The sequence below is a fragment of the Saccharopolyspora endophytica genome (assembly GCF_018070075.1).
GTDB classification, from domain to species: Bacteria; Actinomycetota; Actinomycetes; order Mycobacteriales; family Pseudonocardiaceae; genus Saccharopolyspora; species Saccharopolyspora endophytica.
The window spans coordinates 1-57,671 of the sequence record NZ_JAGPXE010000017.1 but is presented as its reverse complement, the minus strand read 5'-3'; the positions used below and the strand labels follow the sequence as shown (position 1 = coordinate 57,671).

At 69.4% G+C, this 57,671-nt stretch carries 43 protein-coding genes and 1 pseudogene (1 of these 44 running past the window's edge); 27 read left to right on the top strand and 17 right to left on the bottom strand.

The annotated features are described in order from the left end of the window. Both KBO27_RS29705 and KBO27_RS29700 read left to right on the top strand, forming a co-directional pair. A protein-coding gene (locus tag KBO27_RS29705) for a DUF6923 family protein (protein ID WP_210973163.1) crosses the window boundary here: on the top strand, nucleotides 1-1,073 show its 3' portion. Its footprint begins 67 nt before the window's first position; only the last 1,073 of its 1,140 coding nucleotides appear in the window; its start codon lies beyond the left edge, outside the window; the stop codon is at nucleotides 1,071-1,073. A gap of 65 nt (nucleotides 1,074-1,138) precedes the next feature. After that, on the top strand, nucleotides 1,139-1,816 hold the full coding sequence (locus tag KBO27_RS29700) for a DUF998 domain-containing protein (RefSeq protein WP_210973162.1): 678 nt from the start codon (nucleotides 1,139-1,141) through the stop codon (nucleotides 1,814-1,816). Nucleotides 1,817-1,857: 41 nt separating this feature from the next. On the opposite strand, the gene KBO27_RS29695 is transcribed toward KBO27_RS29700, so the two are convergent. Next, nucleotides 1,858-2,319: a PPOX class F420-dependent oxidoreductase gene (locus tag KBO27_RS29695; RefSeq protein ID WP_372448890.1), complete on the bottom strand. Its 462-nt coding sequence runs from the start codon at nucleotides 2,317-2,319 to the stop codon at nucleotides 1,858-1,860. 103 nt (nucleotides 2,320-2,422) lie between these two features. Continuing rightward, nucleotides 2,423-3,631, bottom strand: a complete 1,209-nt coding sequence (locus tag KBO27_RS29690) for an acetyl-CoA C-acetyltransferase (protein WP_210973161.1) — start codon at nucleotides 3,629-3,631, stop codon at nucleotides 2,423-2,425. 194 nt (nucleotides 3,632-3,825) lie between these two features. Here KBO27_RS29690 and KBO27_RS29685 point away from each other — a divergent pair, with 194 nt between their 5' ends. Beyond that, nucleotides 3,826-5,352 carry a 3-hydroxyacyl-CoA dehydrogenase gene (locus KBO27_RS29685; RefSeq protein WP_210973160.1) on the top strand — a complete coding sequence of 509 codons (1,527 nt, stop codon included), beginning with the start codon at nucleotides 3,826-3,828 and terminating at the stop codon, nucleotides 5,350-5,352. Nucleotides 5,353-5,437: 85 nt separating this feature from the next. On the opposite strand, the gene KBO27_RS29680 is transcribed toward KBO27_RS29685, so the two are convergent. Further along, nucleotides 5,438-5,914, bottom strand: coding sequence for a MarR family winged helix-turn-helix transcriptional regulator (locus KBO27_RS29680; RefSeq protein ID WP_246538431.1), 477 nt, complete (start codon nucleotides 5,912-5,914; stop codon nucleotides 5,438-5,440). A 156-nt stretch (nucleotides 5,915-6,070) separates the two neighbouring features. Between KBO27_RS29680 and wrbA the strand changes: the two genes are divergently transcribed. Continuing rightward, a complete protein-coding gene (gene wrbA / locus KBO27_RS29675; RefSeq protein WP_132676284.1) occupies nucleotides 6,071-6,682 on the top strand; it encodes an NAD(P)H:quinone oxidoreductase in 612 nt (203 codons plus the stop codon). A 75-nt stretch (nucleotides 6,683-6,757) separates the two neighbouring features. On the opposite strand, the gene KBO27_RS29670 is transcribed toward wrbA, so the two are convergent. Beyond that, a complete protein-coding gene (locus KBO27_RS29670) occupies nucleotides 6,758-7,393 on the bottom strand; it encodes a 4'-phosphopantetheinyl transferase family protein (RefSeq protein WP_210973159.1) in 636 nt (211 codons plus the stop codon). 272 nt (nucleotides 7,394-7,665) lie between these two features. Here KBO27_RS29670 and KBO27_RS29665 point away from each other — a divergent pair, with 272 nt between their 5' ends. After that, nucleotides 7,666-8,511 carry an ABC transporter permease gene (locus KBO27_RS29665; protein WP_210973158.1) on the top strand — a complete coding sequence of 282 codons (846 nt, stop codon included), beginning with the start codon at nucleotides 7,666-7,668 and terminating at the stop codon, nucleotides 8,509-8,511. Further along, nucleotides 8,484-9,203 carry an ABC transporter ATP-binding protein gene (locus KBO27_RS29660; protein WP_210973157.1) on the top strand — a complete coding sequence of 240 codons (720 nt, stop codon included), beginning with the start codon at nucleotides 8,484-8,486 and terminating at the stop codon, nucleotides 9,201-9,203. Before KBO27_RS29665 ends, KBO27_RS29660 begins: the two co-directional genes overlap by 28 nt. 23 nt (nucleotides 9,204-9,226) lie before the next feature. Here the strand turns inward: KBO27_RS29660 and KBO27_RS34735 are convergent, their stop codons facing one another. After that, nucleotides 9,227-10,768, bottom strand: coding sequence for an FUSC family protein (locus tag KBO27_RS34735; protein ID WP_210973156.1), 1,542 nt, complete (start codon nucleotides 10,766-10,768; stop codon nucleotides 9,227-9,229). A gap of 44 nt (nucleotides 10,769-10,812) precedes the next feature. On the opposite strand from KBO27_RS34735, the gene KBO27_RS29650 reads away from it, so the two are divergent. From KBO27_RS29650 to KBO27_RS29635, 4 genes are all read left to right on the top strand, one after another. After that, on the top strand, nucleotides 10,813-11,298 hold the full coding sequence (locus tag KBO27_RS29650; RefSeq protein ID WP_281420908.1) for a MarR family winged helix-turn-helix transcriptional regulator: 486 nt from the start codon (nucleotides 10,813-10,815) through the stop codon (nucleotides 11,296-11,298). A 155-nt stretch (nucleotides 11,299-11,453) separates the two neighbouring features. Then, nucleotides 11,454-12,728, top strand: coding sequence for a glycosyltransferase family 87 protein (locus tag KBO27_RS29645; RefSeq protein WP_307870695.1), 1,275 nt, complete (start codon nucleotides 11,454-11,456; stop codon nucleotides 12,726-12,728). Nucleotides 12,729-13,158: 430 nt separating this feature from the next. Beyond that, nucleotides 13,159-17,721, top strand: a complete 4,563-nt coding sequence (gene gltB, locus KBO27_RS29640) for a glutamate synthase large subunit (protein ID WP_210973153.1) — start codon at nucleotides 13,159-13,161, stop codon at nucleotides 17,719-17,721. Then, a complete protein-coding gene (locus tag KBO27_RS29635; protein ID WP_132676298.1) occupies nucleotides 17,714-19,165 on the top strand; it encodes a glutamate synthase subunit beta in 1,452 nt (483 codons plus the stop codon). The genes gltB and KBO27_RS29635 overlap by 8 nt, the downstream gene beginning before the upstream one ends. Before the next feature lie 59 nt (nucleotides 19,166-19,224). On the opposite strand, the gene KBO27_RS29630 is transcribed toward KBO27_RS29635, so the two are convergent. Next, nucleotides 19,225-20,175 carry a glycoside hydrolase family 43 protein gene (locus KBO27_RS29630; RefSeq protein WP_246538429.1) on the bottom strand — a complete coding sequence of 317 codons (951 nt, stop codon included), beginning with the start codon at nucleotides 20,173-20,175 and terminating at the stop codon, nucleotides 19,225-19,227. Nucleotides 20,176-20,621: 446 nt separating this feature from the next. Between KBO27_RS29630 and KBO27_RS29625 the strand changes: the two are divergent. Then, nucleotides 20,622-21,431 (top strand): annotated as a pseudogene (locus KBO27_RS29625) (glycine/sarcosine N-methyltransferase); the annotation flags it as partial. A 74-nt stretch (nucleotides 21,432-21,505) separates the two neighbouring features. Here the strand turns inward: KBO27_RS29625 and KBO27_RS29620 are convergent. Beyond that, nucleotides 21,506-22,288, bottom strand: coding sequence for an IclR family transcriptional regulator domain-containing protein (locus KBO27_RS29620; RefSeq protein ID WP_307870694.1), 783 nt, complete (start codon nucleotides 22,286-22,288; stop codon nucleotides 21,506-21,508). A 150-nt stretch (nucleotides 22,289-22,438) separates the two neighbouring features. Between KBO27_RS29620 and KBO27_RS29615 the strand changes: the two genes are divergently transcribed. From KBO27_RS29615 to KBO27_RS29605, 3 genes are read left to right on the top strand one after another with little or no spacing between them, the layout of a single operon-like run. Beyond that, entirely contained in the window at nucleotides 22,439-23,095 is a 657-nt protein-coding gene (locus tag KBO27_RS29615; RefSeq protein WP_210973150.1) for a PaaI family thioesterase, read from the top strand. 40 nt (nucleotides 23,096-23,135) lie between these two features. Next, complete coding sequence (locus KBO27_RS29610) at nucleotides 23,136-24,668, top strand: acyl-CoA synthetase (protein WP_210973149.1); 1,533 nt, start codon at nucleotides 23,136-23,138, stop codon at nucleotides 24,666-24,668. Between the two features lie 16 nt (nucleotides 24,669-24,684). Further along, nucleotides 24,685-25,641 carry an LLM class F420-dependent oxidoreductase gene (locus KBO27_RS29605; protein ID WP_210973148.1) on the top strand — a complete coding sequence of 319 codons (957 nt, stop codon included), beginning with the start codon at nucleotides 24,685-24,687 and terminating at the stop codon, nucleotides 25,639-25,641. A 16-nt stretch (nucleotides 25,642-25,657) separates the two neighbouring features. On the opposite strand, the gene KBO27_RS29600 is transcribed toward KBO27_RS29605, so the two are convergent. Beyond that, nucleotides 25,658-26,350 (bottom strand): histidine phosphatase family protein, encoded by a 693-nt coding sequence (locus KBO27_RS29600; RefSeq protein ID WP_210973147.1) that lies wholly within the window; start codon nucleotides 26,348-26,350, stop codon nucleotides 25,658-25,660. 86 nt (nucleotides 26,351-26,436) lie between these two features. Between KBO27_RS29600 and KBO27_RS29595 the strand changes: the two genes are divergently transcribed. Further along, nucleotides 26,437-27,324: an enoyl-CoA hydratase-related protein gene (locus KBO27_RS29595; RefSeq protein ID WP_210973146.1), complete on the top strand. Its 888-nt coding sequence runs from the start codon at nucleotides 26,437-26,439 to the stop codon at nucleotides 27,322-27,324. A 409-nt stretch (nucleotides 27,325-27,733) separates the two neighbouring features. Here the strand turns inward: KBO27_RS29595 and KBO27_RS29590 are convergent, their stop codons facing one another. Beyond that, a complete protein-coding gene (locus KBO27_RS29590) occupies nucleotides 27,734-28,348 on the bottom strand; it encodes a LysE/ArgO family amino acid transporter (RefSeq protein WP_210973145.1) in 615 nt (204 codons plus the stop codon). Between the two features lie 66 nt (nucleotides 28,349-28,414). Between KBO27_RS29590 and KBO27_RS29585 the strand changes: the two genes are divergently transcribed. Next, nucleotides 28,415-29,299: a LysR family transcriptional regulator ArgP gene (locus KBO27_RS29585; RefSeq protein ID WP_210973144.1), complete on the top strand. Its 885-nt coding sequence runs from the start codon at nucleotides 28,415-28,417 to the stop codon at nucleotides 29,297-29,299. A 206-nt stretch (nucleotides 29,300-29,505) separates the two neighbouring features. On the opposite strand, the gene KBO27_RS29580 is transcribed toward KBO27_RS29585, so the two are convergent. Beyond that, nucleotides 29,506-30,306: a crotonase/enoyl-CoA hydratase family protein gene (locus KBO27_RS29580; RefSeq protein WP_235876856.1), complete on the bottom strand. Its 801-nt coding sequence runs from the start codon at nucleotides 30,304-30,306 to the stop codon at nucleotides 29,506-29,508. A 192-nt stretch (nucleotides 30,307-30,498) separates the two neighbouring features. On the opposite strand from KBO27_RS29580, the gene KBO27_RS29575 reads away from it, so the two are divergent. Next, nucleotides 30,499-32,250, top strand: a complete 1,752-nt coding sequence (locus KBO27_RS29575) for an acyclic terpene utilization AtuA family protein (protein ID WP_210973143.1) — start codon at nucleotides 30,499-30,501, stop codon at nucleotides 32,248-32,250. A gap of 223 nt (nucleotides 32,251-32,473) precedes the next feature. Further along, complete coding sequence (locus KBO27_RS29570; RefSeq protein WP_210973142.1) at nucleotides 32,474-33,184, top strand: TetR/AcrR family transcriptional regulator; 711 nt, start codon at nucleotides 32,474-32,476, stop codon at nucleotides 33,182-33,184. Nucleotides 33,185-33,197: 13 nt separating this feature from the next. Here the strand turns inward: KBO27_RS29570 and KBO27_RS29565 are convergent, their stop codons facing one another. After that, nucleotides 33,198-33,851 (bottom strand): GntR family transcriptional regulator, encoded by a 654-nt coding sequence (locus tag KBO27_RS29565; protein ID WP_210973141.1) that lies wholly within the window; start codon nucleotides 33,849-33,851, stop codon nucleotides 33,198-33,200. Nucleotides 33,852-33,922: 71 nt separating this feature from the next. Here KBO27_RS29565 and KBO27_RS29560 point away from each other — a divergent pair, with 71 nt between their 5' ends. Continuing rightward, entirely contained in the window at nucleotides 33,923-35,212 is a 1,290-nt protein-coding gene (locus tag KBO27_RS29560; RefSeq protein WP_307870693.1) for a PAS domain S-box protein, read from the top strand. Here the strand turns inward: KBO27_RS29560 and KBO27_RS29555 are convergent. Together KBO27_RS29555 and lipP1 are read right to left on the bottom strand one after the other, a co-directional pair. Beyond that, on the bottom strand, nucleotides 35,209-36,567 hold the full coding sequence (locus KBO27_RS29555; RefSeq protein ID WP_210973139.1) for a dihydrolipoyl dehydrogenase family protein: 1,359 nt from the start codon (nucleotides 36,565-36,567) through the stop codon (nucleotides 35,209-35,211). The genes KBO27_RS29560 and KBO27_RS29555 overlap by 4 nt on opposite strands. A gap of 55 nt (nucleotides 36,568-36,622) precedes the next feature. Beyond that, nucleotides 36,623-37,555 carry a LipP1 family hormone-sensitive lipase gene (lipP1, locus tag KBO27_RS29550; protein WP_210973138.1) on the bottom strand — a complete coding sequence of 311 codons (933 nt, stop codon included), beginning with the start codon at nucleotides 37,553-37,555 and terminating at the stop codon, nucleotides 36,623-36,625. A gap of 354 nt (nucleotides 37,556-37,909) precedes the next feature. Here lipP1 and KBO27_RS29545 point away from each other — a divergent pair, with 354 nt between their 5' ends. Beyond that, nucleotides 37,910-39,790: a 2-oxoacid:acceptor oxidoreductase subunit alpha gene (locus tag KBO27_RS29545; RefSeq protein WP_210973137.1), complete on the top strand. Its 1,881-nt coding sequence runs from the start codon at nucleotides 37,910-37,912 to the stop codon at nucleotides 39,788-39,790. Further along, entirely contained in the window at nucleotides 39,787-40,848 is a 1,062-nt protein-coding gene (locus tag KBO27_RS29540; protein ID WP_210973136.1) for a 2-oxoacid:ferredoxin oxidoreductase subunit beta, read from the top strand. Before KBO27_RS29545 ends, KBO27_RS29540 begins: the two co-directional genes overlap by 4 nt. A 69-nt stretch (nucleotides 40,849-40,917) precedes the next feature. Here the strand turns inward: KBO27_RS29540 and KBO27_RS29535 are convergent, their stop codons facing one another. From KBO27_RS29535 to KBO27_RS29520, 4 genes are all read right to left on the bottom strand, one after another. Further along, entirely contained in the window at nucleotides 40,918-42,462 is a 1,545-nt protein-coding gene (locus KBO27_RS29535) for an acetolactate synthase large subunit (protein WP_210973135.1), read from the bottom strand. 72 nt (nucleotides 42,463-42,534) lie between these two features. After that, nucleotides 42,535-43,371: an alpha/beta fold hydrolase gene (locus tag KBO27_RS29530; RefSeq protein ID WP_210973134.1), complete on the bottom strand. Its 837-nt coding sequence runs from the start codon at nucleotides 43,369-43,371 to the stop codon at nucleotides 42,535-42,537. Nucleotides 43,372-43,442: 71 nt separating this feature from the next. After that, a complete protein-coding gene (locus KBO27_RS29525; protein WP_210973133.1) occupies nucleotides 43,443-44,459 on the bottom strand; it encodes an aldose 1-epimerase family protein in 1,017 nt (338 codons plus the stop codon). 8 nt (nucleotides 44,460-44,467) lie between these two features. Continuing rightward, complete coding sequence (locus KBO27_RS29520; protein WP_210973259.1) at nucleotides 44,468-46,210, bottom strand: glycoside hydrolase family 2 protein; 1,743 nt, start codon at nucleotides 46,208-46,210, stop codon at nucleotides 44,468-44,470. Nucleotides 46,211-46,429: 219 nt separating this feature from the next. Here KBO27_RS29520 and KBO27_RS29515 point away from each other — a divergent pair, with 219 nt between their 5' ends. The 6 genes from KBO27_RS29515 to KBO27_RS29490 form a co-directional block, all read left to right on the top strand. Continuing rightward, the gene (locus KBO27_RS29515; protein WP_210973258.1) at nucleotides 46,430-48,199 is read left to right on the top strand and encodes an AMP-binding protein; all 1,770 of its coding nucleotides are present in this window, start codon (nucleotides 46,430-46,432) and stop codon (nucleotides 48,197-48,199) included. 717 nt (nucleotides 48,200-48,916) lie between these two features. Beyond that, nucleotides 48,917-50,617 carry a glycine/sarcosine N-methyltransferase gene (locus KBO27_RS29510; RefSeq protein ID WP_210973132.1) on the top strand — a complete coding sequence of 567 codons (1,701 nt, stop codon included), beginning with the start codon at nucleotides 48,917-48,919 and terminating at the stop codon, nucleotides 50,615-50,617. 73 nt (nucleotides 50,618-50,690) lie between these two features. Beyond that, complete coding sequence (gene metK, locus KBO27_RS29505) at nucleotides 50,691-51,893, top strand: methionine adenosyltransferase (RefSeq protein ID WP_132676344.1); 1,203 nt, start codon at nucleotides 50,691-50,693, stop codon at nucleotides 51,891-51,893. Between the two features lie 299 nt (nucleotides 51,894-52,192). After that, on the top strand, nucleotides 52,193-53,167 hold the full coding sequence (locus KBO27_RS29500; RefSeq protein WP_210973131.1) for a PfkB family carbohydrate kinase: 975 nt from the start codon (nucleotides 52,193-52,195) through the stop codon (nucleotides 53,165-53,167). Between the two features lie 18 nt (nucleotides 53,168-53,185). Beyond that, the gene (gene metH, locus KBO27_RS29495) at nucleotides 53,186-56,746 is read left to right on the top strand and encodes a methionine synthase (protein WP_210973130.1); all 3,561 of its coding nucleotides are present in this window, start codon (nucleotides 53,186-53,188) and stop codon (nucleotides 56,744-56,746) included. A 47-nt stretch (nucleotides 56,747-56,793) separates the two neighbouring features. Next, nucleotides 56,794-57,671 (top strand): adenosylhomocysteinase (locus KBO27_RS29490; protein ID WP_210973129.1); only part of this gene is annotated, 878 nt, incomplete at its 3' end.

The following is a 57,671-nucleotide window of genomic DNA, read 5'->3' as shown; positions in this document are numbered from 1 at the left end:
CGGCCGCCGAGGCGGATCCGGCGTGCGAGGCGCTGCAGGTCCGCACCCGGGGCAGCACCTCGGTGCTGCACCGGGTGGTGCTGCCCGACTTCAGCGACACCCGGGTCGGTGCGCTGCCGTACCGGGTGAACGCTCTCGGGTACTCGGTCGCGCAGGGCTTCGCCTACGGCATCGCGTCGGGCTTCTCCGACGGCGGTCACGTGGTCGTGCTGCGGCCGAGCGATCCACCGCTGGACCTCGGACCGGTCGTCGCGGGGCGTGCCGACACCCGGTGGAACCCGCTGGGCCACCCGACGGCGGGGGCGATCGAGGGAGACCGCTGGTACGTCCTCGAAGACGACCACCTGCATGCGGTGGACCTCGATCCTGCGAGCCCGACGTTCCGGCACGTGCTGTCCTCGGTCCAGCTCGACGAGCACCACGGTCCGTTCGGGGTCGACGACTTCGACGTCGGCCCCGACGGGCTGCTCTACGGAGTCGCCCAGACCTACGCGGGAATCCCGGCGGTGGTCCGGATCGATCACCGCACCGGCGCGGTCGATCCGGTGGTGTGGCTGCCGGGTCTGCTGCCCGACAGCTACGGGTCCGTCGTGATCGGGCGGGACCGGGCGCTCTACGTCACCGCCAACCACAGCGGCGGGACGTACCGGATCGGCAGCGGCGGAACTCTGGTGAAACTGGGCGAAGTGCCGACCATGTCCAGTTCCGACGCCGCGGGATGCCTGCGACGTCCACCACCGACTCCGCCGCCAACGACGACACCGCCACCACCGACAACGACACGACCAACGCCGCCGGCACCCGCACCGCCCACGACGGCGCCCCCGACGACGTCGGCTCCCACGCGGCCCGCTCAGACGGTGACGCCCACGCCCACCCGTGGCCCCGTGCCGCCTGAACCGGTCGAGGAGCCGTCCGAACCGCCGGAAACCGCCTCGCCCGCGCCGGTGTCCGAGGACCCCGACGCCGACGAGTCCGGGCACACCACGCAGGAGAAGCGGCGCTGGGCGGTGGCCGCCCTGGTGCTGCTCATCGGCGGGAGCGCGGCCGTCCGCGCGCTGGGACGGGGCTGAGCGCGCGGCGATGCTGGTCACGACCGCGGGATCTGGAGGTGATGTCACCGGCTAGGCTGCCGCGCATGCTGCAGGCTCGGGATGAACGGACGCTGCTTCGCTGCGGGACCGCAGGCGCGGTGCTGTTCGTGGCCGTGTTCCTGGTGCTCGGTTCGGTGCGGTCGGACTACGACCCGCTCCGCCACTCGGTGAGTTCGCTGGCGATCGGTTCGCTCGGCTGGGCGCAGGCGGTGAACTTCTGCATCAGCGGTGTCCTGGTCACCAGCTTCGCGTTCGGGGCGCGGTCGGTGCTGCTGCGATTAGGCGGCGACTGGTGGATTCCCGGTCTGATCATCGTGATCGGCGTCGGTCTCATCGGTGCCGGTTTCTTCACCGCCGACCCGATCAACGGCTACCCGCCGGGTGAGGTGGGGGAGATCACCGCGACCGGTGTGCTCCACCAGTTCTTCTCGATCGGGGTGTTCCTGGGGGTTCCTGTCGCGAGCTGGTTGCAGGGCCGGCTGTTCTGGTCGACCAAACACCCCTGGTGGGCCGCCTACTGCTTTGTGACCGCGGTGGCCTGCGCGGTCGGATTCGTGCTGGCCGTGCTCGGTTTCGCCCGGGTTCCCGACTTCGAGCCCCACGCGGGGCTTTACCAGCGCATCGCGCTGTGCGTCGGTTTCGGGTGGTTGATGCTGCTGTCGGTGTTCCTGCGCAGCGCTCGCTTCTCCCGGGCGTTCAACGTCCGGGTCCGGACGGCCTGACGCCCCGGTCCGCGCGGGACCGGGGCGTCAGGCGAACGAGTTCAGTCCTGGGCGAGTCGCGCCGGAAAACCGCCGGTGGCGATCGGGCCCCAGCGGTCGATGGTGATCCGGATCAGCGACTTGTCCTGGCGAACCATCGCCTCCCGGTACTCGTCCCAGTCCGGGTGCTCGCCGGAGATGCACCGGAAGTACTCGACCAGCCCGTCCAGCGCGTCGGGCATGTCCAGCACCTCCGCGGTGCCGTCGACCTGCACCCACGGGCCGTTCCACTCGTCGGAGACCACGCACACCGAAGCCTGCGGGTTGCGGCGCAGGTTCCGCGTCTTGGCCCGCTCCGGGTAGGTCGAGATGACCAGCCGTCCCTCGGTGTCCACACCGCAGGTCAGCGGCGACATCTGGGGCCGACCGTCGGCTCGGGTGGTGACCAGGACGCCCTTGTGCCTCGGTCGCAGGAACTCCAGCAGCGCTTCGCGGTCGACCTTGTCAGCGGTGGCGATCGCCATGAACAGCTCCTCGAAACAGATCGCTGAGAACGCCGTCCAGCCTAGTCCTCGCCACCGACGACCGCCCGCCCTCCACTGTGGATCGTCTCCTGCTGAGCGGCGTCTAGACCCTCTCGAAGACGGCGGCCAGGCCCTGCCCGCCTCCGATGCACATGGTCTCGAGCCCGTAGCGGGCCTCGCGGCGCTGCATCTCGCGCGACAGCGTCGCGAGGATCCGGCCACCCGTGGCGCCCACCGGGTGCCCGAGGGAGATGCCGGAACCGTTGACGTTGAGCCGGTCGAAGTCGGCGGGCTTGAACTCCCACTCGCGGGTGCAGGCCAGCACCTGCGCCGCGAAGGCCTCGTTGAGCTCGATGAGGTCCACATCGGCCAGGCCGATCTCGGCGCGCTGCAGCGCCTTGGCCGTCGCCGGCACCGGACCGATGCCCATGGTCCGCGGCGGCACACCGGCCCGCGCCCACGACACCAGCTTCACGAGGGGGCGGAGCCCCAGCTCGGCGGCCTTCTCCGGGGTGGTGACGACGCAGATCGAAGCGGCGTCGTTCTGGCCGCTGGCGTTGCCCGCGGTCACGGTCGCATCCGGGTCGTTCTTGCCCAGCACCGGCTTGAGGCCGGCGAGCTGCTCCAGCGTGGTGTCCGGCCGGGGGTGCTCGTCGACGTCGATGACGACCTCGCCCTTGCGGGAGCGCACCGGCACAGGCACCAGCTCGTCGTCGAAGCGCCCGGCCTGCTGCGCCTCGGCGGCGCGCTGCTGCGAGCGGACCGCCAGCTCGTCCTGCTCCTCCCGCGCGATGCCGTACTCGCGCCGCAGGTTCTCGGCGGTCTCCAGCATCCCGCCCGGAACGGGGTAGTTCTTGCCGCCCGCCGTCGTGCGACCGCGGGCCAGCGAGTCGTGCAGCTCCAGTCCGCTGCCGCGAATGCCCCAGCGGGCCTCGGTGGTGTAGAACGGCGCGCTGCTCATGCTCTCGGCGCCACCGGCCAGCACCACGTCGCTGACCCCGGTCTGCACCTGCATCGCGGCGTCGACCACGGCCTGCAGGCCCGACCCGCAGCGGCGGTCGATCTGGGTGCCGCCGACCTCCACCGGAAGCCCCGCGTCCAGCGCGGCGACCCGGCCGATCGCCGGGGCGTCCGAGGTGGGGTAGCAGTGGCCGAGGATGACCTCGTCGATCTCCTCGCCGGGAAGCCCGGTGCGCTCCAGCAGGCCCTTGATCGCGGTGGCGGCCAGCTCCACCGCCGACACCGTCTTGAACACTCCGCCGAACCGGCCGATCGGGGTCCGCAGCGGCTCGCAGATCACCGCTTCGCGCATCACTTGCTCCTTCGCGTTGGAACGCCGCCGTTTCGGACGTCGTTCTTTCGTTGGTAGCACAGCTTCAGCGCGGATCGTAGGACGCGGCGATTATGTCCGAACGCGTCTCACCGGGGTGTGAATTCGGTATTGGACGGTCTCGGCGAGGCGTGCGAAGCTGACCGGAATCGGTGTCGTCAACGAAGGAGTCGACCATGCTGCCGGGCGAGTGGGCGGAGCGCGTGAAGACCGTGCGGGTGATCGGCACCGGCGTCATGGGGCGCGGCATCGCCCAGATCTGCGCGGCCGCCGGCATCACCGTCGAACTCGCCGATGCGCGACCCGAGGCCGTCGAGACCGCGGTGGCCGAGATCGGCCGGATGTACGACAAGCTCGCGAGCAAGGGGCGGATGAGCGCCGAGGAGGCCGCCGCCGCGACGAACCGGCTCGTTGCGATCTCCGACCCGCTGAGCGACACCGACTGCGACCTGGTCGTCGAAGCCGTCCGGGAGGACCTCGACACCAAGCGCGAGCTGTTCGCCGAGCTCGAACGGACCTGTCCGCAGCACACCGCGTTCGCCACCAACACCAGCTCGCTGCAGGTCACCTCGATCGCCACCGCTCTGCAGGACCCGAGCAGGCTCGCCGGCCTGCACTTCTTCAACCCCGTGCCGCTGATGCGCCTGGTCGAGGTCATCCCCGGCGCTCGCACGGCCGCCCACCTGCCGGACGCGCTCACCGAACTGGTCCGCCGGCTGGGGCACACGCCGGTGCGGGCCACCGACACGCCCGGATTCCTGGTCAACCACGCCGGACGCGGTCTGGTCACCGAAGCGCTGCAGATCCTCGCGGAGGACCTGGCGACCCCGGAGGACGTCGACCGCATCGCACGGGACGTGCTCGGGCTGAAGATGGGGCCGTTCGAGCTGATGGACCTCACCGGGCTGGACGTCACGCACCCGGCGATGGAGAGCATCTTCACCGGCTACTACGGCGACCCCAGGCTGCGCCCGTCGCCGATCACCCGCGCGCGGCTGGAGGCGGGACTGCTCGGCCGCAAGACGGGGGAGGGGTTCTACCGCTACGAGGACGGCGTCAAGCAGGAACGGCCCGAGGCCGTCGCACCGGAGGCCACGGGCGCGACGGTGTGGGCCGACGACACCGCGCTGCTGGAATCGCTGGCGGAGGCGGGCGTACCGGTCGAGCGCGGTGGCGAACCGTCCTCGGCGGAGATCGTGCTGGTCACGCCTTACGGGCACAGCGCGGCCTCGGCGGCGTTGTCGGCCCGGTTGCCCGCTGAGCGCGTCTGCGGCGTGGACCCGCTGAGCAACCCCACCCGCTGCACGCTGACCGTGCACCCGGCCACCGACCCGGACGTCGCCCGCGCGGCCTGGGCGGCGCTGGCCGCGACCGGACGCGCGGTGACCATCGTGCGCGACGGCCCGGGGATGATCGCCCAGCGCCTGCTCGCGGCGATCGTCAACACCAGCTGCTTCATCGCCGAGCAGCGACTGGCCACACCCGGCGACATCGACACCGCCGTGCGCCTCGCGCTGGGCTACCCGCTCGGACCGCTGGAGTGGGGTCAGCAGCTGGGAGCGCGCCGGGTGCTGACGATCCTGCGCGCGCTGCACTCCGCGACCGGCGACCCGCGTTATCGGCCCAGCCGCTGGCTGGTCGAACGCGCCGACCTCGGCCTGGCGCTGGACGAGACCGGCACCGCGGTCGCCGACGTCCTCTAGCAGCTGTTCAGAGGTCGCTCGGCGCAGCGGGTTCCGCGCGCCCGCTCCTGATGCGTGCCGACACCGCTCGGGATGTGAACCGGGCTCAGTCCTCGGGCGTGTTGGCCTCGCGCAGCGTGCGCATGGCCTGGGCCAAGGCTCGCGAGTCGTCCTGGCCCAGGGGAGTGAGGACGTGCTCGCGCAGGACCTGGGCCGCGGTCTCGCGGGCGCGGTTGGCCACGTCGAGGCCGTGGTCGGTGAGCTCGGCGTAGGTGACCCGGCGGTCGGTCTCGCTGGGCACCCGGCAGATCAGGTCGGCCTTGGCCAGCCGGTCGGCGACCTTCGTGAACCCGCCGCTGCTCAGAGCCGCCTCACGCGCGAGCTTGGTCATCGGCATCCTGTTGTCGGGGGAGCGCACGAGCCGGAGGAGGATGTCGAGGGAGGCCATCGGCAGGCCGTACCCGTCCATGATCGCGGTGGCCAGCTTGGCGGCCGTGACGTGGTAGCCCTCGATGACCAGGCCCCACCAGGTGACGATCTCGTCGTCGTCGACGGCGCTGTCCGGACCGATCGCCTCGTTCAACGCAACGCTCCTTCACTGCATGTTCGTGGAGCCCGATGCTACATGAAGACATTTTCCGGAAAGTCGCTTGCGAGGAAGACAATTCCTCGGTATTGTCTTGCCTGCAAGAGATCGACCGATTCGGGCGATCTGCCGCGTGAACAGGAGTTTTGGACCGTGAGCAACGCCGTCAAGGTCAGCGTCATCTACTACTCGTCCACCGGGATCGGCGCTGAGATCGCCAACACCCTGGTCGCCGAAGCCGAGGCGGCGGGCGCCGAGGTGCGGCTGCGCCGAGTGCCGGAACTGGCACCCGACTCGGCCATCGACAGCAACCCGGCCTGGCGCGCCAACGTCGAAGCCACCCGCTCGGTGCCGGAGGCCACCCCGGACGACGTCGTGTGGGCCGACGCGGTGATCTTCGGTTCGCCGACCCGCTTCGGCAACATCGCCGCCCAGCTCAAGCAGTACATCGACACCCTCGGCGGCGAGTGGGCGCAGGGCAGGCTCGCCGACAAGGTCTACAGCGGCTTCACCTCCAGCTCGACCGCTCACGGCGGGCAGGAGTCCACGCTGCTGGCGCTGTACAACACCATCCACCACTTCGGTGGCATCGTGGTCGCGCCGGGCTACACCGACGGCAGCAAGTTCGTCGACGGAAACCCCTACGGCACCAGCCACGTCGACGCTCAGGGCGAGAACAAGGTCGGTGACGTCACCCGCGCCGCCGCGTCCGTTCAGGCCCACCGCGTGGTCAAGGTCGCGCGCGCCCTGAAGAACGGTGCGTGATCGCACCGAATCCGCTCTGATGACGACGTCTTCCCGCTTCCCGCGCCGTTCGGGAGGCGGGAAGACGCGTTTCGGTCAGCCCTCCAGCGCGATGGCGGAGAGGACGAGCCCGTCGCGGACCAGCCAGCGACCGCTGAAACCCGTCAGCCCGCCGGCGGTCTTGCGCAACCGGGCCGTGAAGCTGCCCGCGCCGAACTCCAGCTCCGCGTCCTCGAAACCGAGCCACTCGCCGGTCACCGGGTACCAGGTCTTGTAGACCGATTCCTTGCAGCTGAACAGGATCCGGTCCCAGCAGATGTCGGGGTCGCGGGCGCTGAGCTCCGCGATGTGCTCGCGCTCCTCGGGTAGCGAGACGACGTCGAGCACGCCGTCGGGCAGCGGCTCGTGCTGCTCGGCATCGATCCCCACCGACCGCAGTTGTCGCCGCCGGGCCACGGCCGCGCCCCGATAACCGGCGCAGTGCGTGATGCTGCCGACCACCTCCGCGGGCCACTGCGGTGCTCCGCGCTCGCCGCGCAGCAGCGGCACCGGCGCAACGCCCAGCGCGCGCATCGCCCGGTGCGCGCACCAGCGGCCGCTGGTGAACTCGCGGCGGCGCTTGGCGATCGCCTTGACGATCTCGGCCGCCTCGGCGTCGAACAGCGTCGCCTCGGGTGGGTCGTCGAAGGTCTCGGCGGTGGCCACCACGTCGGGCAGGAGCTCCTCGATCACCCCGACAACCTAGCTCATCTGGCATCTGACCTGGGCGGACGGTGCGACGTCTCAGCACGTGGGGCCCCGTTTACAGCCGACGAAGTGCGGTCTAGCGTCATCGCCATGATCCCGTCGGTGCCACTGACGATCCGGGGCTACGTGGACTTCTCCCGCGTCTCCTCGGCGCTGTGTCGCGCCTGACGCTGCTCTCCTCCTCTTCTCCCGCACCACCGTGCTGAGCCCTCTCCGGTGGTCGCTTCCGCATGTCCGCCCACGCCCGTGGAGCCCTCATGACCACACACCTGACACCCGTGCGCACGGGTGAGCAGATACCCGTCACCCAGGTGCGCACCCGCACCGCCCGACGCGAATCCCGCATCCCCCGTTGGACTTTCAAGCTCATCAGCCCGGTCGCGCTGGTGGCGCTGTGGCAGGCGCTCAGCGCCACCGGAGTGCTCAGCGACGACACGCTCGCCTCCCCGGCGACGGTCCTGGCGACCGGCGCGGATCTGTTCGCCGAAGGGCGGCTGCAGGAGGCCATCGCCGTGTCGCTGCAGCGCGTCGGCGCGGGCCTGGTCATCGGCGTGGTGGCGGCGACGCTGCTGGCCACGCTGTCCGGGCTCTTCCGGCGCGGCGAGGACCTCATCGACGCGCCGATGCAGATGCTGCGCACCGTCCCGGTCATCGGGCTGATCCCGCTGCTGATCATCTGGTTCGGCATCGGCGAAGAGCCCAAGGTCGTGCTGATCGCGTTGGCGGTCACCTTCCCGCTGTACATGAACATCTACGGCGGCATCCGCAACGTCGACGCCGGACTGGTCGAGGCCGCCAAGACGCTCGGACTGGGGCAGCTCGCGCAGGTCCGCCACGTGATCCTGCCCGCAGCGATGCCCAACGCCCTGGTCGGTCTGCGCTACGCGCTCGGATCCGCCTGGCTGGCGCTGGTCTTCGGCGAGACCATCAACGCCTCCGCCGGGATCGGCTACGAGATGAACACCGCGCGCGAGTTCTTCCAGACCGACGTGATCGTGGTCTGCCTCGTGCTCTACGCCCTGCTCGGCCTCGTCGCCGACTTCATCGTTCGCGGACTGGAAAGGGTGGTGCTGGCATGGCGGCCGGCGTTCAGCGGGAAGTGACCACGAAACCGGCTGCGGTGCGGGGTCTTTCGCGCAGCTTCGGAGAGCGCACCGTCCTGCGCGAGCTGGACCTGGACATCGAGCCCGGCCAGTTCGTCGCGCTGCTGGGGCCCAGCGGCTGCGGCAAGTCGACGCTGCTGCGCATCCTCGCCGACCTCGACCAGGAGGTCACCGGGGCCGTCGAGGTCGCCGAACGCCGTGCCGTCGCGTTCCAGTCGCCTCGGCTGATGCCCTGGAAGCGCGTGTGGCACAACGTCGTCCTCGGCCTGCCCGGCCGACCGGACAAGCAGCGAGCCGTCGCGGCGCTGGAAGAAGTCGGCCTCGGCCACCGGGTGGACGTGTGGCCGAAGGCCCTCTCCGGCGGCGAGGCGCAGCGGACGTCCCTGGCACGGGCCTTGGTCCGCGAACCGGACCTGCTGCTGCTCGACGAACCCTTCTCGGCTCTGGACGCCTTGACCCGGCTCAAGGCGCAGCAACTCGTCGGGGAGCTGTGGCAGCGGCACGGCTGCGCGATCCTGCTGGTCACCCACGACGTCGAGGAGGCGCTGCTGCTCGCCGACCGCGTGCTGGTCATGCACGAGGGCCGCATCGGCTACGACCAGGTCCTGAACCTGCCGCGCCCGCGCGAGGTCGGCGACCCGGGGTTCGTCGCGATGCGCGCGGAGCTGCTCGCCCGCCTCGGAGTCGAGTGATCGACCGGACGAGGTGAGAGGGGTCAGCCGGACGGGGTTCGCCCGGCCGGCGCCGTAGTGGCGGCCAGCAGCCGGTACGCCTCGTGCTCGGTGTCGAGGACCTCCTGGTCACCGTGGTGCGGGTGCAGCGGCTCGCCCGCCGCGACCTGGTGCGCGTCGCGCAGCGCGAAGAGCGCGCGCAGCAGGTGCTCGCGCGCCTGCGGATCGGCGGGGGAGCGCTGCAGGTCCCGGGCGGCCCGGCGGCAGCCCTCCAGCGCCTCGCGCAACCGCGTTCGCGCCCGGCTGTTGGTCAGCACCAGGCAGACCCCGACGCCCAGCAGCGCGCCGAACACCGTCATGCCCACCCGCTCGGCGACGAGCTGCAGGCGGTCGGTCGGCTGGCTCAGCGCTGCCAGGCACAGCGCCAGCGGGGTGGCGAAGGTCAGGCCGAGCCCGTAGTTGGCCATGACCACCAGCTCCGCGGCGATCTGGCAGACCACGATCACCACCAGGATCGTCACCGGCGTGGGGTCGACCGCGAAGATGCCCAGCGCCAGCAGCGACCCGGCGAGGGTGCCCGCGGTGCGCTGCACCGCGCGCTGCCAGGTCGTCGCGGTGTTGTGCGACTGGAGGACCGAGCTGACCGAGACCACCGCCCAGTAGGCGTGGTCGAGCTGGAACGTCGACGCCAGCAGCCCGGTCACCAGCGAGGCCACCGCCATCCGCAGCGCGTTGGTGCGGAACTCGGCGAGTCCGGCGCGTTCGGCGACCACCGGCCGGGGCAGCGGCCGGTCCTGGTCCGGCTCCGGAACGCGACCGCGACGCATCCGCTTGGCGGCGGTGCGCAGGTCCGCGGCCGCGTCCGCAGGGTGGTGCAGCAGGTGCAGCGCGTGCGCGAGATGTCCGCGCAGCAGCGCAGTCGTCCTGCGCTCACCGGCGGGCAGCGCGGTGAGCGCGTGGTGCAGGGAAATGTGGGCTCGGCGCCGGGCGGCCGCGTTCGGCGCCTCCAGGTGGTCGGCGACCGCCAGCAGCGCCCGCGCTGTCGCCAACCGGTGCGGACCCGTCGGGTGCAGCGCACCGCCCACCATGCTGAGCGCGTAGGACAGCGCCGCCGAGGCCGCGGTGATCGCGACGACCTCGGCGAATCCGCTCCAGGTCTGAGGCGAGTACGCGGCGGCACCTGCGGCGAAGACGAACATCAGCCCTGCGGGCGGACCCAGCCGCACCACGTCGGCCAGCACCTTGGCCAGCGTCGCCACCAGGGTCAGGACCAGCACCTTGACCACGCCGCCGGCGTCGAACGCCGAGGTCACCGCTCCAGCGGCCACGCTGGCGGTCAGGCCCGCGGCCACGACCGGCAGCAACCAGGCCCGGCGGGAGTAGGGGTCGACGCGGCAGTACAGCGAGGTGAAGGCGCCGAGTGCGGCGAACGGTGCGAGGTCCAGCCGCCCTGCCGCCAGCAGCGCGATGATCGGCACGGCGTAGGAGACGCCGACTCGCAGCGCGGGTACCAGCACGCCGCCGAAGATCGAGGAGATGCGCAGGGCGTCTCGGGTGCGCAAGGTCTGGAGCAAAGAACCGTTCACTAGTAAAATATTACAAGGTGTTTTACTCGTGAAGGAGTGTGACGTTGGACGTCGTCGGGCGGATCCGCGATCAATGGCGCGAGCGGTACCCGGACCTGGACCTGTCCCCGATCGAGGTCATCGGGCGGGTGCGCAGGCTCGCGGCGCTGACCAACCAGCGGCACGACGAGGTCCTCGACGACCTGCGGCTGTCCCGGATGGAGCTCGAGGTGCTCAGCGCCCTGCGCCGGGCGGGCGGTGACCTGCGCCCCAGCCGGCTCACCAAGGAGATGCTGTCCTCCGGCGCCGCCACGACCAAGCGGCTCGCACGGCTCGAGGAGGAAGGCCTGATCACCCGCAGCACCTCCGCCCGCGACCGGCGTGAGGTCGACGTGCGGCTCACCGATCGCGGCCGGGAGATCATGGATCGAGTCTTCCCGGCTCAGCTGGAGCGCGAGCGAGCGCTGCTGGAACCGCTCAGCGAGGCCGAGCGGGCGCAGCTGGGTGAACTGCTGGCGAAGGTCCTCGAACCGGTGGATGTGGTCGGCTGAAGATCCGATCGTGACCGGCGAGGCGCATGCCGGAGCGCGCGCGAGGTGGGTTAAGGTTTTCCGGCTTCACCGGGGAATTCCCGCGGCTCGGCGAACTCGCTGTGATCGGACGATCACGCACCACGGCCGGTGCCGCTCGGACGAGAGGACACAGGGTGGCCACGGTACGGATCGGCACCGTTCCTGATCTGGACCTCGGCGGTCTGCCTGGCCGCCTGCGCGCCTTCGTGGTGGCGAACTCGCGCGCGATCACGCTGATATCCGTTCCGCTCGTGCTGGCCTCGCTCGGCCTGCTGCTGCTCACCCCTCGCGCCGGGATCGGCGAGGAGTCGGCCATCGACTACCAGGTCTACCGCTGGGCGGTGCACACCTGGCTGGCCGGCGGCGACATCATGAACACCGCGCCGACGGTGAGCATCGGCCGCGTCCTGCCGTGGGTGTACCCGCCGTTCGCGCTCGCCCCGCTGGCACCGCTGGCGTTGCTGCCCTTCAGCGCCGGTCTCATCGCGCTCTACCTGCTGGACCTGGCCGCCATCGGCGGCACGCTGTACCTGGTGACGCGGCACCTGTGGCCCGCCGTGGGCAAGCGCGGGGCGCTGGCCGTGGCCATGGTGCTGCTGCCCTGGACGCTGTTCCTGGAGCCGGTCTACTCGTCCTTCGGGCTCGGGCAGGTCAACATCCTGCTGATGGGCCTGGTCATGGCCGACTGCCTGGCCGAATCACCGCGCTGGCCGCGGGGGCTGCTCATCGGTCTGGCCGCGGCCATCAAGCTGACCCCGGCCGCGTTCCTGCTGTTCCTGGTCTTCCGCAAGGACTACCGCGCCGCCGCCGTCGCCGTGCTCACCGCGGCGCTGGCCACGCTGTCGGGTTTCGCGCTGAACTACTCCGCGGCCGTGGAGTACTGGTTCGGCAAGGGGCCCGCGCACGGCGTAAGCGGGTCGGCCTTCCACACCAACCAGTCCATCATGGGCGCGCTGGTGCGCATGGAACTTCCGGTCGTCGCCCAGAACGGGCTGTGGTTGGTGCTGGCGGTCGCCGCCACGATCGCGGTCGCGTTCGCCATCCGCCGGGTGGAACCGGTGCTCGCGGTGTCGGCCAACGCCCTTCTGGCGCTGTTGATCTCACCCACGTCGTGGTCGGATCATTGGGTGTGGTCCGCTCCCGGCCTTCTGGTGCTGCTCGCCTTCGCCGTCCGGCGGCGCAGCTTCGCCTGGTTGGGGGTGGCCGCGTGGACGCTGGTCACGCTGCTGGCGGCGGCGTTCAACTGGATGCCCGCCGGTCCGCCGTGGGACGTGGTGGCGCACCTTTTCGGGAACCCCTACACGGCGCTGGGGCTGGTTCTCGTCGTCCTGCTGGTGCGCTACGCACGCCGTGAGCAGGCCAGCGCCGCGCCTCAGCCCTCCCCGCTGCCGGAACCGGCTGGTGTCTGAAAGCGCATTCGCATTCGGGTGATTGCGCCCTCGACTGCGGACCGTGTACCAACAATTACGGAAATGTGCGGGTCTGAACCGAATCCGAATGGCGTGAGCTGCGATTCGGACTGCATTCGGTACTGCGCAAGAAGATCGTGAACAACACCACTGATGGTCCTCAGCTGTCGCCTTAGGACAGATGTGTGGTGCACAATTCTCGGGCTCCCGGCCTTTGCGACAACGACGTCTCACAGTCTGAGAGTCGTCACGTTTACTTAACGTCGAGTTACCTAGCGGTAGCTTTCGAGCCGCTGGGTCTGTACAGTGCCTCAAACTGACCGAGAGTGCAACGGCGCATCCTTATTCGTCAGTGCCCCCAAAGGTTCCGCGGTTCGCAGTGGCTGAGTCATGCCCTGCTGCACGCCGCGACCTGTCGACGGGAGGTCCGATGCCCCAATCCCACCATGCAAGAAGCGTGGCGCAGCGTAGCGCCCAAGCCAGTGGTCTGTATGACCCGGCCTATGAGCACGACGCCTGCGGTGTCGCGTTCGTCGCCGACCTTCGCGGTCGGCGGAGTCACGACCTGGTTGACAAAGCACTGACAGCGTTGCGCAACCTGGAGCACCGCGGCGCCAAGGGTGCCGATCCCGAGACCGGCGACGGTGTCGGGCTGCTGACGCAGATCCCGGACGCGTTCTTCCGCGGAGTCGTGCCGTTCGAGCTCCCCGAAGCCGGCACCTACGCGGCCGGTACCGCGTTCCTGCCCGCCGACGACGCCGCCGCTGAAGAAGCCGTGGCCGTCATCGAGCGGATCGTCGCCGAGGAAGGGCTGCGCCTGCTCGGCTGGCGCGAGGTCCCCATCGCAGCGGACTGCGCGGGCACCTCGGCGCGCGAAACAATGCCGAACTTCCGGCAGCTGTTCATCGGCGCCCAGGACGGGCAGCAGGCCGAGACGGCGCTGGCGTTCGAGCGTCGGGCGTTCTGCGTGCGCAAGCGCGCCGAGCACGAAGCCGACGTGTACTTCCCGAGCCTGTCGGCGCGCACCATCGTCTACAAGGGCATGCTCACCGAGGCACAGCTGGGCGCGTTCTACCCCGACCTGGGCGACGAGCGCTTCGCCAGCGCGATCGGCCTGGTGCACTCGCGGTTCTCCACGAACACGTTCCCCTCCTGGCCGCTGGCGCACCCGTACCGGTTCATCGCGCACAACGGTGAGATCAACACCGTCAAGGGCAACCGCAACTGGATGCGGACCCGCGAGAGCATGCTCGACACCGACCTCATCCCCGGTGAGCTCAAGCGGCTGTACCCGATCGCCTCGCCCGAGGCCAGCGACTCGGCGACCTTCGACGAGGTCCTCGAACTGCTGCACCTCGGTGGCCGGTCGCTGCCGCACTCGGTGCTGATGATGATCCCGGAGGCGTGGGAGAACCACGCCGAGATGGACCCCAAGCGCAAGGCGTTCTACGAGTTCCACAACTACCTGATGGAGCCCTGGGACGGTCCGGCGCTGGTCGCCTTCACCGACGGCACCCAGATCGGCGCCGTGCTGGACCGCAACGGTCTCCGTCCCGGTCGCTACTGGGTGACCGAGGACGGACTCGTCGTGCTGGCCAGCGAGGTCGGCGTGCTGGAGTTCGAAGCCGACAAGGTCGTGCGCAAGGGCCGGCTGCAGCCGGGCCGCATGTTCCTGGTCGACACCGACGCCGGCCGGATCATCGACGACGACGAGATCAAGGGCGAGCTCGCCGACGAGTACCCGTACCAGGAGTGGCTGGACTCGGGCGTCGTGAGGTTGGGCGACCTGCCCGAGCGCGAGCGCGAACTGCCCTCGCACGACTCGCTCGTGCACCGGCAGCAGGTCTTCGGCTACACCCAGGAAGAGCTGGGCGTCCTCCTGCAGCCCATGGCGACCACCGGTGCCGAACCGATCGGCTCGATGGGCAACGACACCGGCTTCGCCGCCCTGTCGGAGCGCCCGCGGCAGCTGTTCGACTACTTCACCCAGCTGTTCGCGCAGGTCACCAACCCGCCGCTGGACGCGATCCGCGAAGAGCTGGTGACCTCGCTGGGCACCCACGTCGGACCCGAGCACAACCTGCTCGACCACGCCCCGGAGGCGTGCCACCAGCTGGTGCTGCCGTTCCCGGTGCTCGACAACGCCCAGCTCGCCAAGATCGTGCACATCAACGACGACGGCGACCGGCCTGACCTCAAGCCCGCCGTCATCGACGCGACCTACCAGGTCTCCGGTGGGGGAGCGGCGCTGCGCGCGCGGCTGGACGAGATCTGCGACGAGGTCTCGGCCGCGGTGGCCGACGGGGCGCACGTGCTCGTGGTGTCCGACCGCCAGGCCGACGCCGAGCGCGCTCCGATCCCGTCGCTGCTGGCCACCGGTGCCGTGCACCACCACCTCGTGCGGGAGAAGGATCGCACCAAGGTGGGCTTGATCGTCGAGGCCGGCGACGTCCGCGAAGTGCACCATGTCGCTCTTCTCATCGGTTACGGAGCCGCTGCCGTTAACCCCTACGTGGCGATGGCCACTGTCGAGGATCTCGTCAGCACCGGCGTCATCAAGGGGACCGAGGCCGAGCAGGCCACCGCGAACCTGATCAAGGCGCTGGGCAAGGGCGTCCGCAAGACCATGTCCAAGATGGGCGTGTCGACTGTGGCCTCCTACACCGGTGCGCAGATCTTCGAGGCCATCGGCCTGGGCGACGAGGTCGTGCAGCGCTGCTTCACCGGCACCACCTCGCGCCTCGGCGGCGTCGGGTTCGACGTGCTGGCCGCGGAGGTCGCCGAACGGCACCGGCGCGCCTACCCGGTCGACGGCGTGCAGGCGCCGCACCGCTCGCTCGCCGTGGGCGGCGAGTACCAGTGGCGCCGCGAGGGCGAACCGCACCTGTTCAACCCCAAGACGGTGTTCAAGCTCCAGCACTCCACGCGCTCCGGGCGCTACGAGGTGTTCAAGGAGTACACCGAGGCCGTCGATGACCAGTCGCGCGACCTGATGACGCTGCGCGGGTTGTTCAAGTTCCGCGACGGCGTGCGCAAGCCCGTTCCGGTGGACGAGGTCGAGCCCGTCTCGTCCATCGTCAAGCGCTTCGCCACCGGCGCCATCTCCTACGGGTCGATCTCGCAGGAGATGCACGAGACGCTGGCGATCGCCATGAACCGGCTGGGCGGCAAGTCCAACACCGGTGAGGGCGGGGAGGACGCCGACCGGTTCACCCCGGACGCCAACGGTGACTCGCGGCGCTCGGCGATCAAGCAGGTCGCCTCCGGTCGCTTCGGCGTCACCAGCGAATACCTGGTCAACGCCGACGACATCCAGATCAAGATGGCCCAGGGCGCCAAGCCGGGCGAGGGCGGGCAGCTGCCCGGCGGCAAGGTCTACCCGTGGGTGGCCAAGACGCGGCACTCCACGCCCGGCGTCGGGCTGATCTCGCCGCCGCCGCACCACGACATCTACTCGATCGAGGACCTGGCGCAGCTGATCCACGACCTGAAGAACGCCAACCCCCAGGCGCGCATTCACGTCAAGCTGGTCAGCGAGGTCGGGGTCGGCACGGTCGCGGCGGGCGTGTCCAAGGCGCACGCCGACGTGGTGCTGATCTCCGGTCACGACGGTGGCACCGGTGCTTCGCCGCTGTCGTCGATCAAGCACGCCGGCGGTCCCTGGGAGCTGGGCCTGGCCGAGACGCAGCAGACGCTGCTGGCCAACGACCTGCGCGACCGGATCGTGGTGCAGACCGACGGTCAGCTCAAGACCGGCCGCGACGTCGTGATCGCCGCACTGCTCGGTGCCGAGGAGTACGGCTTCGCCACCGCGCCCCTGGTGGTCTCGGGCTGCATCATGATGCGGGTCTGCCACCTCGACACCTGCCCGGTGGGCGTGGCCACGCAGAACCCGAAGCTGCGCGAGAAGTTCTCCGGCAAGGCCGAGTACGTGGTGAACTTCTTCGAGTTCATCGCGCAGGAGGTGCGGGAGTACCTGGCGGAGCTGGGCTTCCGGTCCCTCGAGGAGGCCATCGGGCACGCCGATCTGCTCGACACCTCCGAGGCCGTGCGGCACTGGAAGACCCAGGGCCTGGACCTCGCGCCGATCACCCACGTCCCGGAGCTGCCCGCGGGCGCATCGCTGCACCAGACCACCGAGCAGGACCACGGTCTGGAGAAGGCGCTGGACAACACGCTGATCCAGCTGTCCGAGGGCGCGCTCAAGGAAGGCACTCCGGTCCGCCTGGACCTGCCGGTGCGCAACGTCAACCGGACCGTGGGCACGATGCTCGGTTCCGAGCTGACCCGGCGCTGGGGTGGCGAAGGCCTGCCGGACGACACCATCGACGTGACCCTCACCGGTTCCGCCGGGCAGTCCTTCGGTGCGTTCGTCCCGCGGGGCATCACCCTGCGGCTGCTGGGCGACGGCAACGACTACGTCGGCAAGGGCCTCTCCGGTGGCCGGATCGTGGTCCGGCCCGACGCGAAGGCGCCGTTCGTGGCCGAGCAGAACATCATCGCGGGCAACGTGCTGCTCTACGGCGCGACCAGCGGTGAGCTGTTCGTCCGCGGCATCGTCGGCGAGCGGTTCTGCGTCCGCAACTCCGGTGCGATCGCCGTCGTCGAAGGCGTCGGCGACCACGGTTGCGAGTACATGACCGGTGGTCGCGCGGTGATCCTCGGCACGACCGGCCGCAACTTCGCGGCAGGCATGTCCGGCGGCATCGCCTACGTGCTCGACGTCGATCCCCAGCGGATCAACCCCGAGATGGTCGACCTGGAAGCGCTGGACGACGAAGACCGCGAGTTCCTGCACGACCGGGTGCGCAGGCACTACGAGCAGACCGAGTCGGCGGTGGCCCGCGAGCTGCTGGCCGACTGGGACACCGCGGTCGAGCGGTTCGGCAAGGTCATGCCCCGCGACTTCAAGCGGGTGCTGGAGGCGCAGAGCGCCGCCGAACGCGAAGGGCGCGACGTCAACGAGGCGATCATGGAGGCGGCTCATGGCTGATCCCAAGGGATTCATGACGACGCCGCGGGAGACTCCGCAGCGTCGCCCGGTGGACGTGCGCATCAAGGACTGGCGCGAGGTCTACCTGGAATTCGAGCAGCCGCGGCTGACCAAGCAGGCCGGCCGCTGCATGGACTGCGGAATTCCGTTCTGCCACCAGGGTTGCCCGCTGGGCAACCTGATCCCCGAGTGGAACGACCTGGTGTGGCGGGACGACTGGGAGTCCGCGATCGAGCGGCTGCACGCGACCAACAACTTCCCGGAGTTCACCGGGACGTTGTGCCCCGCCCCGTGCGAGGCCGCGTGCGTCGTCGGCATCAACAGCGATCCGGTGAGCATCAAGCAGGTCGAGATCTCCATCATCGACAAGGCTTGGGAAGCCGGCTACGTCAAGCCGCAGCTGCCGTCGAAGCGGACCGGCAAGAAGGTCGCCGTCATCGGCTCGGGCCCGGCCGGGCTCGCCGCCGCGCAGCAGCTGACGCGCGTGGGCCACAGCGTCGTGGTCTACGAGCGGGCCGACCGCATCGGCGGACTCCTGCGCTACGGCATCCCCGAGTTCAAGATGGAGAAGAGCCGGCTCGACCGGCGGCTCGGCCAGATGCGCGCCGAGGGCACCGAGTTCCGCACCGGGGTGAACGTCGGCGTCGACGTCACCGTGGAGCAGCTGCGCGCCGACTACGACGCGGTGGTGCTCGCCGGTGGGGCCACGCAGGCCCGCGACCTGCCCGCCACGGGCCGGGAGCTGGACGGCGTGCACCAGGCGATGGAGTACCTGCCGCTGGCGAACAAGGTGCAGGAGGGCGACTTCGAGCGCTCGCCGATCCACGCCGAGGGCAAGCACGTCGTGGTCATCGGCGGTGGCGACACCGGTGCCGACTGCGTCGGCACCGCGCACCGCCAGGGCGCGGCCTCGGTGACGCAGCTGGAGATCATGCCGCAGCCGCCGGCGGAGCGCTCCGAGGCGCACCCGTGGCCGACCTACCCGATGCTCTACCGGGTCACCTCCGCCCACGAGGAGGGCGGCGAGCGGCTGTACTCGGTCAACACCCAGGAGTTCGTGGGTGATGACCAGGGCCGGCTGCAGTCGCTGCGGCTGGTCGAGGTCCAGCGCACCGACTCCGGTTTCGAGCCGGTGGCGGGCACCGAGCGGGAGATCCCGGCACAGCTGGTGCTGCTGGCGATGGGCTTCGTCGGTCCGGAGAAGCCCGGTCTGCTGGAGGACCTGGGCGTGGAACTCGACGCGCGCGGCAACGTCGCCCGCGACGAGAACTTCATGTCCAGCGTGGACGGCGTGTTCAGCGCGGGCGACATGGGTCGCGGCCAGTCGCTGATCGTGTGGGCCATCTCCGAAGGCCGTTCGGCGGCCGCCGGGGTGGACCGCTACCTCGTCGGCCGGGACGTGCTGCCGGCTCCGATCGAGCCGACCGAACGCCCGATGGTCTGAGTTTCGAGCGCGTGGAGGCGGTGCCCCGGTTTCGGCCGGGGCACCGCTTTTTCGCGTTCTCAGTCCGGTACCGGCACGCCGAAGTCCGGTGATCCGTCGTGCTTCCACTCGAACGTCTGCAACCGGGTGTGCCGGTTGGGATCGCCGACTTCAGCGTCGTACGGGCGCGCGTGGTAGACGAGCACGTCAGCGCCGTCCTCGGTGGCGGTGAAGCTGTTGTGCCCCGGCCCGTACTGGCCGGTGCCGGTGTTGGTGGCGAACACCGGTTCCGGGTTCTTCTCCCACGACGCCTGGTCGAGCAGGTCCGCGTCGGCCGACGCGGTGAGCAGCCCGAGGCAGTAGTTGCTGTCGGTGGCGCTGGCCGAGAACGTCAGGAACACCTTGCCGTGGCGCGCCAGCGCCGCCGGACCCTCGTTGACCCGGAACCCGCGGGTCTCCCAGTCGTGAGTCGGCATCGACAGGCGCACGGGTTGGTCGCCCAGCGTCCACGGATCGTCCATCGGGGCGAGGTAGAGGTTCGAGTTGGTCTCGACACCGGGTTCGCGCTGGGCCCAGGACAGGTAGCGGACACCTCGGTGTTCGAAGGTCGTGGCGTCGAGGGCGAAGGTGTCCCACGGGGTGCTGATCCGGCCCCGCTCCACCCAGGTTCCGGCCAGGGGATCGGGGTGGGAGTTCTCCAGCACGTACATCCGGATGGACTGGATGTCCTCCGAACTGCCCGCCGCGAAGTAGACGTACCAGCGTCCGTCGACGTGGTGCAGTTCCGGTGCCCAGATGTGCCTGCTCATCTCCCCGCTGTCGTGCCTGCGCCAGAGGATGTGCTCCTCGGCCGTGGCCAGCCCCTGCAACGTCGCCGATCGGCGCAGCACGACGCTGTCGTAGGTCGGGACCGTCGCGGTGAAGTAGTAGGCGCCGTCGCTGTGGCGGACGATGTGCGGGTCAGCACGTCTGAGCGCCAGCGGGTTGTCGAAGTGCGTGGGCGAGCTCCAGGCCGTGGTGTTGCCGGTCATGGTGAGCGCTCCGGTGGCCAGTGCCCCGGTGAGCAAGGTTCTGCGGGAGAGAGCTGATCGGTGTCGCACTTTGCTCACCGTCCTTCGAATGCGGCCGGGGCGGACCGATTTCGCACCTCGGCGTGGCATTCGAGATCACCAGGGTACCCCGTTCCGGTGAGGCTGGGAATTCGCTCAGCGATCGCCGGGTTCGGTGGGCGAACCGCGTCGAAGGCGTGGCCCCCACGAGTCGAGCGCCGAGGTGATCTCGTGTGAACCCACTGGTCGAAGCGCCCTTCGTCGTCGCGTGTCACCAACGCCACGCGGTGGTCCCGCCGTGCCGGGGCGGTGAAGGGGTCTTGCTGTTCGGATTCATCGGACTAGCGTCGGGCGCATCGGAATTCCGCTGCTGAATTCGGCGATCGCGCGCGCCGCACCACTGTCGAGCGATGTGAGGAAAAGAAGGCATGACCGAGAACGTCCTGACCGGAATTCGCGAGCAGGTTTTCGGTGACGATCCGCTCGAGGTCCGCGAAACCGACCACTACACCCAGGAATACGTGGGCGGCATGGTCGACAAGTGGGACGACCTGATCGACTGGGAGCGCCGCGCCGCGGGGGAGGGCCGGTTCTTCGTCGACCAGCTCAAGGCCCGCGGAGTGCGCAGCGTGCTGGACGTGGCGACCGGGACGGGATTCCACTCCGTGCAGCTGATCGAGGCCGGGTTCGAGACCGTCAGCGCCGACGGCAGCCCGCAGATGCTGGCCAAGGCGTTCCGCAACGGGATCGACAACGGCGGCCACCTGCTGCGCGTGGTCAACGCCGACTGGCGCTGGCTCAACCGCGACGTGCACGGTGAGTTCGACGCCGTCATCTGCCTGGGCAACTCGTTCACGCACCTGTTCAGCGAGCACGACCGCCGCAAGGCGCTCGCCGAGTTCTACGCGATGCTCAAGCACGACGGCGTGCTGATCATCGACCAGCGCAACTACGACGCGCTGCTGGACGGCAAGGCCGGCGGCAAGAGCAGCTACTACTACTGCGGGACCGAGGTCGAAGCGGTTCCCGACCACGTCGACGACGGGCTGGCCCGGTACCGCTACGAGTTCCCTGACGGCAGCGAGTACCACCTGAACATGTACCCGCTGCGCAGGGATTACCTGCGCGGGCTGCTGCGCGACGTCGGGTTCCAGCGCATCGACACCTTCGGCGACTTCCAGGAGAACCCGGTCGACGAGCCGGACTTCCACATCCACGTCGCGGAGAAGACCTATGTCGAGGACCCCGACGCCTGAGGGACCTGCTCCTAGACCCGCCACGGGGACGCCAGGTGCGGCCCGGGAACCGTTGTTCAGCGGTTTCCGGGCCGCACCCGCAGGTCGGCCTCGATGCGCGCCGCCGTGCGCGCCAGCAGCGGCACGATCTCGCGCTGAACGCCTTCCTCGGTGGAGGCGTGCTTGTACAGGGAGACGTTGACCGCGGCGAACACCCGGCCGTCAGCGTCGCGGACCGGGACGGCCACGCCGCGCAGCCCTTCCTCCAGCCCGTCGTCGGCGATCACGAATCCGCGCTTGCGCACCGCGGCGAGCTCCGCCAGCAGCTCTTGGCGGGTCGTGACCGTGTGCGGGGTGACCGGTGCCAGCTCGACCGAGCGGAGGCTGGCCTCCAGCCGCTCCGGAGGCACTGCGGCCAGCAGCACCTTGCCCATCGAGGTCGCGTGCGCGGGGAACCGGGTGCCGACCGGGATCGTCACCGACAGCAGCTTCGGGCTCGGCACCTGAGCGATGTAGCGGATCTCGGTGCCCTCCAGCACCGCCATCGCGGTCATCTCACGCACCTGCCTGGTCAGCTCCTGCAGGTGCGGTTCGGCGATCTGCGGCAACGACCGACTGGTGAGATAGGCGTGGCCGAACTCCAGCACCTGGGGCGTCAGCGCGTAACGGCGGTCGGTCTGCTGCACGTAGCCGAGCTCCACCAGGGTCAGCAGGATGCGGCGAGCACCGGCCCTGTCCAGGTCCGCGGCCTGGGCGACCTCCGTCAGCGACAGCTCGGCCCGCTCCGCGGTGAACGCCCGCAGCACGGACATGGTCCGCTCCACCGCGCGGACGAAGTGCTCTCCACGCTGTTGCGGCACGACACCTCCCGACTCGCCTCCTGCGAAGCCTATCCGGTGAGGTACCGGAAGGAACTCATACCGACCGGCCGGTCTGTCTGGACTGGAGGGCGGGCGACGGGTTTAACTGAAGGCCGAAATCTGATCGGGACCCCGGAGGGATCAGCGAACGTGACCGCCGAGAGCGAAGACGAACTGCGGGAACGCCGGCAGGCGGTGCGAGAGCTCGGTTCCGCGCTGCGCGACCTCACCGACGCCGCGGTGTCCACCGAGGCGGACGCCGAGACCCTGCGCGAGATCACCTCGCAGGTGAGAGCTCTCGTGCCCCCGCTGGACGCGGTGCGCCGCGAGCGCGGACAGCTGGCCGCCGTGGACGACGGTCGGCGCCCGCGCCGCCTCTACAGCCCGGCCGTGGGTCCGGGAAACCCGATCGCCCCTCCGATGCAGGTGGAGATCGTCGACGGTGCCGCTGTGGGCACCTGCACCCTCGGGCTGGCCTACGAGGGGCCGCCGAGCTACGTGCACGGCGGCATGAGCGCACTGCTGCTCGACCAGATCCTCGGGCACGCCCACGCCGCAGGTGGAGCGCCGCCCGGCATGACGGTGCAGCTGTCGGTGCGCTACCGGCGGCCGGTGCCGCTGACCACCCCGCTGCGGATCGTCGGTCGCGTCGAGCGGGTCGATGGTCGCTGGACCGAGTCGAAGGCCACGATCTGCACCGCGGACGCACCGGACGCGGTGCTGGTGGAGGCCGAGGGCAAGTTCGTGGTGCCCAGCGCCGAGCAGTCGAGCCGGCTGTTCGGGAAGGTCGAGGGACTCGTCAAGTGAGGTAATCGAAGGCGGTACGCGAGGTTCAAGGAGGAGCCGCATGTACCCAGGTGTCCACGCCGTCACCACGCCCGACAAACCGGCCCTGATCATGGCCGGCTCGGGCGAGGTGCTGACCTATCGAGAACTCGACGAGCGTTCGCTGCGGCTGGCCAACGCGCTGCGCGCCGCCGGGCTGTCCAAGGGCGACGTGGTCGCCGTGCTCTCCGACAACGACCTGCACGCCTACGAGGTGTACTGGGCCGGCGTGCGCTCGGGCCTGTACGTCTGCGCCGTCAACAGCCACCTGCAACCGGACGAGGCCGCCTACATCGTCAACGACTCCGGCGCTAGCGCGCTCGTGGTCTCGGCCGGCCTGGGGGCGCTGCCCGAGCAGGTCGCCGAACTGACCTCGCAGGTGCGCGTCCGGCTGGCCTACGGCGGGGCGGTGGCCGGGTACGAGGACTACGAGCAGGCTCTGGCCACCGCCTCGACCGAGGTGCCGGCGGTGCAACCGTGCGGTGCCGACCTGCTGTACTCCTCCGGAACCACCGGCCGTCCCAAGGGAATCCGGCCGGAACTGCCCGACCGCCAGGTGCACGAGGCGGGGAACATCCTGGTCGACCTGCTGCGCGGCTTCTACGGCTTCGACGAGGACACCGTCTACCTGTCCCCGGCACCCGTCTACCACGCGGCTCCGCTGCGCTACTGCGCGGCGGTGCACGCCATCGGCGGGACCGTGGTGATGATGGAGCGCTTCGAACCCGAGCGGGCGCTGGAGGCGATCGAGCGCTACGAGGTGACCCACAGCCAGTGGGTGCCGACCATGTTCGTGCGGATGCTCAAGCTCGACGAGCAGACCCGCCACCGCTACGACCTCTCCAGCCACCGCAACGCCGTGCACGCCGCCGCGCCCTGTCCGATCGAGGTCAAGCGGGCGATGATCGAGTGGTGGGGCCCGATCCTGCAGGAGTACTACTCCTCCACGGAGGGCATCGGCATGACGATGATCGACTCGGCGCAATGGCTGGAGAAGCCGGGCTCGGTGGGGCGCCCCCTGCTCGGCGTCGTCCGCGTCTGCGACGAAGCAGGCGACGAACTGCCGGCCGGTGAGGTCGGCACCGTGTTCTTCGAACGCGAGGAGATCGAGTTCGAGTACCTCGGCGATCCCGAGAAGACCCGCTCGGCCAAACATCCCGGTCACCTCAACTGGGCGACGACGGGCGACCTCGGATACCTCGACGAGGACGGTTACCTGTTCCTCACCGACCGCAAGGCATTCATGATCATCTCGGGCGGGGTGAACATCTACCCGCAGGAAGTCGAGGACGTGCTGGCGCTGCACCCGTCGATCCTCGACGTGGCCGTCTTCGGCGTCCCGGACCCCGAGATGGGCGAGGCGGTCAAGGCCGTCGTGCAACCCGCGCCGGGCGCGCGACCGGGACCGGAGCTGGAGCGGCAGATCATCGACCACGCGCGCGAGCGGGTGGCTCACTACAAGGTGCCGCGCAGCGTGGACTTCGTCGACGACATGCCGCGCACACCGACCGGAAAACTCGTGAAGGGCAAGCTCAAAGCCCGCTACGCGAACTGAACTGAAAGGGATATTCGTGGATCGACGTTGGGGCATCTCCGTTCCGCTGCCCGAGCTCTCGCTGCCGGAGCAGCGCGAACTCATCGCCGAACTGCCCGACCTCGGCTACACCGACGTGTGGTCGTCGGAGGCCAACGGCGCCGATGCGTTCACCCCGCTGGCGCTGACCGCCACGTGGGCTCCGCAACTGCGGCTGGGCACGGCGATCGTGCCCGTCTACACGCGCGGCCCGGCGACCCTGGCGATGAGCGCGGCCACGCTCGCCGCGGCGGCCCCGGGCCGGTTCGCGCTGGGCGTGGGCACCTCGTCCAACGTCATCGTGGAGCGCTGGAACGGCATCCCCTTCGACGAGCCGTACAAGCGGGTGCGCGACACCGTGCGGTTCCTGCGCCGCGCGCTGAGCGGTGAGAAGGTCACCGAGTCCTACGACACCTTCGAGGTCAAGGGCTTCACCGCCGGTCTGGTGGCCGATCCGGTGCCGCCCGTGCTGGTGGCCGCGCTGCGCCCGGGGATGCTGAAGCTGGCCGGGCGCGAGGCCGACGGCGCGATCATCAACTGGCTGTCGCCGGACGACGTGCGCACCGTCGTGCCCTACGTGCGGGAGGGCGGCCCCGACAAGGAGGTCGTGGCGCGCATCTTCGTCATGCCCGACACCGACCCGGACACGGCGCGGGCGTTGGCGCGGCGGCACATCGCCGCCTACATGAACGTGCCGGTCTACCGCGCTTTCCACGAGTGGTTGGGGCGCGACGAGCTCACCCCGATGTGGGAGGCGTGGGACGCCGGTGATCGCAAGGCCGCGCTCGCGGCGATCCCGGACAGCGTGGTCGACGACCTGGTGGTGCACGGCCCGGCCGCGTACTGCCGCGAACGCGTGCAGCAGTACGTCGACAATGGCGTGACGACACCGGCGATCGCGCTGGTCGCGCCGGGCGATCCGACCGAGGCCGTCCGGGCGCTGGGATTGAAGTAGCGCGTTGGACGCGGCGTCAGCTCAGGGCGGCGGGCTGTTCGTCCAGCCCGCCGTCCAGGTGCGCGGTGTCGTTGAACCGCCGCACGATCCAGCGTTCGGCGGTGACCACGATCTGCGAGATCGAACCGTTGCTCGCCCCGAGGAACGCCATCGGGAGGCTGCCGCTGGCGATGGACATGATCTCGCCGATCACACCGCCGTGGGTGAACACCGCGATGCGCTCGTCGGGGTGGGCGGCGGCGAGCCGGCCGATCGCTCCGGCGACGCGATCGCGCAGCGCCTCAGCGGGTTCGGCACCGGGGATGACGTCCCACCGGCCCTCGCTGTGCATCCGCTGGATGACCGGGTCGTTCTGGGCGACCTTCTGCCGGAACAGCCCGCCTTCGAACTCGCCGAGGTGGACTTCGCGCAGGTCCTTCTCCACCTGAGGGACCAGACCGAGCCGGGTGGCCAGGGGAGCGGCGGTCTCACTCGTGCGGCGGAGGTTGGTGACGTAGAGGGCGTCCAGCCGCTCGTCGGCGAGTCGCCGGCCCACCCGCTCGGCGTGCACTCGGCCGGCAGGGGCCAGTTCCGGATCGCCCTGCCCATCGACGAGGTCGAAGGGCCGGCCCGGGACCGCGGGCGCGGACTCGCCGTGCCGGACCAGCAGGATGTCGGTGGCACCGGCGGGCGGTGTGAACGCGGACTGCCGGTACTCGACGTCGGACATGGTGCCCCGCTTTCTGCGCTCGTGATTGCAGACCGGACTTTTCCACTGCGCAAGGTCGTTTTCAAACCCGCGAAACGGATGGTGCGATGACGTACACCGAGATCGGATACGAGGTTTCCGAGGGAATCGCCACGATCACCCTCAACCGCCCGCAGCAGCTCAACGCGTTCACCCACGTGATGCGCGGCGAGCTCATCGGGGCCTTCGACGCCGCGGAGGCCGATGACGCGGTCCGCGCGGTCATCGTGACGGGCGCGGGCAGAGCGTTCTGCGCGGGCGCGGATCTCAGCGCGGGGGAGGACACCTTCAACGGCGAGAACAACGACGTGCGGGCGAAGGCCCACCGCGAACTCGGCGAGGTCGACGGGGTCGCGCGCGATGGTGGCGGCACGGTGGCGCTGCGGGTGGCGGCGATGCGCAAGCCGGTGATCGGCGCGTTCAACGGTGCCGCGGTGGGCGTCGGAGTGACCATGACGCTGCCGATGGACATCCGCATCGCCGCCGAGAGCGCCAAGTTCGGGTTCGTGTTCACCCGCCGGGGAATCCTCCCGGAGGCGGCCTCGTCCTGGTTCCTGCCTAGGGTGGTCGGCATCTCGCAGGCGATGGAGTGGGCCGCGACCGGGCGCCTCTTCGACTCCGCGGAAGCGCTGTCGGGCCGCCTGGTGTCCCGCGTGGTCGCCGACGACGAGCTGATCCCCACCGCGCGCTCGATCTGCCGTGAGATCGCCGAGAACACCTCGGGGGTGTCGGTGGCGGTGGCCCGCCAGCTCATGTGGGGAATGCTCTCCGCGTCATCGCCGTGGGAGGCGCACCGGTTGGACTCCAAGGGGATCAACGTGCTCGGCGCCGGGGCGGACGCGGCCGAGGGGATCGGATCGTTCCTGGCCAAGCGGCCGCCGGAGTTCCCCCTCCGGGTGAGCCAGGACTACCCCGAGTTCATGCCGGAGTGGCCTGCTCGCCCGGAGGGGGTGTGAGCGCCCGCTTCTTCCCACTCTGCAGTTATCAAGCACCATGTCGCCGGGAGCACCGGCCAAGTGAGGATCGGTGAGGTCAAAGACGTTCGGGCGTCAGCGCGTGCCGGGCGGTGGCTCTCGGGCCACAGCTCGGCAGCGTTGCTCGACAGGCACATGAGTTCCATGTCGGAGCGAATGTCGCGATCCGGCATTGAAATCCTGCTCTTGGTGACCGAACAGCGTTGAAGTGAAGAGTTTTTCATCGGTGGTGGGCGACGAGCCTGGGGTGAATCCTGTCGAACGCATGTGTCAATAATGCATCTCGGCGTTCGAAAGTGCGAGCGAAAGCCGCCTACACGATCAGGTGGTCACGGGCGAAAACCGCTGCAGGACAACACCATCAAGTGACCACCTCGGATGAATCCACAGCTCACGCGCCTGCCAGCAGGCTGGTGCCCAGCGACACCATCATCACCGCGATCACACCGTCGAGCACGCGCCACGAACCCGGCCGGGAGAAGAACCCGGTCAGCAGTCGCGCCCCGAAGCCCAGGGCGACGAACCACACGCAGCTGGCCGCCAGCGCGCCCGCCCCGAACTCCCAGCGCATCGCGCCGTAGCCGGCCGCCACCGAACCGATGAGCAGGATCGTCTCCAGGTAGGTCTGCGGATTCAGCCACGTCATGGCCAGGCACGTCAGCGCCGCCCGCCTGCGCGATGGTGTCTCGCCCGTACCGGCTTCGAGGCCGGAGGCGGGGCGCAGCGCCCGCCGGGCGGCGAGGAATCCGTAGCAGAGCAGGAAGCAGCCACCGATCACGGTGCAGAGGGTGAGCAACGTGGGCGAGCTGGTCACCAGCGTTCCGAAGCCGCCCACTCCCAGGGCGATGAGGATGACGTCCGAGACGACGCAGATGGTCACCACCAGCAGCACGGCGTGCCGTCGCAGACCTTGGCGCAGCACGAAGGCGTTCTGGGCTCCGATCGAGACGATCAGGGACATGCAGGTCGCGAAACCAGCGGACATCGGGAGCAGGGCGTTTGCCATGCGGCCGACGCTAGGTGCCGATCGGTGAACAGTACAGCTAAAGATTCTGAACTACCATTAGGAGATGTGAACTTCGATCTGCCCTTGGAGCACATCCGGACGCTGCTCGCCGTGGTCGACAGCGGCACGCTGGACGCCGCTGCCGCCGCGCTGCACGTGACGCCGTCGGCGGTCAGCCAGCGGCTCAAAGCCCTGGAGCAGCGCACCGGGCGCGTCCTGGTGATCCGCAGCAAGCCGGTGCAGCTCACCGATTCAGGCCAGGTCGTGGTGCGCTTCGCCCGACAGCTGGCGCGGATGGAGGGCGACGTGGCCGCCGAGCTCGGCATGTCGGGCAGCGGCGCGCCGAACACGCTGCCGATCGCGGTCAACGCCGACTCGCTGAGCACCTGGTTCGTGCCGGCCCTGGCGCGGGTTCGCGAGGACCTGGGGATCTGCTTCGAGCTGCACCGCGCCGACGAGTCGCACACCACGACGCTGCTGCGGGAAGGCCGGGTGATGGCGGCGGTGACCTCGACCCCGGACCCCGTTCAGGGCTGCTCGGTGCGCCGGCTCGGGCACATGCGCTACCTGGCGTGCGTGGCTCCGGGGCGGAAGGGGGAGCGGTCGCTCGCGCAGGTCCTCGACGAGGTCCCGGTGCTGATCTTCGACAGCCACGACGACCTGCAGGACGCCTTCGCCCGCTCGATCACCGGAGGTCGGGGCGCCGGTGGTCCCCGGCACTTCGTCCCCTCCTCGGAGGGGTTCGTCGAGGCCATCGTGGTGGGCCTCGGCTGGGGGATGGTTCCGCGGGTGCAGGCCGACCCGCTGCTGAGGTCCGGTGCGCTGGTCGACATCGCACCGGACCGCGGCGTGGACGTTCCGCTGTACTGGCAGCAGTGGAAGCTCGACTCGCCCGCGCTGGCCGCCGTGGCGGACGCGGTGCAGGCCAGCGCCGCGACCGACCTGGACTAGGAGCTGTTCAGCACCTAGGTCCTGTTGAGGAATGCGGCGGAGCCGCTGTTTCAGGTGCGGGAGTCAGCTCGCGCCGCCGCGGGTTCTGAGGTGGTTCTCCTGTGAGGACGTGTCGACGTGGTGTATTGGCCGGCGCGCCCGGAGCAGGAGGAACTCCTCAGGTTCCGCTACCCGCACCGCCACGCAAAGTGATTCCTAAACAGCCCTTAGGCCGGGTCGGCGAAGTTCGGAGTGCGCTTCTCCAGGTTCGCCGAGATCGCCTCCAGCTGGTTCGGCGTCCCGATCAGCGAGTGGATCGCGACCTGCTCGGCCTCGAAGCCCTCGTCGAGCGGGATGCGCCCGGCCAGGTCGAGCAGCCGCTTGGACTCGCGGATGGCCTGCGGGCTCTTGCCCGCGATCTCGCGCGCCAGCGCCAAGGCCGCCGCGTGCGGGTCCTCCTCCACGCGGGTGGCCAGCCGCAGCGCGACGGCCTCCTCGCCGCTGACCACGCGGCCGGTGAACGTCAGCTCCTTGGCGACGTCGCGGCCCACCAGCTCCGGCAGCACCTGGGTGCCGGTCATGTCGGGGTTGATGCCCCACTTGATCTCCAGCACCGACAGCCGCGCGTCCGGGGCGACCAGCCGGATGTCGGCGCCCAGCGCGATCTGCAACCCGCCGCCGTAGGAGACGCCGTGCACCGCGGCGATCACCGGCTGCGGCATCAGCGTCCAGATGTGCACGGCCTGCTGCGCGAGGGCCTTGGCCGGGCCGTCGGTCTCCAGGCGCGGCGGGCGAGCGCCCTCGGCCATCTCACCGAAGACGCTGAAGTCCAGCCCTGCGCAGAACCCGCGCCCCTCGCCGGAGAGCACGACCGCGCGCACGCTGGAATCCGCGCGCAGCCGTTCGCCTGTGGCGACGAGTTCCTCGAACATCGCTTGGTCGATGGCGTTGAGCTTGTCGGGGCGGTTCAACCGCACGTCGGCCACTCCATCGGTGACGGTGCAGCTGATCCGCTCTGCTGTCGACACGGGCTCTTCCTCCAGGCAGGGTTGTGAAAACCGCGCGCTGCAGGGCGAAACCGTGCACGGCGGAACTTAGCGAACGTTAAGGGCCGCGCGTGCGCGCAGTCAAGATCGGGCCTCGGCCGCGTTCTTGTGCTCGTCGCCTCACTGTGCCTAGCGTCACCGACGAGTTCGCCGACCCCGGATGAGGTGGGATCTATGGCTGGGCCGATTCGGATCGCAGGCTTCTCGGGATACTTGGGAGACAGGCGCAGCGCGCTCGACGAGGCGATGGCGGGAGACCCGGTCGACGTCCTCATCGGTGACTACCTCGCCGAGTTCACCCTCGCGATGCTCGCCGCCCGGCACCGCAACGACCCGTCGCGCGGGTACGTCGAGTACTTCCTGACGCAGCTGGAACCGCACGTTCCCGCCATCGCCGAGCGCGGCACGCGGGTGGTCGTCAACGCGGGAGGGTTCAACCCGGCGGGGCTGGCCGAGGCGGTCCGGCGGCTGGTCGCCGAAGCCGGAGCGGACCTGCGGGTCGCTCACGTGGAGGGCGACAACGTGCTGCCGAGGCTGGACGAGCTGCAGGCCGAGGGGCACGGCCTGGCCAGCGTGGACACCGGCGAACCTCTGTCGAGCTGGCGAGGGCGACCGGTGGCGGCCAACGCCTACCTCGGCGGCTGGGGCATCGCCACGGCGTTGCGCGCCGGAGCCGACGTCGTGGTGTGCGGGCGGGTCACCGACGCCTCCCTGACCGTCGGCCCCGCCGCCTGGTGGCACGAGTGGGAGCCCACCGACTTCGACCGGCTCGCCGCGGCCGTCGTCGCCGGGCACATCATCGAGTGCGGGCCGCACACGACCGGCGGCAACTTCTCCGGCTTCACCGAGATCCCCGGCCTGGTCGCACCCGGCTTCCCGATCGCCGAGATCGACTCCGACGGGACGACCGTCATCACCAAGCACTCCGGGCACGGCGGAGCGGTCACAGTGGACACCGTGACCGCGCAGCTGGTCTACGAGATCCAGGGCCCGCGCTACCTCAACCCGGACGTCACCGCGCACCTGGACACCGTGCGGCTCAGCGAGATCGGGCCGGACCGGGTTCAGCTGTCGGGCGCCACCGGCTCGCCGCCACCGCCGACGACCAAGGTGGCGCTGTTCGCGCCGATCGGTCACCAGATCGTCACCACCCTCTACGCCACCGGTCTCGACATCGAGGAGAAGGTGGCGCTGATCCGCGCGCAGGCCGAGGCGCTGCTGGACGACGCCGAGGCCGAGCTCGACGTCTCGGCGATCGGTGTCGCAGCCGAGGATCCGCAGCGGCAGTGGCACGCCACCGTGCAGGTGAGGATCATGGCCACCGCGGCGGAACGCGAACCGCTGCAACGACTGGTCGCCGGCGTGGGTCAGCTGTACCTGTCGAGCATCCCGGGCTTCTTCACCGACACCGCTGCACGGCAGGCGGCGACGCCGAGCACGCGCATCGACTACTGGCCCGCGCTGCTGGACGTCGGTGCGGTCGGGCACGTCGTGGTCCTCGACGACGGTTCCCGCATCGAGATCGAACCGTGCGCGGCCGTCGAAAAGCCCTCCCAGCCAGAGCATCCCGCGCCGCCGCCGTGGGAACCGCGTTCGACTCGGCGTGCGCCGCTGGGACGCGTCGCGCACGCCAGGGCAGGCGACAAGGGCGGCAACAGCAACGTGGGCCTGTGGGTGTCGAACCCGGACGCCTGGCCGTGGCTGCGAAGCCTGCTCACCTCCGACGAGCTGCGCCGGCTGATGCCGGAGGCCGCGGGGCTGGAGATCGTGCGGCACGAGTTCCCGAACCTGCGCGCCGTCCACTTCGTGCTGCGCGGACTGCTGGGCACCGGCGGTTCCAGCAACCTCCGGGTCGACCCGATCGGCAAGGCGGTGGGGGAGTTCCTGCGCGCTCGGCTGGTGGACGTGCCGGAGGAACTCCTCTAGATCTCGCCGTCGGGGCCGTGCGGTAATATGCGTATGCCGCACGCAGTAGGGGATTGCGACGCGATGGGGTCGGGGCGGTTCGGCGGCATCGGCTGGGGGTGATGCCGCCGAACCGGACTCGCGAATCTCCGAACACGCCGTGCAGAACACGGGTTGCTCACCCGTTCGGCGTAACCTCTACGCGCGACGAGGACGCCGACGTCGAGCACGAGGATGGACAGCGATGACCGATCGACACGTCCAACCCAGTGGCGCTCAACTGCTCTGGGGCGACAGGAGCCGCCCACCGCGCGGACCGAAACCGACGATGAGCCTGCCGCGCATCGTCGAGGCGGCCGTCCGGCTCGCCGATTCCGAAGGCCTGGAAGCGCTGTCGATGCAACGGCTCGCCGGAGAGCTCGGCGTCGGCACCATGTCGCTCTACCGCTACGTGCCGAGCAAGGACGAGCTGACCAGCCTGATGCTCGACACGGCCATCGGCGCTCCCCCCGACATCGGCAAGCGGACCGGCTGGCGCAGCGCGATGGCGACCTGGGCCCGCGCCAACGTCAGCGTCTTCGAACGCCACCCGTGGGCGTTGGCGCTGGTGACCCGGCCCCGGGTGATGGGACCGAACGAGGTCGGTTTCCTGGAAGCGGGGCTGGCGGCGCTGCGCGGTACCGGGCTCGGACCGGCCGACATGCTCAACATCGTGCTGCTGGTCAACGGTTTCGTGCGGGGCAGCGCCCCCTTCGTGGCGGACCGGGGTTCCGACGAACCGCAGATGATCAGCGCGGCGATGCTGGCCGAGTTCGGTCAGCAGGAGGCCTTCCCGACGGTCTGCGAGGTCATGGACGCGGTGGCGCAACGCCGCCCGCGCAAGGCCGACGTCCCGTTCGAGTACGGACTGCGCCGCGTCCTCGACGGCATCGCCGCCCGCATCGAATCGCTCTAGTACCGCGACGACGTCAGCGCGCCGAGGGGATCGCGGCGCCGAAGGTGGCGGGCAGGGGGAGCGCCGGCCTGTTGCGGTGCGCGTCCATGATCGAGATCGCGGTGGCCGTCTCGCCCTTGCGCAGCGCGTCGATCAGCATGCGCTGCTCGCGCACCAGGCGTCGCCGAGCGCCCTGGTCGTAGAAGTGGACCGAGCGGTACGGCTCGGTCATGGTCCATATTCGCTCGATCTCGTCGACGATGAGGTCGAGACGGGAGCTCCGGAAGATCACGAAGTGGAAGTCGTGGTCGAGCTCGGTCATCCGCAGCACGTCAGTGGCCTCCGCGGCGGCCTCGATGTTCCGGTTGAGCTCGCGCAGGTCGACCAGCTGCGCATCGCTGAACTGCGGAACCCGGCGCAGCACCGTGGACTCCAGCGCTGCGCGCATCAGGTAGGACTGCTGCAGCTCGTCGGAGGACAGCCGGGTCACCGCGTAGCCCACGTTCGGCTGGTGGCGCACGACGCCTTCGGCCTCCAGCGACTTGAGGGCCTCCCGGATCGGAACCCGGCTCATCCCCAGCCGTTCGGCCAGCGCTTCCTGCCGCAGGGGCTGTCCCGGGAGCAGTTCCTGACTGCGCAGCATCCGCCGGATCTGATCGACGGCACGCCCCACCGAGGTTCCCGCCATTGCACACGCTCCGCGCTCGACTGGATCGGTGCCGGGATAGTAACGCACCGTGTTCGGAGTCTTACGCGGAGATGTGGTCTTCGTCAGTCGATGCGTGCCCGGTGCGCGGCGGCTATCGTGCGTTTCGTATGTCCCACTCCTCACCACCGGGCGGAGACGCCGCGCCGAACCCCTGGCAGCCGCTCTTCGAACAGGCTGCGGCAGCCATGGCGATCATCGACTTGCAGGGCAAGTACCTGCACGTCAACGATGCGTTCTGCACGATGCTGGGTTACCGCCCCGAGGAGCTGGTCGGTCGCGACTACCGCAGCGTGACGCATCCCGATGACGTCGACGACGAGGGGCCGATCGAGTCGGACGTGCCGCTGGAGAAGCGCTACATCCGCTCCGACGGGACCGTGATCTGGGTGCTGGTCTCGCGCTCGTTCATCCGGGACGCCTTCGGCGCCCCCGTCTACTTCCTCTCGCAGAGCCAGGAGATCACCAGCCGCCGCGAGGCCGAGCTGCTGTGGCAGCGCAGCTTCGCCAACGCCCCGATCGGCATGGCGCTGCTGGACCTCAAGGGGCACTGGACCGAGGTCAACGACACGCTGTGCGACATGCTCGGCTACACCCGAGATGAGCTGCTCGGCAAGCACTTCAGCGAGGTCACCTTCGAGGACGACGACGACCGCGGCCGTGCTGCGCTGGAGGACCTCGTCAACGGCGCGGTGGAGAGCGTCAACATCGAGAAGCGCTACCGGCGCAAGGACGGCCACGCGATCTGGATGCTGATCCGCGCCACCGCCGTTCCCGGGGCCAGCGGGAAGCCGGCCTTCGTGGTCAGCCAGTACGACGACATCGGCGAGCGCCGCCTCGCCGACGCACGCCTGGCGCAGCTGGCGCTGCACGACCCGCTCACCGGGCTGGCCAACCGCACGATGCTGGCCGATCTGATGGACCTGGGGCTCAGGAGGATCGCCCGGGGAGACGGGATGCTCGCCGTCATCGTGGCCGATCTCGACGAGCTCAAACCGCTCAACGACCAGTACGGCCACCTGGTGGGGGACAAGGTGATCATCGCCGCCGCCCACGAGCTGCAGGAGGCGGTTCCCGGAGGCGACGCGGTCGCGCGCCTGGGCGGCGACGAGTTCGTCGTGGTGGGTCTGGTCGAGAGCGCAGCCGAAGCAGCCGCGCTGCGCGACCGCATCGAGCAGCGCCTCAACAGGGAGGTGACGGTGAGCGGAACGACCCTGCGGCTGCGCACCAGCGTCGGACTCGCCATCACCACCGACCCGCACGCCACCCGGGACGAGTTGGTGCACGCCGCGGACCAGGACATGTACGAGCGCAAGCGCCGCCGGGGCGCGGCCCGCGACTAGGGAGCGGCGAGCTCGTCGAGAGCGGGTTCGATCGCCCGGTGGAACGTGGGGTAGGCGAAGATCATCTCGCTGAGCCGGGAGATCGGGACCTCGGCGTGCACCGCGACGGCCAGCGCGCCGATGATCTCACCGCCGGACGGGCCGACGGCCGTGGCGCCGACCAGCACACCGCGATCGCCGTCGGCGACCAGCTTCACCAGTCCCTCGTTGCCGACCTTGTGGATGAAGCCCCTGGTCGATTCGGGCAGCCGGGAGATCGCGGTGCGCACCCGGTCGAGCTCGGCGACGGCTCGGGTCTCGGTCAGCCCGACGGTGGCGACCTCCGGATCGGTGAACGTCACCGACGGCATCGCGCGGTAGTCGGCGGGAGTGACCTGCTCGCCGAGGATGTCGGCCGCCGCGATCCGCGACTGGTAGACCGAGGTGTGGGTGAACGCGCCGTGCCCGGTCACGTCGCCGACCGCCCAGACGCCGTCGGTGGCGCGCATCCGGCCGTCGACGGAGATCGTGCGGGCGGTGTCGTCGAGGCCCACGGCCGCCACGCCGAGCGCGGCCAGGTCCGTGCGCCTGCCGGTGGCGACCAGCAGGTGATCGGCCTCGAACTGCTCGCCCTCGGTGGAGATCTGGAAGCGCCCGTCGTGGGACACCCGCTGCACGGCGCTCCCGACCCGGACGCGCACCCCCTCGGCCAGCAGGCGGTCGGTGATGACCTCGGCGGCCTCCGGCTCGGACAGCGGGAGCAGTTGCGGCTGCGCCTCGATGACCGTGACCTCGCTGCCGAACCGGGCGAAGACCTGCGCGAACTCCAGCCCCACCGGGCCGCCGCCCAGCACGACGAGCGACTCCGGGACCTTCTCGATCGACACGACCTCGCGGTTGGTCCAGAACGGAGTGCCCGCCAAGCCCTCGATCGGGGGGACGGACGGTTCGGTTCCGGGGTTGAGCACGATGGCGCGCCGGGCCCGCAGCACCTGCTCGCCGACCGTCACCTCGCCGGGAGCGGTGATCCGCCCGACCCCGCGCACCAGCCGGCCGCCGGTGCCCTCGAACCGGCGGACCGCGATCTCGTCGTTCCAGCCGGTCGTGGCCTCGTCGCGGATGCGAGCGGCCACCGGGGACCAGTCCGGCCGGACGGTCGACGACCCGGCCAGCTCATCCACGCGGCGCGCTTCGGCCAGCGCGTCAGCCGCGCGCACCATGATCTTGGTCGGGATGCACGCGTAGTACGGGCACTCGCCGCCCACCAGGCGCGACTCGACACCGACCACCGACAACCCGGCGCGTCCGAGCCGGGCGGCCACGTCCTCGCCACCCGGCCCCATGCCGATCACCACAACATCGACCTCGTCGGCCACCTGGCCCACCCCGCTCTCGTCTCGCCCCCAGCGCACCACTGCAGGCGCGGGAACGCTAGCCGAGCGCCGTGCGCAGCACCGCGTAGACCTCGCGCATCGCCTCGGCCGCGACCGGTATCGCCTCGGCGTCGGGGGCGAAGCCGTGGAAGAGTCCGGGGCAGTGCTGGGTCGAGGTCGGCACACCGGCTTCCTTGAGGCGCTCGGCGAAGCGCCTGCCCTCGCTGCACAGCGGGTCCATGCCCGCGGTGAGCACGTGCGCGGGCGGCAGGCCGGTGAGGTCGTCGGCGCGCAGCGGCGAGGCGTGCGGGTGGTCGCGGACCTCCAGGTCGGGGGCGTACTCGTCCCAGAACCACATCATGTGCTGCTTGGTCAGCAGGCAGTCCGGCCCGCTGTCCACGTAGGACGGCGTGGTGAAGTCGTGGTCGGTGACCGGGTAGATCAGCAGCTGGAAGGCCAGGTCCGGGGTGCCGCGCTCCTGGGACTGCAGGCAGGTCACCGCCGCGAGGTTGCCGCCTGCGCTGTCGCCAGCCACGGCCAGCCGGGAGGCGTCGGCGCCGAGCTCCTCGGCGTGGGCGGCGGCCCACACCGTCGCGGAGTAGGCGTCTTCGACGGCGGCGGGGTAGCGGTGCTCGGGCGCGAGCCGGTAGTCCACCGAGATCACGATCGCGCCGACCTCGTTGGCCAGCGAGCGCGCCAGGCCGTCGTGGGACTCCAGGTCGCCGAAGACCCAGCCGCCGCCGTGGAAGTACACCAGCAGCGGCAGCCCGGTCCTGGTGCTCGGCCAGTAGATCCGCACCGGGATCTCCACGCCGTAGGAGCCCGGGATCAGCCGGTCCTCGACGCGCTCGACCTCCGGTCGCGGCCGGTCATCGCCTCTGGCCGCCGAGAGCCTGCGGGCCGTCGCGGCGTCGGTCACCTCGCCGCCGAGGTCGGGGAACAGCTGCTTCGCCTGTGCGACGAAGGGTTCGGCTTCCGGGTGCAGCGGCATGGTGTCCTCCACGGGCAGGCTCGACCGGACTTGTAGTCCGGCTTGAGATGTAATCCGACCCGGCCCCGGGTGGGCATCGGCCAGTTGAGCGATCGTTTTCCCGCATCATGGGAAGCGGTCATGGTGTGGCAGATCACAAATTTGTCGATGAACAGCCCGTAGCGTCCGTTCACCTCCCGGTTGCACCATCGATACAGGTACTCCTGCCTGCGCGGGGATCTGGAACTGGATCGTTCCGCGCAGAGGATCGCGCACGGTGGTCGTCAAGATCGACTCCGTGATCGCGGCCACTCCCGGACCTGTATCGTTCGCCACAGGACGAACGTTGCCTGCAATTGAAGGGGAACGGATCAATTGGGTGCGACGAACGGACACCGGACGAACGGGACCCGCAAGCTCAACCGGGTCGTGATTCGCTTCGCCGGTGACTCCGGTGACGGCATGCAGCTGACCGGCGACCGGTTCACCTCGGAGGCCGCGGCCTTCGGGAACGACCTGGCCACGCTGCCGAACTTCCCGGCCGAGATCCGGGCCCCCGCAGGCACGCTCCCGGGCGTGTCGAGCTTCCAGCTCCACTTCGCCGACTACGACATCCTCACGCCCGGCGACCGGCCCGACGTGCTGGTGGCGATGAACCCGGCGGCGCTGAAGTCCAACCTCGGCGATCTTCCGCATGGTGGGATCCTGATCGTCAACACCGACGAGTTCACCAAGCGCAACCTCACCAAGGTCGGCTACGAGGGCGACCCGCTGGAGGGCGAGGTCCTCGACGAGCTGTACGCCGTGCACCGCGTGGCGATGGGGACGTTGACCCAGGGCGCGCTGGCGGACACCGGCCTGGGCAAGAAGGACGCCGAGCGCTGCAAGAACATGTTCGCGCTGGGTCTGCTGTCGTGGATGTACCACCGGCCGACCGAGGGCACCGAGCGGTTCCTGCGCGAGAAGTTCGCCAAGAAGCCCGACATCGCCGAGGCCAACGTGCTGGCCTTCCGCGCGGGCTGGAACTACGGCGAGACGACCGAGTCGTTCGCGGTGACCTACGAGGTCGCTCCGGCCAAGCTGCCGGAGGGCACCTACCGGCAGATCACCGGCAACACCGCCCTGGCCTACGGGATCGTGGCGGCGGGTCAGCGCAGCGAGCTGCCGGTGTTCCTGGGCACCTACCCGATCACCCCGGCCTCGGACGTGCTGCACGAGCTGGCCAAGCACAAGAACTTCGGCGTCACCACCTTCCAGGCCGAGGACGAGATCGCCGGTGTCGGCGCCGCTCTGGGCGCCTCCTTCGGCGGTTCGCTGGGTGTGACGACCACGTCGGGTCCGGGTCTGGCGCTGAAGTCGGAGACCATCGGTCTGGCGGTCGCGCTGGAACTGCCGCTGCTGGTGTGCGACATCCAGCGAGGCGGCCCGTCGACGGGTCTGCCGACCAAGACCGAGCAGGCCGACCTGCTGCAGGCGCTCTACGGGCGCAACGGCGAGTCCCCGGTGCCGGTGCTGGCTCCGTGCTCGCCCGCGGACTGCTTCGAGATCGCGCTGGACGCGGTGCGCATCGCGCTGGAGTACCGGACGCCGGTGCTGCTGCTGTCCGACGGAGCGATCGCCAACGGCTCCGAGCCGTGGCTGATCCCGGACGTGACGTCGCTGCCGGACCTGAGCGTGGAGTTCGCCACCGAGCCCAACGCCACCGACGGTTCCGGTGAGTTCTGGCCCTACGTCCGCGACGAGGAGACCCTCGCCCGCGACTGGGCGGTTCCGGGCACGCCGGGGCTGGAGCACCGGGTCGGCGGTCTGGAGAAGGCCGACGGCAAGGGCAACATCTCCTACGACCCGGACAACCACGACCACATGGTCCGGCTGCGGCAGCGCAAGATCGACGGCGTGAAGGTCCCCGACCTCACCGTCGACGACCCGAGCGGCGAAGCCCGGGTGCTGGTGCTGGGCTGGGGATCGTCGTTCGGCCCGATCGGCGCGGCGTGCCGCCGGGTGCGGGCGCAGGGCTTGCAGGTCGCGCAGGCGCACCTGCGGTACCTCAACCCGATGCCGGCCAACCTCGGCGAGGTGCTGCGCGGCTACGACAGGGTGATCGTGCCGGAGATGAACCTCGGCCAGCTGGCGATGCTGCTGCGCGCCCGCTACCTCGTCGACGTGCAGTCCTACACCAAGGTCGCCGGTCTGCCCTTCCAGGCCGAAGAACTGCAGAACGTGCTCACCGATGTCTTGCAGGGGGTGTCCGCGTGACCGCCACCGAGCTGGGAATGCCGTCGCTCGGCGGGCTGGCCGGGGTGCCGGCCGCCGATGCGCCGCAGAAGGCCAAGGACTTCAAGTCCGACCAGGAGGTCCGCTGGTGCCCGGGGTGCGGCGACTACGTCGTGCTCAACGCGGTGCAGAGCTTCCTGCCGTCGTTGGGGCTCAAGCGCGAGAACATCGTGTTCGTCTCGGGCATCGGCTGCTCCAGCCGGTTCCCGTACTACATGAACACCTACGGGATGCACTCCATCCACGGACGTGCCCCGGCCATCGCGACGGGTCTGGCGACCTCGCGGCCGGACCTGTCGGTGTGGGTGGTCACCGGTGACGGCGACGCGCTGTCCATCGGCGGCAACCACCTGATCCACGCGTTGCGCCGCAACGTGAACCTGAAGATCCTGCTGTTCAACAACCGGATCTACGGGCTCACCAAGGGCCAGTACTCGCCGACCAGCGAGGTCGGCAAGGTCACCAAGTCGACCCCGGCCGGTTCGCTGGACTACCCGTTCAACCCGGTGTCGCTGGCCCTGGGCGCGGAGGCGTCGTTCGTGGCGCGGGTGATCGACTCCGATCGCGCGAGCGTCACCGAGACGCTCAAGGCCGCCGCCGAGCACCGGGGCAGCGCGCTGGTGGAGATCTACCAGAACTGCCCGATCTTCAACGACGGCGCCTTCGACGTCCTCAAGGACAACGAGGAGAAGGAGCGTCGGATCGTCTCGCTGGCCCACGGCGAGCCGATCGTGTTCGGACCGGAGGACGAGCGCTACGGCGTCGTGCAGGGCCCCGACGGGCTCCGCGTCGCCAAGCTGTCCGAAGTGGACGCCGCCGACGTCGTGGTGCACGACGCCGAGCGCGAGGACCCCTCGCTGGCCTTCGCCCTGTCCCGCCTCGGCGGCCAGGACCTCAGCCCGGCGATCACCGGCGTCTTCCGCAACACCGTCCGCCCCACCTACGACGACCTCGCCCGCGAGCAGGTCGCTCAGGCGGCGGATTCCAAGCCCGCGGACCTGCAGAAGCTGCTCAACGGCAACGACACCTGGACCATCTGAGGCGAACCCGGTGACGTCGAAGAGCCCCACCGAGCGGTGGGGCTCTTCGCATGTCGAGTCCTCAGCGGGTCACAGGACCGCTTCGATGAGGTGCGGGCCCGATTCGGTGACGGCACGGCTCAGGGCGGTGCGGAGTTCCTCGCCGGTGGTGGCGCGGGTGGCGTCCACGCCGAATCCCCGGGCCAGCTGCAGCCAGTCGAGGGCCGGATCGGCGAGGCTGGTCATCGACGCCGCGGCGGCGCCGGGATCGTCGATGCCCGCGCGCCGGAGCTCCTCGTCGAGGATGCGGTAGCGCGAGTTGGAGCAGATCACCGTGGTGACGTCGAGCTTCTCGCGCGCTTGGGTCCACAGCGCCTGGACGGTGTAGGCGGCGCTGCCGTCGGCCTGCAGGTTGATCACCGCGCGGTCCGGGCAGGCGATCGCGGCACCGGTGGCCACCGGCATCCCCATGCCGATCGCACCGCCGGTCTGCGAGAGCTCGCAGTGCGCGGGCGCGGCGTCGGCGATCGCGGGATAGGCCGCCGAGGACGAGACGCCCTCGTTGACGATGATCGCGTTCTCCGGCTGGGTCAGCACGATCGCCGCCGCGATCGCGTCGGCGTCCAGCGCGCCCGTCGGAGCCGTCACCTCGGGACGCTTCGCCTTCGGGAGCTTCTCGGCCGCGCTGTCGGTCGCCTCGGCGAGCGCGGCCAGGGCGTGGAGGGCGTCGGCGTCGGCATCGGCCAGCTCGTGGACCTTCACGCCGTCGGGCAGCGGATGGCTGGGCTGGCCCTTGTAGCCGAAGAACGACACCGGCGTGCGGGCCCCGACGAGGATCAGATCGGAGAATCCCTCGAAGGTGGCGCTCATGGCCTCCGGGAAATAGGGCAACATCCGCACCGGAGGAATCCCCGGAGCGCGCTCCACGCGGGCGCTTCCGCGCTCGGCGAGCACCTCGCCACCGGCCTTCGCCGCGATGCGCACGGCGGTGCGGATGGCCTCGGGGTTCTCCAGCGCCTGTCCGCCCAGCAGCAGCACCGGGCGGCGCCCGGACGAGAGCACCTTGGCGATCTCGGCGACCCGCTGTTCGTCCACCTGCGGGCGGTCGGGCGCGGCGGGCACCTCGACCGGCATGGAGCCCTGGCCCCACATGTGGTCGGCCGCGGCGATGAGCGTCGCGGGCAGCCGGTCGCGCAGCGCCGCCAGGTACGCCGCGGCGAACTCGCTCGCCGCGGTCGACGCCGAGGTCGTCCGCCCCACCCAGCCCGACACCGGACGCGCCAACGACTCGATGTCGCTGTTGAGCGGGGCGTCGGCCGACTGGTGCCAGGACGCGTGCTCGCCGATCAGGTTGATGATCGGGGTGCGAGCGCGACGCGCGTTGTGCAGATTCGCGATGCCGTTGGCGAATCCCGGCCCGAGGTGCAGCAGCGTCAGCGCGGGCCTGCCGGTCATCCGGCCGTAACCGTCGGCCGCACCGGTCACCACGCCCTCGGACAGCCCCAGCACCGCGCGCACCCCGGATTCCTGGTCGAAGGCCTCGACCAGCGGGATCTCGGTGGTGCCGGGATTGGCGAAGCAGATGTCGACACCGGCGGCGGCTGCGGTGGCCAGCAGACCTTCGGAACCCTTCACGAGCACTCCTACGGCGCGTCGGAAACCCGGACCGATCTCATGCTCACCGCCCGGACGACGACCGGCAAGACGTCACTCGGGGTGCGCGAGCAGGTGCTGCAGCAGCAGCCGGGTCAGCGACTCGGGCGCCTCCTCGGGGATCCAGTGCGAGACCTCCTGCAGCATCTCGAACCGGTACGGGCCGGTGACGTGCTGCTCGGTGGCCAGCGCGGCGGTCGACCCGACGGCGACGTCCTCGGTGCTCCACACGAACAGGGTCGGCACGGTGATCGGGCCGATCTCCTCGTTGAACCGCGACGCCCGGTACCAGTTGAGCGCCCCGGTGAGCGCGCCCGGCTCGGTGAGCCGCTGCACGTAGTCGTCGACGTGGTGCTCGGGAACGCCGGGGTAGTAGATGCGGCGCAGCTTCGCGGCGTTGTCGGCCAGCAGCGTCTTCTCCGCCGTGGAGGAGCGCAGCGCCTGCATGTAGGCCGAGCGCTGCTGCTGGTCCTCGTCCTCGCGGACCGCCTGGGTGAAGGCGTCCAGGTGCGGGATCGACACCGCCGTGAGCGTGCGGATCCGGTCGGGGTGCTCGGCTGCGACCGACCAGGCCACCGCCGCGCCCCAGTCGTGCCCGACCAGGTCGAAGCGGTCCCAACCGAAGTGATCGGCGATGGCCAGCACGTCACCGACGAGCTCGTTCATGCGGTAGTCGGCGACCTGCCCCGGGCGCACGCCGGGGGAGTAGCCGCGCTGATCGGGTGCGACGGCGAAGCACTCGGCGCCGCCGAGGACGCCCAGCTGCTCGCTCCACTCGACCGCCGCTTCGGGGAATCCGTGCAGCAGCAGCACCGGACGCCCTTCCTCGGGGCCGGCGGTCAACGCGTCGAACTTGCCTGCCGGCGTGGGGATCTGGATGTATTCGGCCACGGGCACCACCCTAACGGTCATCGAGGGGTGGAGGTTCGCGCTGAAACCTCCACCCCCCGAACGTCACGCGGTCACCCGGCGAGGCGGTAGCCCCAGCTGCCGGTGTGGGTCTGCCCCGGCTGCAGGACGATCAATCCGTCACCGGTGACGAAAGCGTTGGGCGCCAACGTCATCGGTTCCACGGTCAACCCCGCCCGGCCCGGTCGGTCGGTGCTGGGATCGTCGTCGGTGTAGACCTGCAGGTACCGGTGGGTCTCGTCCACCCACAGCTCGACGTCGACGTCCGGTCGCCCGAAGCGCACGACCGCTTCACCGCCCGAGTGGTGCAGGCCGGTGAAGGCGGTGTCCATCGTGGTGTCGCCGATGGGCCGCGCGGTGCGGAAGTCGTAGTCGGTGCCCTCCACCTGCGCGGTGCCGGTCGGGATGAGCCGGTCGTTGACCACGTAGTAGGTGTCGGCCGGGATCTCCAGCGCGATGTCGTCGATCCGGCTGCCCGGAGCCGCCGCCAGGTAGGTGTGGTTGGCGGTGCCGAACGGCGCCGGGCCGCGCCCGACGTTGGTCGCCGACAGCGTGCTGGAGAAACCGCGGTCGTCCACCCGGTACTCGATGCGGAACGCCAGCTGGAACGGGTAGCCGTAGTCCGGCGGCAGGACGTGCTCGAGCACGACCGAATCGGCGCGGTGGTGCACCGGCGACCACTCCACGAAGCTCATCAGCCCGTGCAGCGCGGCGTCCCGCTCCGGTTCGGTGATCGCGACCTGCAGCTCCTGGCCCTCGAAGGTGTAGGCGCCGTGGTCGATCCGGTTGGCCCACGGCAGGATCGTCTTGCCCTGGTACCCCTCGCCGACGTCGTCGGGGTCGTGGGTCAGCAGCATCTCCTGGCCGTCGGCCTTCCAGGACAGCATCGAGGCGGCCACGCCGCCGACGACCACCCGATGCTTCCCGGCGCCGATCTCGTAGAGGTGCCCGCTGGCGGTCGGGGGACCGCCGGGCGCGGCCTGCGCGACCCCGGGCAGGGCCGCCATCGCACCGGCCGCCCCTGCGGCCCCCAGCAGCGCACCACGTCTGTTGATCTCCGTTGATCTCATCGGACTCCTCACCGGCTTCCCGCCTCGATGGCGGCGGTGTTGTGCGCGCGCACGGAGGCCACGTCCGGCTTCATGATCTGCCGGTCGTAGGTGAGGAAACCGTTGACCTCGTTCTCCACGTCGGTGGTCTGCGTGTAGATCGCCGCCGACAGGCCGTTGGCCCCGATGATGCGCGCCAGCTCGTCGCTGACCTCGCCGTAGCGCTGGGTCAGCTGCTCCCTGCTCTCGGTCATCTCGTACGCGCTGGGCTCGCCCGGCCACAGGTGGCCCTCCTCGGCCAGGCCCAGCCCGCCGTACTCGCCGTCCACGATCGCCCGGCCGTCCTTCACCGTCGGCGCACCGGGACCCACGTAGGTGTGGTCGTCGTAGATGTCGCCCGCGCCGCTGTCGGGCAGCGAGTAGCAGCAGTTCACCCCGCTGGAGGGGTTGATCAACCGGGTCGGGTCGGTGCGCCGGGTCAGATCGGTGATCTCGGCGGTGTCGAACTCACCCCAGCCCTCGTTGAACGGCACCCACGCCACGATCGAGGTCGAACTCCGCAGCTGGTCGATGATGTCGACCCACTCGGCGCGGTAGTGGGCCTTCATCTCCTCCGACGGAGGCGGGCTGTCCTCCGGCGGGATGGCCAGGTCGATCGGCAGCGACGGCATGTCCTGCCAGACCATCAAGCCGAGCCTGTCGGCCCAGTAGTACCAGCGCGCCGGTTCGACCTTGACGTGCTTGCGGACCATGTTGAAGCCCAGTTCCTTGGTCTTGTCCAGGTCGAAGCGCAGCGCCTCGTCGGTCGGCGCGGTGTAGATGCCGTCCGGCCAGTAGCCCTGGTCCAGCGGACCGTGCTGGAACACGATCTTGCCGTTGAGCGCCATCCGCGGCCGGCCCTGCTCGTCGTTGACCAGGCCGGTCGTGCGCAGACCGGTGTAGCTGCCGACCTCGTCGAGCACGGCTCCGTCAGCGCCCAGCAGCCGCACCGTCAGGTCGTAGAGGTACGGGTCGTCGGGCGTCCACAGGTGCGGTTGCGGGACGTCCACGCGCACCGGCTCGCCGGCCGGGCCGCTGGTCCTGGTGACCTCGTTGCCCTCGGCGTCGCGCACCGCGACCTCGACCTGCTCGCCGTTGTCGGCGGCGGCGTTGCCGGTGATGCCGAAACCGGTCAGGTCCGGGGTGATGTCCAGCCCGGTGATGTGCGCCGGGGCGACGGGTTCGAGCCAGACGGTCTGCCAGATGCCGGAGGCGCCGGTGTAGAGGATGCCCCCGGGGTCGTTGCGCTGCTTGCCCACCGGGTAGGGCTGGGTCTCGTTGCCGTCGGAGACGGCGACGGTGAGCCGCTGCGGCGCACCGGGTTCGACGGCGTCGGTGATGTCGGCGGAGAAGGCGGTGTAGCCGCCTTCGTGCACGGCGACCTGCTTGCCGTTGACCGAGACCTCCGCGCGCTGGTCGACGGCGCCGAAGTGCAGGATCAGCCGCTGGCCGGACCAGTCGGCGGGCACGTCGAAGATGCGCTCGTAGAGCATCTGGTCGTCGTGGCGCTGCACGCCCGAAAGACCGGACTCCGGCGGGTAGGGGACGAGGATCTGCTCGGTGGCGTTGTCGCCGCCGGTGTAGTCCCAGAGGCCGTTGAGGTTCAGCCAGCGCTCGCGGGTCAGCTGCGGGCGCGGGTACTCGGGCAGGGCGTTGTCGGGGCCGACCTGGTCGGTCCACGGCGTGGTCAGCGGTGGTGCCTGGGGTTGCCAGGCCGGTTCGGGTGCGGCCATCGAAGCGGGTACTCCGGAGAAGGTGAGCAGGACGGCGGTGGCAATCGTTGTGACAGGTCGGAACACGGTGTCCTCCTTGACGCCGGAAATTCCGAAAGAAAATCACCAGTAATCAACAACAATGACCACAACCGCACGAGGAGTCAACGCCGACGAGCCAGGACCCGCACATCGGAGCAATCGCCTCGGCTCGTCGGAGTGGCCGAGCCCGTCGTGGACATGGTCCACTTCTTTCCCCGGCAGCGCAGCCGAGGCGAAAGGGGGACCGGGGTGTTCGGCGAAGCGACGGCGAGTGCGCCTGGTGAGACGTTCCGGACCGCACGCGACTACCTGCTGCGGCATCGCGAGGACTACGACGTGGCGAGGCAGGGGTTCAGCTGGCCTCGCTTCGAGGAGTTCAACTGGGCGCTGGAGTGGTTCGACACCATCGCCGAGCGCCGCCCGGACGCGCTGGCGCTGTGGATCGTCGAGGCCGCGGGCGGCGAGCGCAAGATCACCTTCGCGGAGATGACCCGCCGCTCCAACCAGGTCGCCAACTGGTTGCGCGGGCTCGGCGTCGCCCGCGGCGACCGGCTGATCCTGATGCTGGGCAACCAGGTCGAGCTGTGGGAGACGATCCTGGCCGCGATGAAGCTGGGCGCGGTGATCATCCCCGCGACCCCGCTGCTGGGTTCGGCGGACCTGCGCGACCGGGTGGACCGCGGCCGGGCGCGGCACGTGGTGACCACATCGGACGACGCGGCGAAATTCACCGACGTTCCGGGCGATTACACCCGCATCGCCGTCGGGTCCATCGTGGAGGGATGGCACTCCTACGCCGAAAGCGAGGGATCGGATCCGGGTTTCACCCCCGATGCGGCGACCCGCGCCGAGGACCCGATGCTGCTGTACTTCACCTCGGGAACCACGGCGAAGCCGAAACTCGTGCAACACACCCACGTCTCGTACCCCGTGGGGCATCTGTCCACGATGTACTGGATCGGCCTGGAACCCGGGGACGTCCACCTCAACATCTCCTCGCCGGGGTGGGCCAAGCACGCCTGGAGCAACGTCTTCGCGCCGTGGAACGCCGAGGCGACGGTGTTCATCTACAACTACTCGCGCTTCGACCCGGCCGGGCTGCTGGAGCAGATGCAGCGCTGCGCGATCACCAGCTTCTGCGCGCCGCCGACGGTGTGGCGGATGCTCATCCAAGCCGATCTCGGCTCGCTGAGCACCCCGCCGGCGAAGGTCGTCGGGGCCGGTGAACCGCTGAACCCGGAGATCATCGAGCAGGTGCGCCGGGCCTGGGGCGTGACCATCCGCGACGGGTTCGGCCAGACCGAGACCAGCGTCCAGGTCGCCAACACCCCTGGTCAGCAGGTGCGGCCGGGATCGATGGGCCGGGCGTTGCCCGGTTTCGACGTGGTCCTGCTGGACCCGGCGACGGGGGAGGAGGCCGACGAGGGCGAGATCTGCCTGGCCCTGCAGCCCCGGCCGGTGGGCCTGATGACCGGCTACGCCGACGACACCGACCGCACCGACGAGGTCACCCGCGGCGGTCACTACCACACCGGGGACGTCGGATCCCGGGACGCGGACGGCTACATCACCTACGTCGGGCGCACCGACGACGTGTTCAAGGCCTCCGACTACCGGATCTCACCGTTCGAGCTGGAGAGCGTCCTGCTGGAGCACGACGCGGTCGCCGAGGCGGCGGTGGTGCCGGCGCCGGACGACCTGCGGTTGTCGGTGCCCAAGGCCTACGTGGTGCTCGCCGCCGGTCACGAGCCCGACGAGCGCACGGCCGAGTCCGTCCTGCGGTTCGCCAGGGAGAACCTCGCGCCGTACAAGCGCGTGCGGAGGCTGGAGTTCTACGAACTTCCCAAGACCATCTCCGGCAAGATCCGGCGGGTGGAGCTGCGAGGCAGGGAGAGCGATTTGCACGATTCGGGGGAGCGCGCGCGGGGTGAGTACCGCGATGAGGACTTCCCCGGCCTCAGGAGCTGACTGAGGGCCGCTGGCGCCGTGATCCGGCCCGGGTTCGCTCCCGGTCCGGACGGTGTCGGCGCCGCCCGGGGCGCTGGATCGGTTCGGCGTTGCCAGGGCGGATGCACCGATTGACGGATAGTCCTGAAAAAGCTATGGCGCTGCGGACCGGAAAGCCGTAACATCCGTGCTCCGCTCTTCGATGCAAGGGTTACGGGGAGCAAAAAGTCAACCGCCGCATCGGCTATTCACAAAATCTTTGTCGATCGGAACTCTTGATATAGCGCAAACATTGTGCTATATCGGGCGCGCGTTAGTGTACATCTTCCGGTGTTTTATTGCACTCGCGTGATCGTTATCGACCTCAAAATGATCTCCAATATCCCCTGGTGGTCGCGCATTTTTTCACCCAGGGTGACAATGGGAATCACGCATTCATCGCATTGCGGTGATTACCGTCACACGTTTGTACGCTTGCTTCGTGATCTCCTTCGCCTAGGTTGGTTAAGCGACGCACGGAAATGCGTCACGCCGGTTGGCAAGGGTGCCGACCGAGTGCGATCGGCGTTGGTGCTGCGGCCTTGAGCATTTTCTCGGCTGCCCGCGCCGGTCGGAGGTGTTGCCTTTTTTCGCAGTGGCGACCCGCACGGCCGCGAGACGACATGCTCGTGGCACGGATTTGCGCATGCCTGAAGTGCGTGGGCTGGCGCATGACCAACGTGAGTGGTGGGAGTGAAAATGGCCAAGAGCGTGGACGACTTGACTTCTGACGAGGCTGGTTCGCCTGACACGGCCGATCTCGTGGCGCGTGAAGAGCAGGTTTTCGGCGAAAATCCGTTGGAAGTCCGCGAGTCGGACCACTACACCCACGAGTACGTCGGTGGATTCGTGGAGAAGTGGGATGATCTGATCGACTGGAAGAAGCGCTACGAGAGCGAGGGCAGCTTCTTCATCGACCAGCTCAAGGCTCGTGGAGTCAAGTCCGTCCTGGATGTGGCCACCGGAACCGGGTTCCACTCGGTCCGGCTGCTGGAGGAGGGCTTCGAGGCCGTCTCCGCCGACGGCAGCCCGCAGATGCTGGCCAAAGCATTCCAGAACGGGCTCGAGTACGGCGGGCACATTCTGCGCGTCGTGCACGCCGACTGGCGCTGGCTGAATCGTGACGTCCACGGCGAATACGACGCGATCATTTGCCTCGGGAACTCGTTCACGCACCTGTTCTCGGAGCGGGATCGGCGCAAGACCCTGGCCGAGTTCTACGCCATGCTGAAGCACGACGGCGTTCTGATCATCGATCAGCGGAATTACGACTCAATTCTGGACGACGGATTCAGCTCGAAGCACACCTATTACTACGCGGGTGAGGACGTTTCCGCCGAGCCGGATTACGTCGACGAGGGTCTGGCGAGGTTCAAGTACACCTTCCCGGACAAATCTGAATTCTTCCTGAACATGTACCCGTTGCGGAAGAATTACGTCCGCCGCCTCATGCGCGAGGTCGGGTTCCAGCGGATCGACACCTACGGCGACTTCCAGGAGACCTACCAGGAAGGCGAGCCGGACTTCTACATCCACGTCGCGGAGAAGAAGTACGTCGAGGAAGACGATCTCGCCGACGTCTACTCGACCGCGGTGCACACCGCCCGCGATTACTACAACTCCGAAGACGCGGACAATTTCTACTACCACGTCTGGGGCGGCAACGACATTCACGTCGGCCTCTACGAGACCCCGGACCAGGACATCGACACCGCCTCCCGGCGCACCGTCGAGCGGATGGCCTCCAAGGTCGACATCACCCCGGATACCAAGATCCTCGACATCGGCGCGGGCTACGGCGGCGCGGCCCGCTACCTGGCCAAGACCTACGGCTGCAAGGTCTCCTGCCTGAACCTCTCCGAGGTGGAGAACGCCCGGAACGTCGAGTTCAACCGGGCCGCGGGGCTCGACGAGCTCATCGAGGTCAAGGACGGCTCCTTCGAGGACATCCCGTTCCAGGACAACGCCTTCGACATCGTCTGGTCGCAGGACGCGATCCTGCACAGCGGCGACCGCCCGCGCGTGCTGGAGGAGGTCAGCCGAGTCCTCAAGCCGACCGGGTCGTTCCTGTTCACCGACCCGATGGCGGCCGATTCCGCCAAGCGCTCGGAGCTCGGCCCGATCCTCGATCGGCTGAGCCTGGACACGATGGGGTCGCCCGGCTTCTACCGCCGTGAGCTGGCCCGACTGGGTCTGCAGACCTTCGAGTTCGACGACCTGACCGAGTACCTGGCCATCCACTACGGCCGAGTCCTGCAGGAGCTGGAATCGCGAGAGGGTGATCTTGCCGACAAGATCAGTGACGCCTACCGCACCAAGATGAAGACCGGCCTCAAGAACTGGGTGTCGGGGGGCAAGGCGGGGAACCTCGCGTGGGGCATCATTCACGCCCGAGTCTAGGTCCCCCCGGTAAATAACTTGACTACCGTACGCAAGGATCAAAGCTGCAAAGCTTGTGAGGTGAGGAGCAGTCGTGAGTGAGATCAACCGCCGGTTGTTCACCAGTGAGTCGGTGACCGAGGGCCACCCGGACAAGATGTGCGACGCGATCAGCGACTCGATCCTGGACGCGATGCTGGCCCAGGACCCGGCTTCGCGCGTCGCCGTGGAGACCCTGGTCACCACCGGCCAGGTGCACGTCGCCGGCGAGGTCACCACGAAGGCCTACGTGGACATCCCGACCCTGGTCCGCGAGAAGGTCCTGGAGATCGGTTACGACTCGTCGGTGAAGGGCTTCGACGGCGCTTCCTGCGGCGTGAACGTGGCCATCGGTCAGCAGTCCCCGGACATCGCCCAGGGTGTCGACGAGGCGCACGAGAAGCGCGTCGAGGGCAGCGAGGACGAGATCGCCAAGCAGGGCGCCGGCGACCAGGGCCTGATGTTCGGCTACGCCTGCAACGACACCGACGAGCTGGCGCCGCTGCCGATCACGCTGGCGCACCGCATGTCGCGTCGCCTGACCAACGTCCGCAAGGACGGCACGCTGCCGTACCTGCGCGCCGACGGCAAGACCCAGGTGACCATCGAGTACGCCGGTGACCAGGCCGTTCGCCTGGACACCGTGGTGCTCTCGACCCAGCACGCCGAGGAGATCGACCTCGACGGCCAGCTGGTCGGCGACATCCAGAAGCACGTCATCGCGCCGGAGCTGGAGCGGGCCGGTCTGGACTCGGGCGACGCCCGCGTGCTGATCAACCCGACCGGTCGCTTCGTCGTCGGTGGCCCCATGGGTGACGCCGGTCTGACCGGCCGCAAGATCATCGTCGACACCTACGGCGGCATGGCCCGCCACGGTGGTGGCGCCTTCTCGGGCAAGGACCCGTCGAAGGTCGACCGCTCCGCGGCCTACGCCATGCGCTGGGTGGCCAAGAACGCGGTCGCCGCCGGTCTGGCCGGCCGCATCGAGGTCCAGGTCGCCTACGCGATCGGCAAGGCCGCCCCGGTCGGGCTGTTCGTGGAGACCTTCGGCACCGAGAACGTCGACCCGGTCAAGATCCAGGCCGCGGTCAACGAGGTCTTCGACCTGCGCCCCGGCGCCATCGTCCGTGACCTCGACCTCCTTCGGCCCATCTACGCCCCGACCGCGGCTTACGGTCACTTCGGGCGCAGCGACGTCGACCTGCCGTGGGAGAAGACCGACCGCGCCGAGGCTCTCAAGAGCGCTGCCGGTCTGTAAGAGCGGAACGGCGAACGCAGCGGTGCCGACCGGCACCTGAGGCGACCCTCCTGCCCCCGGACGCCTCGACGGATGCATGTCAATGCACGACGTCGAGGCGTCCTCGCAGGAGAACCGGCCTCCGGGTCCGCGACGGTGCACGCTGCAGGTGGCCAGGCGAGCGGCGAACGCGCCGCCTGCCTCGGCCGCGTGCCATTCCACGTGTCCTCCGGGCACTACCGACGAAGCTGTCGCAGGCTGCGGGGCGCCGCCCGCATGGGGAATTCCCCGCAGCCTGCCCTGGTGAAGGAGTTATTGAAGTGCGGATTGCGGTGACCGGTTCGATCGCCACCGACCACCTGATGTCCTACCCCGGTAGGTTCACCGACCAGCTCGTGGCCGACCGGCTGGAGCAGGTCTCGCTGTCGTTCCTGGTGGACGAGCTGGAGGTGCGTCGCGGCGGCATCGCCGGCAACATCACCTTCGGCCTCGGCAAGCTGGGCGTGACCTCGACGCTGGTGGGCGCCGTCGGGCAGGACTTCAACGACTATCGCGCGTGGCTGGACCGGCACGGCGTGGACACCGAGTCCGTGCACGTTTCGGAGACCAAGCACACGGCGCGCTTCCTGTGCACGACCGACACCGATCTCAACCAGATCGCCTCGTTCTACGCCGGTGCGATGGCCGAGGCCCGTGAGATCGAGCTCAAGCCCGTCGCCGACCGCCTCGGTGGTCTCGACATCGTCGTCATCTCGGCCAACGACCCCGAGGCGATGGTGCGCCACACCGAGGAGTGCCGGGACCGCGGCTACGACTTCCTCGCCGACCCGGGCCAGCAGCTGGCCCGCATGGAAGGCGAGGACATCCGTAAACTCGTGGACGGCGCGCAGTACCTGTTCACCAACGAGTACGAGCACGGCCTCCTGCTGCAGAGCACCGGCTGGACCAAGGACGACGTCCTGGGCCGCGTCGGCAAGTGGGTCACCTCGCTCGGCGCGAAGGGCGTCCAGGTCGAGGCCAAGGGCGAGCCGACGCTGCTGGTCGAGCCCCCGAAGGAGAAGCAGAAGGGCGACCCGACCGGTGTGGGCGACGCGCTTCGCGCCGGCTTCCTCGCGGGCCTCAAGGGCGGCCTGGGCCTGGAGCGCTCGCTGCAGCTGGGCTGCACGCTGGCGACCGTGTCGCTGGAGACCGACGGCCCGCAGGAATACGACGTCGAGCGGGATTCGTTCCTGGCTCGCATCGCCGAGGCCTACGGCGACGAGGCTGCCGCCGAGGTCGGGCCGAAGCTGCGCTGACGAACGGGGAGTAGCGGCATGTCAGACCACGATCCCAGCGGGTTCCTGTCCGCCATCGACGAGCGCGTGCTCGTCGCCGATGGCGGCATGGGAACCGCGTTGCAAGCCTACGACCTCAGCTTGGACGACTTCGCCAACCTGGAGGGCTGCAACGAGATCCTCAACGTGACCCGGCCCGACGTGGTGACCTCGATCTACCGGGGTTACCTCGAAGCGGGCTCGGACGCGATCGAGACCAACACCTTCGGCGCCAACTGGGCCAACCTGGCCGAGTACGACATCCCGGAGCGCATCCGGGAGCTGGCCGAGGTGGGCTCGCGACTGGCCCGGGAGGCCGCCGACGAGTTCTCCACGCCGGACCGCAAGCGGTTCGTGCTGGGCTCGATGGGGCCGGGCACCAAGCTGCCCACCCTGGGTCACGCCCCCTACGCGAAGCTGCGCGACGCCTACTACGAGCAGGCGCTGGGCATGCTCGACGGCGGTATCGACGTCTTCCTGGTCGAGACCTCGCAGGACCTGCTGCAGACCAAGGCCTCGATCGTGGGCGCCAAGCGCGCGATGGCCCAGACGGGCCAGAAGCTGCCGGTCATCGCGCAGGTCACGGTGGAGACCACCGGCACGATGCTGGTCGGTTCCGAGATCGGCGCGGCGCTGACCGCGCTGGAACCGCTCGGCATCGACCTGATCGGCATGAACTGCGCGACGGGGCCGGCCGAGATGAGCGAGCACCTGCGGGTGCTGGCCCAGAACTCGCGCATCCCGCTGTCGGTGATGCCCAACGCCGGCCTCCCGGAGCTGGGTCCCAACGGTGCGGTGTACCCGCTGCAGCCGGAGGAGCTGGCCGAGGCGCTGTCGGGCTTCGTGCGCGACTACGGCGCACGGCTGGTCGGTGGCTGCTGCGGCACCACCAACGACCACGTCCGCGCGGTGGCCGAGGCCGTGGGCGGCACCACCCCCACCCAGCGCACGCCGGAGATCATCCCGTCGGTGTCCTCGGTGTACCAGAGCGTCCCGTTCGAGCAGGACGCCTCGATCCTCAACGTCGGTGAGCGCACCAACGCCAACGGGTCCAAGGCGTTCCGCGAGGCGATGCTCGAGGAGCGCTACGAGGACTGCGTCGAGATCGCCAAGGCCCAGACCCGCGAGGGCGCGCACATGCTCGACCTGTGCGTGGACTACGTGGGCCGCGACGGCACGCACGACATGCGGGAGCTGGCCTCGCGGCTGGCCACCGCCTCGACGTTGCCGATCATGGTCGACTCCACCGAGCCCGACGTGATCGAGGCCGGTCTGGAGCACCTGGGCGGGCGCTGCGCGGTCAACTCGGTCAACTACGAGGACGGCACCGAACCGGGCGGCCGGTTCCACCGGGTCATGGAGATGGTCCGCGAGCACGGTGCGACCGTCGTGGTCACCTGCATCGACGAGGAAGGCCAGGCGCGCACCAGGGACTGGAAGCTGCGCGTCGCCGAGCGGATGATCGAGGACCTGACCACCAACTGGGGTCTGGACGAGTCCGCGATCATCATCGACTGCCTGGTCTTCCCGATCACCACCGGTCAGGAAGAGGTCCGCAAGGACGCCATCGAGACGATCGAGGCCATCAAGGAGCTCAAGAAGCGCCACCCGGCCGTGCAGACCACCTTGGGTCTGTCCAACGTGTCCTTCGGGCTGAACCCGGCCGCGCGCCAGGTTCTCAACTCGGTGTTCCTCAACGAGTGCCGCGAGGCCGGGCTGGACTCGGCGATCGTGAACTCCTCGAAGATCCTGCCGATGAACAAGATCGACGAGGAGCCGCGCAAGGTCGCCCTGGACCTGGTCTACGACCGGCGCGATGGCGAGTACGACCCGCTGCAGAAGCTCATGGAGCTCTTCGAGGGTCAGACCGCCAAGTCCTCCAGCGCCTCGCGCGCCGAGGAGCTGGCCAAGCTCCCGCTGTTCGAGCGCCTGCAGAAGCGGATCATCGACGGTGAGCGCAACGGCCTCGAGGACGACCTCGAAGCCGGCATGCAGGAGAAGGCCCCGCTGCAGATCATCAACGAGGACCTGCTCGGCGGCATGAAGGTCGTCGGTGACCTCTTCGGCTCCGGCCAGATGCAGCTGCCGTTCGTGCTGCAGTCGGCCGAGGTCATGAAGGCGGCGGTGGCCTACCTCGAACCGCACATGGAGAAGGACGACTCCGGCGGCAAGGGCAAGCTGCTGCTGGCCACCGTCAAGGGCGACGTCCACGACATCGGCAAGAACCTGGTCGACATCATCGTCTCCAACAACGGCTACGACGTGGTCAACATCGGCATCAAGCAGCCGATCAACGCCATCATCGAGGCCGCCGAGGAGCACAAGGTCGACGCGATCGGCATGTCCGGTCTGCTGGTGAAGTCCACCGTGATCATGAAGGACAACCTGCAGGAGATGAACTCCCGCGGGATCTCCGACAAGTACCCGGTGATGCTCGGTGGCGCGGCGCTGACCCGCTCCTTCGTGGAGCAGGACCTCGACGAGGTCTACGAGGGCGACGTCCGCTACGCCAAGGACGCCTTCGAGGGCCTGCACCTGATGGACCGCCTGATGGCCATCAAGCGCGGTGACTCCCCGGAGGAGGACGCCGAGGAGGAGGCCAAGAAGGCCGAGCGCAAGGAACGTCGCGCGCGTTCCCAGCGCATCGCCGAGAAGCGCAAGGCCGAGGCCGGTGACGAGCCGGGCTACGACGACACGACGCGGTCCGACGTGGCCGCCGACGTCGAGGTCCCCACGCCGCCGTTCTGGGGCTCGAAGGTGGTCAAGGGAGTCGCGGTCAACGACTACCTGCAGCTGCTGGACGAGCGGGCCACGTTCTTCGGCCAGTGGGGCCTGCGCGGCGCCAAGAAGGGCGAAGGCGCCACCTACGAGGAACTCGTCGAGACCGAGGGCCGGCCGCGACTGCGCCATTGGATCGACGAGCTGTCCACGCAGGGCATCCTGCAGCACGCGGCGGTGGTCTACGGCTACTTCCCGTGCGTCACCGAGGGCAACCACCTCGTCGTGCTGGACAAGGAGGAGCCCGACGCCCAGGAGCGGCACCGGTTCTTCTTCCCCCGGCAGAAGCGCGACCGCCGGCTGTGCCTGGCCGACTTCTTCCGCACGCGGGAGCAGGCCGAGCAGACCGGGCAGGTCGACGTTCTGCCGATCCAGCTGGTGACCATGGGCCAGCCGATCGCCGACTTCGCCAACGAGCTGTTCGCCAAGAACGCCTACCGGGACTACCTGGAGGTGCACGGCATGGGCGTGCAGCTCACCGAGGCGCTGGCCGAGTACTGGCACCGCCGCGTGCGGCGCGAGATGGCCTGGGCCAACGGCGGCAACGTCGCGCAGGAAGACCCCTCCGACGTGCGGGAGTTCTTCAAGCTCGGTTACCGGGGCGCCCGCTACTCCTTCGGGTACGGCGCGTGCCCGGACATCGAGGACCGGGCCAAGCTCGTCGACCTGCTGGAGGCGGAGCGGATCGGCGTCGTGCTCTCGGAGGAGTTCCAGCTGCACCCCGAGCAGTCCACGGACGCGATCATCGCCCACCACCCGGAAGCCAAGTACTTCAACACCTGATTCCGCTGTCCATCAGCTGCTGATCAGAAAGAAACAGAAGGGAAGTCATGAGCGTCAAGTTGCAGAAGGTCAACGGCCTCGAGTTCGCCGTGAAGGACCTGGGCCTGGCCGAGGCCGGCCGGCACCAGATCCGGTTGGCCGAGCACGAGATGCCGGGTCTGATGGCCACGCGGAAGGAATACGCGGCTTCGCAGCCGTTGAAGGGCGCCCGCATCGCGGGTTCGCTGCACATGACGGTGCAGACTGCGGTGCTGATCGAGACGCTGGTCGCGCTGGGTGCTGAGGTGCGGTGGGTGTCGTGCAACATCTTCTCCACCCAGGACGAGGCCGCTGCCGCGGTCGTGGTGGGCAAGGGCACCCCGGAAGCCCCGGCCGGTGTCCCGGTCTTCGCGTGGAAGGGCGAGACGCTGGAGGACTACTGGTGGTGCACCGACCAGTTGTGGGACTTCGGTGACGGCAAGGTCGCCAACATGATCCTCGACGATGGTGGCGACGCGACGCTGCTGGTCCACAAGGGTGTGGAGTTCGAGGCCGCGGGTGCGGTGCCGCAGCCGAGCGCGGATGACCCGGAGGAGTTCAAGGTCGTTCTGGAGACCCTGCGCAAGTCCGTGGCGGCGGACAAGCAGCGGTTCACGAAGCTGGCCGCGGAGATCAAGGGTGTCACGGAGGAGACCACCACGGGTGTTCACAAGCTCTACGAGCTGGTGAAGTCCGACGGTCTGCTGTTCCCGGCGATCAACGTCAACGACTCGGTGACGAAGTCGAAGTTCGACAACAAGTACGGCTGCCGGCACTCGCTGGTGGATGGCATCAACCGCGCCACGGATGTGCTCATCGGTGGCAAGGTCGCGGTGATCTGTGGTTTCGGTGATGTGGGTAAGGGTTCGGCGGAGTCGCTGCGGGGTCAGGGTGCCCGGGTGATCGT

Coding starts and splice junctions, on each gene's coding strand:
- KBO27_RS29700 (WP_210973162.1), top strand. CDS start 1,139: ATGCTGCAGGCTCGGGATGAACGGACGCTGCTTCGCTGCGGGACCGCA.
- KBO27_RS29695 (WP_372448890.1), bottom strand. CDS start 2,319: ATGGCGATCGCCACCGCTGACAAGGTCGACCGCGAAGCGCTGCTGGAG.
- KBO27_RS29690 (WP_210973161.1), bottom strand. CDS start 3,631: ATGCGCGAAGCGGTGATCTGCGAGCCGCTGCGGACCCCGATCGGCCGG.
- KBO27_RS29685 (WP_210973160.1), top strand. CDS start 3,826: ATGCTGCCGGGCGAGTGGGCGGAGCGCGTGAAGACCGTGCGGGTGATC.
- KBO27_RS29665 (WP_210973158.1), top strand. CDS start 7,666: ATGACCACACACCTGACACCCGTGCGCACGGGTGAGCAGATACCCGTC.
- KBO27_RS29660 (WP_210973157.1), top strand. CDS start 8,484: ATGGCGGCCGGCGTTCAGCGGGAAGTGACCACGAAACCGGCTGCGGTG.
- gltB (WP_210973153.1), top strand. CDS start 13,159: ATGCCCCAATCCCACCATGCAAGAAGCGTGGCGCAGCGTAGCGCCCAA.
- KBO27_RS29635 (WP_132676298.1), top strand. CDS start 17,714: ATGGCTGATCCCAAGGGATTCATGACGACGCCGCGGGAGACTCCGCAG.
- KBO27_RS29630 (WP_246538429.1), bottom strand. CDS start 20,175: ATGACCGGCAACACCACGGCCTGGAGCTCGCCCACGCACTTCGACAAC.
- KBO27_RS29610 (WP_210973149.1), top strand. CDS start 23,136: ATGTACCCAGGTGTCCACGCCGTCACCACGCCCGACAAACCGGCCCTG.
- KBO27_RS29600 (WP_210973147.1), bottom strand. CDS start 26,350: ATGTCCGACGTCGAGTACCGGCAGTCCGCGTTCACACCGCCCGCCGGT.
- KBO27_RS29595 (WP_210973146.1), top strand. CDS start 26,437: ATGACGTACACCGAGATCGGATACGAGGTTTCCGAGGGAATCGCCACG.
- KBO27_RS29590 (WP_210973145.1), bottom strand. CDS start 28,348: ATGGCAAACGCCCTGCTCCCGATGTCCGCTGGTTTCGCGACCTGCATG.
- KBO27_RS29575 (WP_210973143.1), top strand. CDS start 30,499: ATGGCTGGGCCGATTCGGATCGCAGGCTTCTCGGGATACTTGGGAGAC.
- KBO27_RS29570 (WP_210973142.1), top strand. CDS start 32,474: ATGACCGATCGACACGTCCAACCCAGTGGCGCTCAACTGCTCTGGGGC.
- KBO27_RS29565 (WP_210973141.1), bottom strand. CDS start 33,851: ATGGCGGGAACCTCGGTGGGGCGTGCCGTCGATCAGATCCGGCGGATG.
- KBO27_RS29560 (WP_307870693.1), top strand. CDS start 33,923: ATGTGGTCTTCGTCAGTCGATGCGTGCCCGGTGCGCGGCGGCTATCGT.
- lipP1 (WP_210973138.1), bottom strand. CDS start 37,555: ATGCCGCTGCACCCGGAAGCCGAACCCTTCGTCGCACAGGCGAAGCAG.
- KBO27_RS29525 (WP_210973133.1), bottom strand. CDS start 44,459: ATGAGATCAACGGAGATCAACAGACGTGGTGCGCTGCTGGGGGCCGCA.
- KBO27_RS29520 (WP_210973259.1), bottom strand. CDS start 46,210: ATGGCCGCACCCGAACCGGCCTGGCAACCCCAGGCACCACCGCTGACC.
- KBO27_RS29515 (WP_210973258.1), top strand. CDS start 46,430: ATGGTCCACTTCTTTCCCCGGCAGCGCAGCCGAGGCGAAAGGGGGACC.
- KBO27_RS29510 (WP_210973132.1), top strand. CDS start 48,917: ATGGCCAAGAGCGTGGACGACTTGACTTCTGACGAGGCTGGTTCGCCT.
- metH (WP_210973130.1), top strand. CDS start 53,186: ATGTCAGACCACGATCCCAGCGGGTTCCTGTCCGCCATCGACGAGCGC.